Below are 57,328 nucleotides of genomic sequence, written 5' to 3'. Positions count from 1 at the left end.
TTCCCGGCGAAGTAGAGCGTGACGGTCAGCTTCTGCAGCGGTTCCACGGGCAGGAGCGCCACGTCGCTGACGAGTTCGCCGCCGGTCCGCACGGTGACCGAGCGGTGCCCGCCGAAGGTCAGGTGCCGCACCGAATCCGGTCGCACGGCCGCGCCGTCGGCGGACCGGGCGACGGTCGCCCCGGTGACCTGGAGCGGTGCGCTCCCGTAGGCGTTGGACAGGCGCACGCGCACCGCCGGACCGCCACCGCTGGTGCGCACGACCTGGCGCACGGTGTGGTTGTCGAAGCCCTGCGACCCCCAGTTGGGCCCGAACACGTCGGTCGGTTCGTGCGGTGAGGCGGCCCAGGTCGCCGCCCAGCCGGGATGCGCCGACGCGGCCGGCGCGAGCGCGACCCCGAGCGCGGCGGCGAGCAGGACTACCGCGGTCTTCTTCATCGATTGACCCCCCATGGTCGATGTTCCCCCCGGGTCAACCTACGCCGCGGAGCGCTTGTTCCCCGGTGCCACGAGGACCGGCAGCCGGTCGAGGCCGCGCTGGGTCGCGGTGGGCCGCCGCACGGGCTCTCCGGCGGCCTCGACCCGGTCCAGCTTGGACAGCTCCGCGAGCAGCGTGATCAGCAGTTGTCGGCCCAGGTGCCCGCCGAAGCACGAGTGCGCGCCGCGCCCCAGGCCCAGGTGCGGGTTCGGGCTGCGGGTGAAGTCCGCCACATCCGGGTCGGGGAACACCTCGGGGTCCCGATTGGCGCCGGCGAGCACCACCACGAGGATGTCGCCGCGCTTCACGCGCCGGCCACGCAGGTCCACGTCCTGCTTGCAGTGCCTGCTGACCGCCTGCACGGGGCCGGCCAGCCGGATCAGCTCGTCGGCCGCCCGGCCGTCCAACGCGGCCAGTTCCGCGCCCCGCCAGGACTTGCGCGCGGTCAGCCAGTGCACGGCGTTGCTCAGCAGGTTGCTGGTGGTGGAATAGCCCGCGTCGAACACCGCGCGCAGCGAGTTGCGCAGCACCCGGTCCTCCCCCGGTTCGACCGACGCCAGGATCCCGCCGGGCGCGGCCGCCGCGCGCCACTCGGCGATCATCGCGTTGAGCGCGTCGCGGGCGGCCAGCGCCGGTTCGCGGCGCGACGGGTCGAGCCCGGCGTCCATGCCCAGGATCATCGTCCGCGAGGTGGCGCGGAACCGTTCGTGCTCGGCGGGGAACGGGATGCCGTACAGGGTGCACACGGCGTGCAGGGCGAGCGGTTCGGCGACGTCGTGCGCGAAGTCGACCACACCGTCCAAACCGGCCACGAGGTCCCGCGCCGCGCGGCCGATCCCCTCCTCCCACACGCCGCCTTCGAACGCCCGCAACGGGTGCAGGAAGCGCCGGCGCACGGCGGTGTGCTCGGGCGGGTCGAGGGTTTGCAGGCTCAGCACCGAATCCGGGATCGACCGGCCGAGTTCGCGCGGGTCGGAGCCGAAGGTGCCGGTGTCCTTGAGGATCCGGGTGCAGTCGTCGTGCCGCGTGACGACCCAGGCGGCGAGCTGGTCGTGCCAGTGCACCGGGTCCTCGGCGCGCAGCCGGGCGTAGACCGCGTGCGGGTCGGCCAGCATGGCGGGCGAGAGCGGGGCGAAAATGCTGGTCATCTCGACACTCCTGGACAGCCGTGGTGGGGCGTGCCGAGCCGCACGCCCCACCCTCTAGCGGCTAGTTACTAGTGGGGGTAGTCCATCTCGGCACCTCCTTCACGTCCGCAGGTCGTCGTCGACGGCGAACCTCCCCACCGCCCACGCCATCGCCCGCATCGCCTCGCCGAGCGCACCCACGTGCACGTTCGACAGGTCGTCGCAGGGCTGGTGGTAGCACGGGTCGTACGGTTGGCCGGCGGTGCCGCCGAACACGGCGGCCTCCTCGGCGGTCTTGATGCCGCGCACCCCGCCGAACGCGCCGCCGACCGGGATCCCGGCCTTGGCGAACGGTTCCTGGTCTGAGCGGATGTCGTTGAGGTCCGCGGTGCGGAACGGCAGGTGCTGCGCCCGGTAGCCGTCGGACAGCACGGCCTCGACCGTGCCGGAGCCGGGCGGGCCGGCGGGCGCCCCGGTGCCGGGGTGGTCGCTGTCGTCGCCGTCGACCACGAACCGCACGAAGTTCGGCGACGCGATCAGCTCCCAGTTCAGGTAGAGGCTGATCGCCGCGAGCTGCTGCGGGGTGCGGGTGGCGATGTAGTGGATCGAGCCGAGGTTGACCAGCTCCTCCGCGCCCCAGAACACGAACCGGACCTTGTTGCGCACCTTCTTCTGGTGCGGAGCGAGCCGGACGGCGGTCTCCAGCAGGGCCGCGACGCTGGTCGCGTTGTCGTTGACGCCGGGGCCGTCCGCGCCGCTGTCGAGGTGCGCGCCGGCCATGACGACGTGGTCCGCGGCACCGCCGGTGGTCTCGGCGAACAGGTTGACCGTGGTGGACTCCACCGAGTGGCCGCGCAGCTCCAGCCGGGCCTCGCCGGCCGGGAGGGATTCGGCGGCGCGCTGGCTGATGAACCCGACCGGCAGCGGCGTGCCGGTGGCGCGGCGGCGCAGCACCGTGTCCGGCACCGGCGAGGGGTCGTAGACCAGCACGGCCCGGACGCCGGCGTCCCGCGCGGCGACCGCCTTGTCACCGGTCGGGCACGTCCCGGAGGGCACCACGGCGATCGCCGTGCCGGGCGGGTAGTCCGCGACCTGGCACCCGACGCCCGCCGCCCGCGCGATCCGCCCGGCGACCGTGCCGGAGGGCGCGAACTGCGCCATGAGCACCTTCACGTCGCCGGGCGCGGACAGCTTCTCCACGTCGGTGCGCCAGGCGAGGTACGGCACGGGCTCGGTGTAGACGTGGTACCCGGCGCGCCGGAGCAGGCGCTCGGTGTACTCGCGGGACTTCTCGTAGCCGGGCCGGCCCGCTTCGCGGTTGCCGCCGTTCTCCCGGGCGATGCGGTCGAACGCGCGCACCGAGTCCATCGCGTCCCGGGTGCTCACCGCCGCCGACAGCGACCGGGCCAGCCCCGGGTCGGTCGACGCCACCGCGGCCGGTGTCGCGGCCGACAGCCCGGCCGCCAGCACGATCGCCAAGACCCGCGCGACGTTGCGCATCAGTCTGCCCCCCATGAGCTCGCCTGGAGGCCAGTCTGCGGCAGACCGGCACCGCGATTCGTTGCCGATCCGCGCCGGCTTCTTGAAAAACAGCGACATCGGGAGTTCCGGAGCGGGCCGGCCCCCGTCCGCCTACCGCCGATCGTGTGAAATCCGCGCAAGCCGCTGCCCGGAACCCGCCGCTCTCGCTATCCCTGTGTCCGGGGGAACCAGGGGGAAAGCCATGTCGATGGAGTTCAGCCTGCTCGGAGAAGTCTCCGCGCGGGCCGGGGGGAAGACGGTCGACCTCGGACCGGCGCGCCAGCGGTGCGTGCTGGCGGCGCTGGCCGTGGACGTGAACCGGGTGCTGACGGTGGGCGAGCTGATCGCCCGGGTGTGGGGCGCGGACCCGCCCGCGCGGGCGCGGGCCACGCTGTCGAGCTACGTGTCCCGGCTGCGCCAGGCGCTGGGCGACGGCACGCCGATCGTGCTGCGCTCGGGCGGCTACCTGCTGGCCGCCGCGCCGGATGCGGTGGACCTGCACCGCTTCCGGGAGCTGCGGGGCCTCGCCCGGTCCGCCGACGACCGGGCCGCCGAGCGGCTGCTGACCGAGGCGCTGGCGTGGTGGCGGGGCGCGGCGCTGACCGGCCTGGACAGCGACTGGGCGACCGAGGAGCGCGACCGGCTGGGCCGGGAGCGGCTGGACGCCGAGTCCGACCGGGTCGACGCGCGGCTGCGGCTGGGCCAGGGCGAGCAGCTCGTCGCGGAGCTGTCCGTGCGCGCCGCCGAGCACCCGCAGGACGAACGGGTCGCCGCGCAGTACCTGCTCGCGCTCTACCGCGCGGGCCGCACCGCCGACGCGCTGGAGCACTACCGGCAGGTGCACGCCCTGCTGGTGGACCGGCTGGGCACCGATCCGGGCCAGGCGCTGCGGCTGCTGCACCACCGGATCCTCAACGCCGACCCGGCGCTGGACCCGGCGCCGCGCGCCGACCAGGTCGTGGTGCCGCGCCAACTGCCCGCCGCGCCCGGCTCGTTCGTCGGCCGCCGGGCCGAGCTGGACCGGCTGGACGGGCCGGACGCGGTGGTCTCGGCCATCGCGGGCGCGGGCGGCATCGGCAAGACGTGGCTGGCGCTGCACTGGGCGCACCGCAACCTGGAGCGGTTCCCGGACGGCCAGCTGTTCGTGGACCTGCGCGGGTACAGCGCCGACCGCGCGCCGCTGGAGCCGGCGGCGGCCGTGCGCGGGTTCCTCGACGCGCTGGGCGTCGAGCGCGACGCGATCCCGGCCGACCCGGACGCCGCCGTCGGCCTGTACCGGAGCCTGGTGGCCGACCGGCGGATGCTGATCGTGCTGGACAACGCGCGCGACGTGCGGCAGGTGACGCCGCTGATCCCCGGCGGGTCCCGGTGCACCGTCGTGATCACCAGCCGCAACGCGCTGACCGGGCTGGTCGCCACCAGCGGCACGCTGCCCGTGCCGCTGGACCTGCTGGCCCCCGACGAGGCGCGGGAGCTGCTGGTGCGGCAGGTCGGCGCGGCCCGGATCGACGCGGAGCCGGCCGCCGTGGAGGAGCTGCTGCGGCCGTGCGCCGGGCTACCGTTGGCGCTGGGCATCGTGGCGGCGCGCGCGGCGACCAGCCCGGAGCTGCCGCTGCGGGCGCTGGCCGACGAACTGCGCGACGAGGTCAACCGGCTCGACGCGTTCGACACCGGGGACCCGGCGCTGAGCCTGCGTGCCCTGTTCGACGCGTCCTACCAGGCGCTGGACCCCGACGCGGCCCGGCTGTTCCGGCTGCTCGGCCTCGCGCCCGGCCCGGACCTCGGACCGGACGCCGCGGCGTCGCTGGCCGGCCTGCCGGTGCACCGGACCCGGCTGCTGCTGAGCACGCTGGAGTCGGTGAACCTGGTCGTGCGGCAGCGCCGGTACCGGATGCACGACCTGGTGCGGCTGTACGCGGCCGACCGCGCGGGCCCGGACGAGGAGGCGGTGCGCCGGCTGGTGGACCACTACGCGCACGGCGCGTTCGCCGCCGAGCGGCGGCTGTACCCGGCGCGCTTCCTGATCGACCTGGGCCCGATGGCGACGGGCTGCGTTGCGGTGTCGCACACCGACGAGTCCGCCGCGTGGGAGTGGTTCGAGCAGGAGTACCGCTGCCTGCTCGCGGTGCAGCGGCTGGCGGCCGAGGCGGAGCTGCACGAGCGGGCGTGGCAGCTGGCGTGGACGCTGGAGACCTTCCACCAGCGGCAGGGCCTGCACCGGGACATGCTGGCCAGCTGGGCGATCGCGCTCACCGCGGCGGAGCGGTTGGCGGACAACGACATCCAGGTGCTGGCTCACCGCCGGCTCGGCTACGCGCACTTCTGGCTGGAGGAGCACGAGGACGCCGTCCGGCACCTGCACCAGGCGCTCGGCCTGGCCGACCGGCCGGGCGCGGAGATCCCGCGCGCCCACACGCACTACTCGCTGGCGCAGGCGTGGACGCAGCAGGACAACCACACCCGGGCGTTGCGGCACGCGAACACCGCGCTCGGCCTGTACCGGGACCACGGCGAGCCGCTGGACGTCGCCGAGGGCCTCAACATCGTGGGCTGGCTGGAAACCCGCATGGGGTACTACGAGCCGGCGCGCGAGCACTGCGAGCAGGCCCTGGCGCTGTACCGGGAGCACCACGACGAGGAGGGCGAGTCGGCGGCGCTGGACAGCCTCGGCCACACCGCGTACGAGGCGGGCTGGCACGCGGAATCCGTGCGGTACTACCAGGAGGCGCTGGCGCTGTGCCGACGCCTGGGCCGGACCCTGGCCGAAGCCGAGATCCTCGACCGCGCGGGCCACGCCCACGCCGCCCTGGGCTCGCTCGACGAGGCCCGCCGGATGTGGGAGCGGGCCTTGGAGCTCTACCGGCGGCACCGCCGGGCCGAGGACGCCGACCGGGTGGAGGCGACGCTGTTCAGCCGCAGCTGACCGGCGGCGGGCGTCACCGTTGGCGCGGCACGAACACCACGTCGTCGGGCGCGCGGCGTTCGGGGATCACGCGTGGCCGGCGGCGGCCGGTCGCGATGCCGTTGCCGATGTGGTGCAACGCCTCCCGCTCGGTCCACCCCGCCACGCCCAGGTGCCCGGACGCCGCGTCCAGCAGCACGTCGCGCGCCCCGTTCTCGTCCAGGAACCCCGCGCCGACCAGCTCGCCGAGCCGGCACGCGGCGGTGAACAGCGCGTGCGCCCGGGTGCCCGGACGGGCCGAGCGGACCCGTTCGGTCTCGCCGTCCACCACGGCCGCGCGGTAGGCCCGCACCCGGCGCGGCGCGGGCGGGTCGACGGGTTCGGCGCGCGGTTCGGGCACCGGCGGGCTCAGCCGCGCCACCAGCCAGCCCGGCGCGGGCGCGACCGGCAGGTCCCGGACCACCTTGTACAGCCGCAGTCCGCTCATCGTGCGCCGGATCGAGCCCTGCGCGGCCACGTAACCGCCCGCCGACCGGGTGTCCACGTGCCGGCCGAGCTTGCCCGCCGTGTTGCGCAACGCGACCTCGGGTGCGCGGAAGTACCGGTGCTCTCCCCCGCTGGGCGTGGCGACGGTGTAGGTCTCGCGCGGGTCGTCGGCACCGTGCGCGCGTGCCAGGTCGGCCAGCACGTCACGCCCGTGCGGCACGCCCTGGTCGAGGTCCACGACGAGGAGTCCGGCGGCCCGGCAGGAGATCCCGATGTTGTAGGGCCGGTGCTCCCACCAGGCCAGCACCTGCTCCGGGTCGAGCGTCGCCCGGCGGTCCCAGTCCTTGAGCGCGGGCACCTTCCCGAAGGGCCGCAATGGGATCACCGGCCAGCCCCGGTCGATCGCGGCGACCGCCGCCGCCAGTCGCGCCTGTAGAACACCCATGGTCGGCCCCCTCCGCCTCACGGCGACGGGGGAAGCGCGCCACCTCCATTGTCCGCCACCGCACCGGCCCGGTACAGGTGCGTCCGGATGACACCTGGTCAGGACTGCCGGTACACGGTCACCAGGACGCCGTGCACGGACTCGTCGCCGCCCGCGTCCTCGGCGTCGTCCACGAGCGCCCGCAACGTCCGGCCCAGTTCCTCGGCGGCCTCGGCGGTGAGCCGCAGGTGCCGCAACGCGACCAGCGCCGACGGGTCGTGGCCCACCTCCTCCGCGACCGCACCGAACATCGCGTCGGTGTGCTCGGCCCCGGGGGTCGCGAACGCCATCCGCCGGGCCGTGCGCTGGTAGTACTGCTCGGTCCCGCCGCGCACCCGCCGGGTCTCCACGATCCGCACCAGACCGGCTTCCCGCAGCACCTTCAGGTGGTGGCCGATGCTGCCCTTGGCGACCTTCAGCGCCACCGCCAGCCCGCTGGTCGTGGCGGGTTCGCGGCCCAGCGCGAACAGCAGGCGTTGGCGCAGCGGGTGCGCCAGCGCCTTGTACTGCGCGGGCGTGCCGATCTCCAGGGTCTCGTCCACGCCGCCAAGTGTCTAATTCTCTTGACGCTTTCGCAAACCCACTGCTCTACTACCCGCCGTGGACACTTCCAAGATCATCAGCCGCACCCGTGACCTGCTCCGCGAGCACTACGTCTTCCCCGACGTGGCCGCCGAGGTGGACCGCGTGCTCGCGCGGCGCACCCCCGCCTACGCCGCCGCGACCGACCCGCTGGAGCTGGCCGGCCTGGTGACCGCCGACCTGCAATCGGTCAACGGCGACCGCCACCTGCGCCTCAAGCACCACGAGGAGGAGATCCCCGAGGAGGACGACGCGGCGGTCGAGCAGAGCGACGCCCGGCTGTTCGCCGGGTCGATGGGCGGCGTGCCCAGGCTCGAACGCCTGCCGGGCGGCGTGGCCGTGCTGGAACTGGCCCCGCTGCTGTTCCCGGTGGAGTCGGCGGGCGAGGTGCTGACGGCCGCGTTCACCCTGGTGTCGCGGGCCGAGGCGCTGATCGTCGACCTGCGCGGCAACCGCGGCGGCGACCCCCGCACGGTCGCGCTGGTGTGCAGCTACCTGCTGGCCGAGCCGACCCACCTCAACACCATGTACAGCCGCGAGGACGAGAGCTACCAGCAGTTCTGGAGCCTGCCCTACGTGCCGGGCCGGGTGTTCGGCGGCGACAAGCCGGTCTACGTCCTGACCAGCGGCACGACCTTCTCCGGCGGGGAGGAGCTGACCTACGACCTCCAGCAGCTCGGCCGGGCGACCGTGGTGGGCGAGCGGACCGGCGGCGGGGCGCACCCGCGCCGGGGCTTCACCGTGCACCCGCACCTGGAGGCGACCATCCCGACCGCGCGGGCCATCAACCCGGTCTCCGGCACGAACTGGGAACTCGTCGGCGTCACCCCGGACCTGCCGACGCCGGCCGCCGAAGCCCTCGCCACCGCACACCGCGAAGCCCTGGCCGAACTCGTCCGGCGCGGTGCGCCCACCGCCGCCGAAGCCGCGAAAGCCTTGGCGGACCTCACGTCCTGAGGTCGCGCGAATGGTGTGCGGGGTCCGCGTGCGCGTGCGGACCCCGCACAGCCGTCAGCGGACGACCTCCGCTGCCCAGGAGGCGACCGCCGAGTAGTACAGGCCCGCGTTCGGGGCCAGGTTGATCGAGTGCCCGTAGCCCTCCAGCACGTAGGTGCTGAGCTTGTCGTAGTAGGGCGACTCGTCGGCGTACAGCGTGGCGGCGCTGGAGCAGTTGCTGGCCAGCAGACCGCACACCGTGCCGTCGTACTGGCCGGTCACCACCAGCACCGGCACGTCGATCAGCCGGCTGTAGGGCAGCAGCACCGCGACGCCCAGCCCGTCGACCGCCTCGGTCGGCGCGAAGACGTCCTTGGTCCGCTCGTCCAACGCCTTGAGCGCGGCGGGCAGGTTGCCCGGCGCGTGGAAGTCGTTGTAGCGCGAACCGGGCGACGTGGTCAGGTAGCCCAGCGGGTAGGTCAGCCCGAACTTGGGGTCCAGGTTGGCCGGGACCATGCTGCCCAGCACGGTGACCACGCCCGCCGGGTTGGCCCGGTGGGTCAGCCCGGTCACCAGCACGCCGTCCACGTCGTGGTAGGTGCCGGCCTCCAGGATGCTGATCGACGAGCCCAGCGAGTGCCCGCCGATGATCACCTTGGTGTAGGACGGCCCGTACGCCCCGGACCGCAGGCCCCGCACCACCTGGTGCACGGCCTCGGCCTGGACGAAGCTGGTCACCACGAGCCCCGGCGGTTTCGAGCTGGCGCCCGTGCCCAGGCGGTCCACGGCGAAGGTCGCGAACCCGGCCGCGTTCTGCGCGTCGCGGAACGAGTGCACGCCGTCGTCGTAGTGCCAGTACGAGCTGTTGTAGGTCGATCCGGGAATCAGGAGTTGGACGGCGGTCGCGCCGCCGGGGGGTGAGCACAGCTCTCCGTGCACGGTCTCCTCGTGCCCGAGCACCGTGACCGGGGCGTACACGTCACGACAGGACGACTCGGCGTTGGCCGGCGACGCGGTGAGCAGAGACGAAGCGACGAGCAGCGCCGCCGCGCCGGCGGCGAGTGAGTGGCGCAAGGTAGGGACGACCTCCATCGGTTTTCGGCATCGTTTTCGGCATCGGTCTTTCCAGCGGGACCCGACGGTCACCGGCCGAGGTCGCAGCGCCGGGGCCGGTCACCCCCACGGGGCACGCGGTGGCCGCTCCCGGCGTCCGGGCACCACCGGACGGCGGCGGTCCGGTCGGACGCGGTCCGGCGGCCGTTCGGAGTCCGAGAGGCCCGGTGATCGGCCCGGACACCGGGCGGCACCGCACCTCGGCCGACCACCCGACCGGCGTGGCGCAGCGGGGTCGCGCCGCGCGGATCACGCGAACTCGTCCACTCCGGACCGAATGCGGCGCGCCATCCGCCGAAGTCGCACTTCGACCGGCGCGCGCCTTACCAGATCCGGGTCGGCGGCCGGAAGTCCGGCCACTCTCCCGGCCCAAACCGCGACCACCGGCGGACGATCCGCGAACAGATCCGGAAAACACCCGGCGGACCAATTCAGGGCAGGTCGGCGCACCTTCCCGGAGTGCCCGTGACACTTCCGTGCACGCCCGTACCACTCCGGTTCGAGACCGCACATTCGCGGTCGGTGCGAGACGTTCCCGCAGCTCGACGGCGGTGGCACGGGCTCGCGACCACCGTCCGAGAACTGTGCGAGCCTCATGTTTTCCGATTCTGGCGGTCATCGCCATAGCCTCCAGCCGGGGATTGACCGCGTGCACTCTATGCTCCGTTCAGACGCCATGGGGATCGCGCATTCGAGTTAAGTTGTTCGATCGGCTGGTGTCGGAACGCACGAAGCGGTTGGATGTTCGGGTTACTTAGGGACTGGAGTGCGCCATGACCGACTTCGACTGGGTGCCGGCCGGCGTCGACACCACCGTTCCCAGCGTGGCCAGGGCATATGACTACATGCTCGGTGGTGCGCACAATCTCGCCGTCGACCGCGCGATGGCCACCGAAGCGGCCCGGCAGCTGCCCAGCACGCCGCGCCTGGTGCGGATGAACCGGGCGTTCCTCCGAAGAGTCGTCACCCATCTGGTTGAATCTGGAATCGACCAGTTCCTGGACATCGGCTCCGGCATCCCCACCGTCGGCAACGTCCACGAGGTCGCGGCGGACGCCAAGGTCGTCTACGTCGACAAGGACCCCGTCGCGGTCGCGCACAGCGAGCTGCTGCTGTTCGGCCACGAGAACGCCACCGTGATCCAGGGCGACCTGCGCGACCCGCGCGACCTGCTGTCGCGCCCGGAAGTCCTGCGCCTGCTGGACTTCGACCGGCCGGTGGCCGTGCTGATGCTGATGGTGCTGCACTTCGTGCCGGACGAGGACGAGCCGTGGCGGCTGGTCGCGCACTACCGCGACCACCTCGCGCCGGGCAGCTACCTGGCCATCTCGCACGTCACCGACGACCGGCAGACCGCCGCCTGGCGCGGTGTCGCGCGCACCGCCGCGCAGAGCCGGGACAGCCTCAACAACCGCTCGCACGAAGAGGTCGCGGACTTCTTCGACGGCTTCGAACTCCAGGAGCCCGGCCTGGTCGGCTGCGGCCTGTGGCGGCCGCAGGGCCGCGGCGACATCTCCGACAACGCAGAGGAGAACACCCTGATCTACGCCGGCCTCGGCCTCAAGTCGGCGAGCGGGAGCCGCTGACATGACCGCTGCGCTTCCCCAGGACGCGGAAGGACTGCGCGCCCGCGCGAAGCTCGCGAAGAAGTGGACCTACCTGCTCAGCTCGCGCACGTTCATCCCGCTGAGCACGGTGGAGCTGGAACGCCACCTGCTCGGGCTGGTCGAGCGGCTGTGCGCGGGGGTCGGCAGCGAGCCGCTGACGCAGAAGATCGGCCGGGAGGTCGGCGCGGCGCTGGTCGACCTCAACTGCACCGCGCCCGAAGGGCTCCAGGTCTCCGTCGAGGTGGTCAGCAAGGGCCTGCTCGGCATGACCGGGCTGGGCCAACCCGACCGGCTGCGCGACCGCGTGGTGGACGTGATCGCCGCGCTGGCCGCCGGGTTCGTCGAGCGGGTGCGGGTGTCCACGCTGGAGCAGCAGGAGCAGCTCGGCCGCTCGCTGTACAAGGCGATGCGCCAGGCCCAGCTCGACCTGGAGGTCAGCAACGCCCGCTACGACCTGGTGGAGGGCTGCACGTCGACCGGGATAGCGACCACGGACCTGAAGGCGAACCTGTTGCGCGCCAACGGGGCGCTCGCCCGGATCGTGGACGACACCCAGGCCGGGCTGGCCGGGCGGTCGCTGTTCGACCTGGTGCACCCGGACGAGCAGGACGGCCTGCGCAAGGACTTCGCGCAGCTGACCGACGGCGGCACCACCTCGATCAGCCAGCCGCGCAAGCTGCTGCGCGCCGACGGCGAGATCGCCTGGGTGACGCTCACCCTGTCGCCGCTGCGCCGTCACGAGGGCGGCAACCAGGTGATCGTGCTCGCCGAGGACGCGACCGACGTGAACCTGTTGCAGGGCCAGCTCAACCACCAGTCGCTGCACGACGTGCTGACCCGGCTGCCCAACCGGCAGTTCTTCACCAGCCGCCTGGAGCAGGCGCTGCGCACCGCCGACCCGACGACCGGCCTCACCGTGTTCCACCTCGACCTGGACGGCTTCTCGCTGATCACCGGCGGCCTGGGCCGCGAGGTGGGCGACCACCTGCTCAAGGTGGTCGGCTCGCGGCTGGAGGAGGTGGTGGCCGAGGAGAACGCCATGGTGGCGCGGTTCGGCTACGACGAGTTCGCGATCCTGGTGGAGAACACCGCGCGGACGCCGGACGTGGTGACCATGGTCCGGCTGATCAACGACAAGCTGTCCCGGCCGTTCGACTCCGACGGCCACCGGATCGCCTGCACCGCCACGATCGGCGTGGTGCACCGGCCGCCGCGCGACGCGTCGCCGCACGACCTGCTCGACTCGGCGGACCTGACGCTGCGCCGGGCCAAGGGCAACGGCCGGCGGCAGTGGGAGCTGGCCGACCCGACCCGCGACGGGCTGGACCGGCGGATGTTCAGCATGGCCGCGACGATGCACGGCGCGTGGGAGAACGGCGAGCTGCGGGTGGAGTACCAGCCGGTGGTGCGGCTGTCGGACCGGCGGATAGTGGCCGCCGAGGTGCTGCTGCGCTGGGACCACCCGAGGCTGGGCGCGGTGCCGCACGAGCAGTGCCTGGCGCTGGCCGAGGACACCGGGTTGGTGGGGCCGCTGGGTTCGTGGATGCTCGGCGTGGCCTGCGAGCAGTCCGGCGCGTGGCGGCGGGAGCTGGACCGGGACGTGCCGGTGCGGCTGTCGCTGACCCGCAGCCAGGCCGTCGACCCGGAACTGGTCGGCACGGTGCGGGAATCGCTGGCCGAGGCCGGGCTGCGCCCTCGGTCGCTGTGGCTGGGCGCGCCGGCCGACGTGGTGCTGGGCGACGAGGAGGCCGCCGACAACCTGCGGATCCTGGCCGAGAGCGGGGTGGGCGTCGAGGTCGACGGGTTCACCGCCGCGCCGGCGGACCTGTTGCGGGTGGCGGACTTCCCGGCGCACGCGGTGCGCATGTGCCGCCCGCTGACCGACCAGCCCGCGCCGGTCGTGGCGCAGGTCCTGGCGAACCTGCTGGCCGTGGTGCGGGAGGCCGGGGTCGCGGTGTCGGTGTCCGGCGTGGCCACCCCGGCGCAGGCCCGCTGGTGGCAGGAGGCGGGCGCGGAGACCGCGTCCGGCCCGCTGTTCGCCCCCGCCGGTCCGCCGGACGCGATCACCGGGTAGCGCGACCACCGGGTGGCACGGCGGCGGACCGCGCCACCCCGTGGCGGGTCACGCCGTGCGGCGCGTGGCGGCGAGCCCGCAGAGTTCGTCCGCCACCTCCCACAGCTCCTCCTCGCGGGCCCGGTCGTAGGAGTCCGGCGAGGACGGGACGACCACGCCCCGGTCGAGGTACTCGCCGCTGTCGCCGGGCCGGGGTCCGGTCAGGGTCCCGGCCAGAGTGCGGCCGGCCTTGGCGGGCCCGGCGCCGATGGGCGTGGCGCGCAGCACCTGCCCCACCGTGGCGACGAGGAACCGGCTGACCGGGCCCGCGTCCCGGATCAGCCCGGTGCCCGGTACGAAGCCGGGGGCGTAACTGTAGACGTCGACCCCGCGCGGCAGCCTGCGCCGCAGCGCGTGCACCAGGTAGACCACGCCGAGCTTGCTGGTGGCGTACGCCTCGCGGCCCGCGCGGACGCCGCCGGGCCGGGGTGCGGCGAGCGCGGTGACGGCGTCCCAGCGCGGCGGCGGGACCACGCCCAGGCCCTGCTTGCCGTCGCTGAAGTGCACGCCGCTGCCGACGACGACGATCCGCGCCGGGTTGTCGAACAGGTCCAGCAGCAGGTTCAGCAGCAGGTGGTTGGCCAGCACGTTGACGCCGAAGGTCATCTCGAACCCGTCGGCGGTGACGGCCTCGGTGGAGGTCATCTGCAACCCGGCGTTGCCGATGAACCCGGTCAGCGCGGGTCGCCCGGCGAGCCGTTCGCGCACCTCGCCGGCCGCCCGGCGGATGTCGGCCAGCGACGCCAGGTCGCACCGCACGGTGGAGACGTTGGGGTTGCCGGTCTCCCGGGTGAGCTGCCGCGCGAGGTCCCCGGCGCCGCGCACCAGCAGCACCAGGTGGTCGTCCGGGCGGGTGCGCAGCAGGTGCGCGGCGGCGTGCCGGCCGAGCCCTCGGGTCGCGCCGGTCATCAAGGTCGTTCCCATGGGACGCTCCTGGTACGTAGTCCTAACTGGTACTCGGTACCATAACGGACGTCGTACCGCCGCGCTATGCTCACCGCCATGTCACTGCGGCAACGCAAGCAGCAGCGGGCTCGCGAGCAGATCGTGGACGCGGCCTTCGCGCTGTTCGCCGAACGCGGGTTCGCCGAGGTCACGGTGGCCGACATCGCCGAGCGCGCGGAGGTCGGCCGGACCACGTTCTTCCGCTACTTCGGCGACAAGCAGGAGGTCGTGTTCTCCGACGAGCAGGTGCTCATCGACGACTGGATCGGCCGCTACCGCGCCCTGCCGCCGACCACCGACGTGCCGGCCGTGGTCGCCCGGTTGCGCGAGTTCACCCTGGCCCTGTGCCGCGAGATGACCACCGACCCCGAGCACTACGTCCTGCACGAGACCCTGTTGGAGGACAACCCCGAACTGCACGACCGCGCGATGCGCAAGTTCCAGCGGCTGGTCGGGGCGATGAGCGTCGAGCTGCGCGAGCGGGGCGTGCCCGAACCGGCCGCGACGCTCGCCCCGCAGGTCGCGCTGGCCTGCTACCGCACCGGCCGGCACACCGCCGGGCTCGACCCCGCCGCGCTGCCCGGCGCGGTGGCGGCGGCGTTCGAACAGTTGACCGAATTCGCGCCCTCGAAATCCGGTTTTCCGCCCGAATCGGGCACCCGGATGGACTAGATTCGTCCCGTCATGCGACTCATCGGACGGGACCACCCCAGCACGGTGCTGCGCGGCGGGATCGACCGCGCGGCGCACAGCCACGGCGGCCTGGTCCTGGTCGCCGGCGAACCCGGCATCGGCAAGACCACCCTGGTCACCGACGCGGCCGACCGGGCCCGCCGGCAGGGCGCGCTGGTGCTCGGCGGCTCGTGCTGGGACTCCGACTCCGCGCCCGGCTACTGGCCGTGGGTCCAGGTGGTGCGCGCGCTGCGCCGCGCCGCCGAGCCGGCGGAGTGGGCGGCGGTCGACCGCGAACGCCTTGAGGTGCTGCTCGGCGAGGCGCCCGCCAACCAGGCCCCGGAGAGCTTCCCGCTCTACGACGCGGTGGCCTCCGCGCTGGTCGCGGTGTCGCAGCGGCGGGCGGTCGTGGTGGTGCTGGAAGACCTGCACTGGGCGGACGTCGCGTCGGTGAAGCTGCTGGAGTTCGCCGCGCGGCACACCTGGTTCGAACGGGTCCTGCTGATCGGCACGTACCGCGACGCCGAGGTCGACGCGGACGGCCACCCGCTGCGACCGCTGATGACCCCGCTGGTCAGCCGGGCGACGTCGGTGACGCTGACCGGGCTGTCCGCCGCCGAGGTCGGCGAGCTGATGGCGGACACGGCGGGCCGGGAGCCCGACGCCGGCCTGGTCGCCGAGGTGCACCGCCGGACCGGCGGCAACCCGTTCTTCGTGGAGCAGACCGCGCGGCTGTGGCACAGCGGCAACCCGGCGACCGCGATCGCGCCCGGCGTGCGGGACGCGTTGCGGCGCAGGCTCTCCCTGCTGCCCGGACCGGTCGCGGACCTGCTGCGGACCGCCGCCGTGCTGGGCCCCGGGTTCCACCGCCAGGTGCTCGCCACGACCGCCGCGCTGCCCGTGCCGCACGTGGACCGGCTGCTCGACCGGGCCGCGCGGGCCCGGCTGGTGCGGGCGCTGGGCGCGGGCCGCTTCTCGTTCGCGCACGACCTGGTGCGCGAAACCCTGTACGAGGCGCTGGAGGACGCGCCCGACCGGCACGCCGCCGTGGTCGCGGCGCTGGCCGACGGGCCCGGCCCGGCGTCGCCGGCCGAGCTGGCGCGGCACGCCTACCTGGCGGGCGACCGGCTGCCCGAGGACCGGGTGGTGGACCTGCTGGTCGAGGCCGCCCGGGACGCGGACTCCCGGATGGCCGTCGAGGAGGCGTCCGGGCACTACCGGCGCGCCTTGGAGCGGTCGACCTCGCCGCGCCGCCGCATCCGGCTGGAGATCGCGCTGGCGCACGAGCTGTTCCAGTGCGGCACGTCGGACCAGGCGGTCGCGCACTTCGACCGGGCCGTCGACCTGGCCCGCGAGCAGGACGTCCCGGAGGCGCTCGCCCGGGTGGCGCTGACCCGGTACCGCTTCGTCGCACCGGGCGACGCGAGCCTGGCGCTGATCCGCGAGGCGCACGGCCGGCTGATCGGCCCGCCGCCGGCGCAACCGGTGGACGTGCTGGCCCGCGCGCTGAGCGTGCGGGTCGCCGACCTGGCCCGCGACGGGCACGACGACGTGGCGCTGATCGACGGGCTGTGGGCGGTGCACGACACCACGTGGGGCCTGGGCACCGCCGCGCGCCGGCTGGAGCTGACCGGCGAACTCGCCGAACTCGGCCGGCGCACCGCCGACCACACCTCGGAGGGCTTCGCGGCGTCGCTGCGCTGGGTCGCCCTGGTGGAGCTGGGCGATCCCCGCTACCTGGACCAGCTGCGGGCGTTCGTGGCGAAGGCGGACCGGCTGACCACGCCCGGGTTCGCGTTCTCCTCGGCGGTCGACCAGAGCATCGTCGCCGCGTTCCGGGGCCGGTTCGCCGAAGCCGAAGCGCTGATGGCGCAGGCGCAAGGGCTCGGCGCGGAGGACAACAGCAGCTTCCGGACGATGCACGCGCACCTGTGGTGGGCGCTGCACCTGGCGCAGGGCCGGTACGACGAGCTGGACCGGCTCGACCTGGCCGGGTGCCCGTACCCGGAGCTGCTGCGCGGCCTCACCGCGGTCAACCGGGGCGACGTGGCCACGGCCCGTGCCGTGCTCGCCGCGCACGACCCGCACGACGACCGGTTCCAGCAGATGTTCGAGCCGCTGTGGCAGCGGTTGCGCGCGCACGTCGCCTACGCGGCCGGCGACCGGGAGCTGGCCGCGTCGGTGCGCGCGGAACTGGCCGGGCACCGCGGCCAGTGGCTGGTGTCGATGTACGGCTGCGACATCAGCGGCCCGGTGGACCTGTGGCTCGGCCTGGCCGACCTGGCGCTGGGCCGCCACGAGGAGGCGGTGGCGGAGCTGACCGCCGCGCAGCGCTCGGCGGAGGCCATGCGGTCCCGCCCGTGGGCCGTGGAGGCCGGGCGGTACCTGGCGGAGGCGTTGCGCGCGCGGGGTCGTCCGGCCGAGGCGCTGGAGGTCCGGGTGTCGCGGGACGCGGCGGCGCTGGGCATGCGCCACCTGTCCGACCTCGGCCCGGTCGACGAGTTCCGGCGCGACGGCGACGTGTGGTCGCTGTCGTACCGGGGTTCGACCGTGCGGGTGCCGGACGCCAAGGGGCTGCGCGACCTGCACGTGCTGCTGGGCAGTCCGGGCGTCCCGGTGGCGGCGGTGAGCCTGCTCGCCCCGGAGGCGGTGCCCGCCGCGCGGCTGGGCGGCGACCCGGTGCTCGACGACGAGGCGAAGGCCGCGTACCGGCGTCGGCTGGAGCGGTTGGACGAGGAGATCGACGACGCCCACGACGACGCGCGGGCGGCGGCGCTGGACCGGGAGCGCACCGCGCTGCTGGCGGAACTGCGCGCGGCGGCCGGGCTGGGCGGCCGGACCCGGCGCCTGGGCGACGAGGCCGAGCGCGCCCGCAAGGCGGTGACCGCGCGGATCCGCGACGCGCTGCGCAAGCTCGCCGACCGGCACCCCGAACTCGCGGCCCACCTGCGCGAGCACGTGTCGACCGGCTCGACGTGCGTCTACTCCGGCACCGCGCACTTCAGGCTGTGACGCGATGACCGACGTGACGAGGGCCCGCCTGCTCCTGGCCGGCGGTTCGCGGCCCGGCGAGGTCTTCGCCCGGCTCGCGGTCGAGGCGGACACCCCGCGCGGGGTGCGCGACGCGGCGGTGGCGGTGTGCCTGGCGCTGGGGATGCCGCGCGAGGAGGCCGAGGCGCGGGTGGGCTCGGACGCACCCGGGGACTGGGACCTGGCCGACCCGTCCACCCCGGACGCCGCCGAGTACGGCCGGCTGCTGGAGGATCTCGGGACGTTCACCGCCCAGGTCGAGTACACCCTCGACCAGCGCCGGGTGGTCGACCTGCTCGACGGCGCGATCGGCGTCGCCCGCTTCGTCCGCTCCGGCCTGTGGCACGGCTACGAGACGGCACGGCGGTCCGGCCGGCTGCGGGACGCGTTCGTGATGCTCACCCGGCTGGAGCACGTGGGGCGCTTCGCGGACAGCCCGGCCTACTGGACGCAACTGCTGCGCGCGGCCGACCTCCTGGGCGAGGACGGCGACGCGGACTACCTCGCGGCGGTCGCCCGCTGCCGCGACCACCTGGCCCGCTGACCGGCACCCGCCACCGCGCATCGCCCGCAGGACCGCGCGAACGCGTCGACGTCCGCCCGTACTACGCCGAGGGCTCGAAGACCCTGGGCTACCAGGTGGCCGAGCAGCTCGGCCGGCGGCTGCCCGACCAGATAGTGGTGCCCATCGCCTCCGGCTCGCAGCCGACCAAGGTCGACAAGGTGTTCGGCGCCCAGGCCACCGGCTGCTCCCCGGTGTCGGCCGCGTTCAAGTCCGGCCACGACGTGGTGTCCCCGGTCCGCCCGGACACCATCGCCCGCTCGCCGGCGATCGGCGCCCCGGCGGACGGCCCGTACGTCCTGGACGCGGTCCGCCGCACCAACGGCGCCATCGCGGCGTCACCGTCGCCACGGCGTCGGCCCCCGCGCCAACGTCCCGCCCTCGGCCGAAGCCGTGCTGAACGCGCTGAAGGACCGACCACGCCCGACCGGCTCGCGTGCCACGACCACCCGACACGGGCCCGCGGCGCGCGGGCCGTCCGCGCCGATCCTGCGGTCACAAGACGATGTCCGGGATCCGCAACCACCCCGTGCGCGGGAACGACGGGAGTTCGGGCCGCCGGAGGCCGCACCCGGCGGGCGGGCACGGCCTCCGGCGGCGCGGTCACTTCCGGTTGTACAGGCGGATGGTCAGCGAGCCGAACACGACGACGAACCCGACCGCGTAGCCCAGCGTCCACAACGCCGCGGAGCTGTCGAACCCGCCCGCCATCAGCGAGCGCACCGACTGCACGAGTTGCGTGATCGGGTTGACCTCGACGAAAGCCTGCAACCAGCCCGGCATGGTGTCGGGGTTGACGTACACGTTGGACAGGAACGTCAACGGCATCAACACCATCATGCTGACGCCCATCACGGACTTCTCGCTGCGCATGAGCAGCCCGAACATCGTCCACACCCACGAGAACGCGAACGAGAACGCGACCAGCACGCCCACGCCGAGCACCACGCCGACGAACCCGCCGCCGGGCCGGAACCCGAGGATCAGCCCCACCACCATGATCGTGACCGACGCCAGCACGTACCGCAGCAGGTCGCCCAGGATGTAGCCGACCAGCGGCGCGGGCCGCCAGATCGCCAGCGTCCGGAACCGGTCGAAGACGCCCTTCTCCACGTCGGTGTTCACCGCGACCCCGGTGTACATGGTGATCATCACGACGCTGGTCACCGTGATGCCGGGCAGCAGGTACTGGAGGTACTCCCCCGGCGAACCCGCCAGCGCGCCGCCGAACAGGTAGGTGAACATCAGGATCATCATGATCGGGAACGCGGTCACGTCGAACAGCTGCTCCGGCACGTGCTTGATCTTCAGCACGGCGCGCCAGCCGAAGGTCAGCGACGCCGACAGCGGCCCCGGCCGGCGCGGCGAGGTGTTGTCCAGCAGCACCTCCGCCAGGTTCTCCACCTTGGGCGCGGCGAGGGCGTCGGCTTCCTTGGTGACGGTCACGCCGCCGCCTCCTTCTTGTCGGTCAGGGCCAGGAAGACCTCGTCCAGGCTGGGCTGGCCGAGGGAGAAGTTGTCCACGGTGATGCCCTCTCGGGCCAACTGAGCCAGCGCCTCGGCGGCCCGCTCGGCGGCCTGGCCGGACAGCCGGGCGGTCAGCGCGACCGGGTCCGGGTCGAGCAGCACCTCGGTGTCGAGCACGCGGGCCAGCAGCGCCCGCGCGTCGGACCGCCGGTCGGCGTCGCGCAGCCGCACGTGCACCGCACCGGACCCGACGGACGCCTTCAGCTCGCCCTTGGTGCCCTCGGCGATCACCCGGCCCCGGTCGATGACCGCGATCCGGGACGCGAGCTGGTCGGCCTCGTCGAGGTACTGGGTGGTCAGCAGCACGGTGGTGCCGTGCGCGACGACCGCGCGCACGATGTCCCACACCTGGTTGCGGCTGCGCGGGTCCAGGCCGGTGGTCGGCTCGTCCAGGAACAGCAGGCGCGGGGTGTTCAGGATGCTGGCGGCGATGTCGAGCCGCCGCCGCATCCCGCCCGAGTAGTGCTTGACCTGCTTGCCGGCGGCCTCGGTGAGCCCGAACGCCTCCAGCATCTGCGCGGCGCGGACCTTGGCGTGCTTGCGGCTGTGCCCGATGAGCCTGCCGAGCAGGATCAGGTTCTCGGTGCCGGTCAGGTCCTCGTCCACGGACGCGTACTGGCCGGTCAGGCTGACCAGCTCGCGCACCGCGTTCGGGTCGGCGCGCACGTCGTGGCCGAACACCCGGGCCTGCCCGCCGTCGGGCCGCAGCAGGGTGGCCAGCATCCGCACGGTGGTGGTCTTGCCCGCGCCGTTCGGGCCGAGCAGGCCGTAGACGGTGCCGGCCGGGACGGTCAGGTCGACCCCGTCCACCGCCCGCGTGTCGCCGAAGACCTTCACCAACCCCGAGGTTTCGATCGCGTTCACGGTTTCTCCCTCTCTCACGAGACGTAGGGGTGGGCGTGGCGCGCGACCCGCAGCGCCGCCGCCCACCAGGTGAGCTGGTCGAGCATCGTGGTGGCCGCCCGGCGGCGGTGCTCGGAGTCCAGCGGCTCGTCGTCGAGCAGGTTGACGCCGACGCCGTCGCGCATCGTCATCACGTGCAGCTCGGTGAAGACGGTGCGGAGCTGCTCGACCGCGTACACGCCCTCCGAGCAGTGGCCGTAGGAGACGAACCCGGCGGGCTTGGCGTGCCACTCGTCGTAGGCGTAGTCGATCGCCTGCTTCAGCGATGCCGGGAAGCTGCGGTTGTACTCGGGCGTGACGACGACGAACCCGTCCGCCCGCGCGACCTTGGCCGCGAACCGGCGCATCGCGGTGGTCGGCCGGTCCGGGTAGCACGCCGGGAACCCGTACTCGGCCAGGTCGACCAGGTCGACGGCCACGTCGTCGCGCCGGCCCGCCACCTCGGCGGCCCAGCGGCCGATCCCGTCACCGGCCCGCCCCCGGCGCGTGCTGCCGATGATCACGGCGATGTGCAGCGGCTGCATCCGGCACCTCCTCACACCCCTGAGGCGCGAGACGGCCCGCCAGATCCGATCTGGCACCCCGCCTGGCGGGGAAAAGCGGGAAGGGCGGCCCGCGAGGACCGCCCTTCCGATGAGTACCGACCGATCAGATGCGACAGGTGTCGAGCGAACTCACCAGGATCGCGCGCGCGCCGACCTGCCACAGCTTGTCCATGATGAACGGCGCGTCGTCGCGCGGCACCAGCGACCGCACGGCCACCCAGCCCTCGCGGGCCAGCGGCGAGACGGTGGGCGACTCGATGCCGGGCACCAGCTCGAACGCCTCTTCCTGGGTGCTCACCGGGCAGTCGAAGTCGAGGATCACGTACCGGCGGGCGATCAGCACGCCCTGGAGCCTGCGGTGCAGGATCTCCACCGAGCGGATCGCGGCCGGCACGTCCTCGACGCCCGCGCCCTGGATGAGCACCGCCTCCGACTTCAGTATCGGCTTCCCGAACGTCTCCAGACCCGAGGTCTTGAGCGTGATGCCGGTTTCCACGACGTCCGCGATCGCGTCCGCCACGCCGAGTTCGACGGCGGTCTCCACCGCGCCGTCCAGCCGGACCAGGGTGGCCTTGATGCCGTGCTCGGCGAGGTGGTTGTCCACCAGGTTGGGGTAGCTGGTGGCGATCCGCTTGCCCTCCAGCCCCGCCGAGTCGGAAATGCCGCCGGGCTTGGACGCGAAGTAGAACGACGCCTTGCCGAAGCCCAGCGGGAGGATTTCCTTGGCGTTCACCGTGGAATCGAGCAGCAGATCCCGACCGGTGATGCCGACGTCCAGCGAGCCCTCGCCGACGTACACCGCGATGTCCCGGGGCCGCAGGAAAAAGAACTGCACGTCATTTGCCGGATCGGCCACGATCAGCTCACGCCCGGACCGATGGACCCGGTACCCCGCCTCGGCCAGCATTTGCGCCGCGGGAGCACTCAAGGAGCCCTTGTTAGGCAGGGCGAAGCGAAGAGGAGCCATGTCGCGAAGTCTCCCACACCGCGCCGGGGCGTCCTGACCTGGGGCCGACCCGCTGTCCCACGGAATGGAACCCCGATGGGTTCGCCCCGCGCGCCCCGCCGGGGTGAACCGGTCGAACCGGACCGGACCGGCGCACCGCCGGGGCGTGCGAAGACATCGGCTTTCCGCCCCGGCCGCCCTTTCCGGGTGCGCCGCCGGAATTACCCGAGTGGTCCAGACCGAAAGAACTGCGGTATTTCCGGAATTCACCCGGAGGAAGTACGGCGGTCACCCGGCGGCCCTTCCCGGGCCCGCCGGGCCCGGGTCGCCGGGTGCCGGCCGGCGGCGCCGGAACTTCCCGGCGCGGGCGGTCGATCCGGGCCGCGCCCGTTCGTCGCGGTGGTGACGGCGACGAACCGGAGGAGCAGGCGATGAGACTGACCGTGACGATGTTCGCGTCCCTGGACGGCGTGGCGCAGGGGCCGGGCGGGCCCGACGAGGACCGCGACGGCGGGTTCGCCGGCGGCGGCTGGGTGGTGCCGTTCGTGGACGACGACTTCCTGGCGATCATGGGCGAGCGGTTCGGCCGGGCGGGCGCGTTCCTGCTGGGTCGGCGCACCTACGAGATGTTCGCCGGGTACTGGCCGGGCGTGACCGACCCGGCGGACCCGATCGCGGCGGCGTTGAACGGGCTGCCCAAGCACGTCGTGTCGGGCACGCTGACCGACCCGGCGTGGACGGGCACGACCGTGCTGCCCGACCTGGCGGCGGTCGCCCGGCTCAAGGCCGGGCCCGGCGGCGACCTCCAGGCGCACGGCAGCACCGGCCTGGTGCACGCGCTGACCCGGCACGGCCTGGTGGACGAGTACCAGGTGTGGACGTGCCCGGTCGTGCTGGGCGACGGCAAGCGCCTGTTCGAGGTGGGCGCGGCACCGGCGGGGCTGCGGCTGACCGGGTCCCGGACCACGGCGGCCGGGGTGACCGTGTCGAGCTACGAACCAGCCGGCGCGCCCGAGGTGGGCTACATCGGGCCGGAGTGACCCGACCGGTCCGCCCGCGTGCCGGCCACCGGGGCGGCACGCGGGCGGACTTCCGGCCGGGCCGGGAACGCGCCCGCGCCATGTCGACGTCGGCGGGATCGGGCGCTGCGCACTCCGTCCGGTTACCGCCGGGAATTCCCGGACCGGTCGGGGTGGAGCCGACTCGATCGCCGATTCCGGCCGGCCATCGAGTTCCCGACGGCGCGAATCCCCACGGTCATCCGCCCGAAACACCGGGCGATGCCCATTTCGAACATCCGCGCAGTTCAGAACCGATTCGACGGCCCTTTTCCCGGAGTTGTGCGATACGCCTGTTCGATCAGTGCGCAATCCGGTGCGACGCTCGCCGAGCATCTCCCGTCGGCGAACTCGGCAGATGATCGGAGTCCGCGCCCGAAAAGGAGAGCGCCGATCCGGTGGAGTAACACGCGAAGTTCGGCGTGGACGACGCACTCGTCCGCCTCACGCCTCCGGGAGCGTCCACCAAGTGGCCGATGCCACGGTCCGGAAGCCCAACGAGTCGTAGAGCGGTTTGCCCGCCGCCGCCGACGACAGCGTGTACGGCACGTCGGCGCTGTTGAGCACGGCGTGCATCAACGCCCGACCGACCCCCTTCGACCGGTGGGCGGGCAGCGTGGTCACCCAGTACACACCGCCGACCCCTCCATCCACGATGGACAGGCACGCGCCGGCGACGTCGCCGTCCCGCGACACGAGGAACAGCCGCACCCCTTCACGGTCCAGCAGGGCGGCCGGGAACGCCTCCCCGTACTCGAAGTCCGGCAACGGGAAGCCGTCGATGACGACGCGTTCGGCGACCGCCGCCTGCTCGTCGGTGCGGACCGGCGTCACTTCGAGGTGCGGCTCGGGTAGCGCCGAGGCCGGGCGGATCATCACCGGCAGTTGCCGCGAGGTCAGGCCCCACGCGCTCGCGTCGACCGTGCTGTACGGGTCCTCGACCACGACCTTGCCGGGCGCGGCGGTCACCCGGCGGCCGATCTCGGCCACGGCGGCGGCGTCCGGGTCGGGTCCGAGCAGGAGCACGCGCACCAGGCGCGGACCGGTCAGCACGGCGAACCCGGGGCGCTCGACGAAGTCGTGGCCGCGCGCACCGGCCAGCGTGGACAGCAGGAACCGGGCGTTGCCGGTGGCGAGGTCTAGCTCGTCGGAGGCGGTGGCGGTCATGATCCGACTCTAAGGGCTGTCCCGCGAGCGTGGCCCGTTTCGTGACCTGAGACCGGCCCGACAGGGTCGGGACCACAGCCGCCGGAAGAGGATCGTTCGATGGCGACGTACGACCAGCTGACCGGGGGGCCGGTCCGGGCATGTCGCTCCTGGACCGCCGGCTCTGCTGAACTCGGCCGGCAGATCCGGGCCCGCGAGTCCGGACCCGTGCGGCAGGCCGGGCCGCCCACGACTGAGACGATCTTCAGGTGGGGCGGTGATCACGGCGTCGGAGCCGTCATGGACAGCCGCAGGACCACAGCGTGGCGGAGCAGTCCAGGAACTACCGCTTCTCGACCGACCAACAGGTCGTCATCGACGCGCGAGGTCCGCGCCCGAGTTGAGCACACCTTCGCCGACCTCGCCCTGACCGGAGAGTGGCTCCACGCCGACGGCTGATGAGGAGCAGGTCTGAGATCACTTGCGGAACAGCCCTCGGTGTCCGGTGATTCTCGTCGGCCTGCACGGGCTTGCCCGATCCGGGGCTCAGCCGGTGCTCCGCCGCCCGGAGGACGGGGTTTCGCGAGAGGCGATCCGGTTCGCGCGAACGACCGCGCGGCCGACCGCGTTGCGCACCACGAGGCCGGGTCCGGTGCGGGGCACCATGATCCTGGAGAGCAGGCCGACGCGCCGCTGCCTCGGTCGCACCTCGCGGCGCAGCCGCGACTCGTAGGCGGCGAAGGCGCGGGCGTGATCGCCGTGGTGGGAGGCGAGTTCTTCCGCGAGGGCCTGCGCTCCGGCCATCGCCAGGCTGGACCCGTCGCCCAGCAGGGCCGTGGCCGCCGCCGCGTCCCCGAGCAGCACGACCCGCCCACGGGACCACGAGGGCATCCGGACGGTCGTCAGGGGGTCGAAGAACGGGGCCGGGTGGTCGAGGTACGCCGCCACGAGTTCCGGCGCGCGCCACCGCACGTCGGCGTACGCATCGGCCACGATCCGCTTGTGGAGAGCGGTGTTCTTGCGGTCGTGGGGCACGGGCCGCGCGGTCCGGAAGGTGAAGATCGCGAGCGGCGTGGTGCGCGAGGGGTGGACGACCAGCATCCGGTTCGGCACGGTCAGCATCGTCAGCTCGCTCGGGTCGTCGACGGCGTCGGGTCCCAGCGGGACGGTCGCGCCGTACAGACCCAGGTCGCCCACGAACTGCCGCTCGGGCCCGAACACCAGACGCCGCGTGGTCGAGTGCATCCCGTCGGCACCGACCACCAGGTCGAAACGTCGTGGCGCGGACCGCCGAAAGGTGACGTCGACGCCGCCCGCGTCCTGATCGAGCGCGGTGACCGTGTCGTCGAACACGAACTCGGCGTCGTCGCGCGCCGACCGGTGGAGCACCTCGGACAGGTCGGCCCGGGTGACCTCGACGGCCGGCGACCCTCCCGGGGAGGTGGGCAGTCGCAGGACTCGCTTGCCGGCCGGGTCGAGCAGGGTCAGCGACCGGTTGCGGGTGGCGAGATCGCGCAGCTCCGGGAGGATGCCCATACGCTCGGCGACCGGTGTCGCGGGCCCCTTCACGACGATCGCGCTGCCACCGGAGCGCAGTTGGCGGGCGTGCTCCACGACGGTCGGCCGGTAGCCGTTGCGGGCGAGCCAGTACGCGAGCGCGGGCCCGGCGATTCCGGCACCGACGACCAGCACCTGGGGCTTGTTCATGACCGGACCTCCCGGAGCGTCGACGGCCACCACCCCGGCCGCCAAGGTACGATTGATTTCGTACCTGAGTAGAACATGCCCCTGAGGTACGATTCAAGTCGTACCTGAAGGAGGTGCCCGTGGCCGGAACGAACCTGGTCGGTCCAGAGGTCGACGCGCTCGACCTGGGCGTGGTGCTGCGCGCCCTCGCCGACGAGCACCGCCGTTCGGTGGTGACGGAGTTGGCCGCCGACCGCACCGACGGCGAGCGCGGCTGCAACTCCTTCGCCCTCCCGATCTCGAAGCAGACCCAGACCCACCACTTCCGGGTCCTGCGCGAGGCGGGCCTGATCGACGAGATCGACTACGGCAACCGCAAGGGCGTCCGCCTGCGGCGCGCGGACGTCGAGAGCAGGTTCCCCGGGCTGCTCGCGCTCCTGGAAGCCGAACGCCGGGACGGCACCGCCCCGCGCTGAACGGGGCCGCGCCGCGCGCCCGGGCCGGTGTGGTCCGGAGCGCGGCGGCGAGAACAGCCGTCAGGGCCGGTTGAGCAGCTGCTCGAACGGCACGACGTCGGCGAACTTGTCGGCGGCCTTGGCCGGTGCCCGACCCTCCAGCGCGCCGGCCAGCTCGGCCGCCGCGCGGTCGATCCGGTCGGACAGGCCCTGCGGCGAGCCCCAGTCGGCGGAGGCCGCGTAGACCGCGGTCGGCACGACGGCCGCCCGCAGGTAGGCGAACAGCGGTCGCAGCGCGAAGTCCAGCACCAGGGAGTGCCGCTCGGTGCCGCCGGTCGCGCCGATCAGCACCGGCTTGCCGACCAGCGATTCCGGGTCCAGCACGTCGAAGAACGACTTGAACAGGCCGCTGTAGGACGCGTTGAACGTCGGGGTGACCGCGATCAGCGCGTCCGCGCCGACCACGTCGTCCACGACCGCCTTCAACCCGGCGCTGGGGAACCCGGTGACCAGGTTGTCGGCGATGTCGCGCGCGACGTCGCGCAGGTGCACCGACCGCACGGCGACCGGCGCGAGCGCGCCGACCCCGGCGGCGAGCCGGTCGGCCAGCAGGTGGCTGGACGACGGCTCGCCGAGCCCGGCGGACACGACGGCGAGCGTGGTCATCGGACCGCCGCCGTCCGCAGCGACTCGTGGGTGGGCGCGTCCGGCACCCCGGCCGGGCGGCCCTTGGCGAACTCGGCGCGCAGCACCGGCACGATCTCGCCCAGGTGGTCGAGCTGCTCCAGCACGGTCTTGAGCGGCAGGCCCGCGTGGTCCATCAGGAACAGCTGGCGCTGGTAGTCGCCGAAGTGCTCGCGGAAGGACAGCGTCTTGTCGATGACCTCCTGTGGGCTGCCCACGGTCAGCGGGGTCTGCTCGGTGAACTGCTCCAGCGACGGGCCGTGGCCGTAGACCGGGGCGTTGTCGAAGTACGGGCGGAACTCGCGCACCGCGTCCTGCGAGTTGGGCCGGATGAACGCCTGCCCGCCCAGGCCGACGATCGCCTGCTCGGCCGTGCCGTGCCCGTAGTGCTCGAAGCGCTCGCGGTAGAGGGTGATCAGCCGCATGAAGTGCTCCTTGGGCCAGAAGATGTGGTTCGCGAAGAAGCCGTCGCCGTAGTAGGCGGCCTGCTCGGCGATCTCCGGGCTGCGGATGGAGCCGTGCCACACGAACGGCGGCACGCCGTCGAGCGGGCGCGGGGTCGAGGTGAAGGACTGCAACGGCGTGCGGTGCCTGCCCTCCCAGTCCACGACGTCCTCCCGCCACAACCGGTGCAGCAGGTGGTAGTTCTCGATCGCCAGGTCGATGCCGTCGCGGAGGTCCTTGCCGAACCACGGGTACACCGGCCCGGTGTTGCCCCGGCCCATCATCAGGTCGACCCGGCCGTCGGCCAGGTGCTGGAGCATCGCGAAGTCCTCGGCGATCTTCACCGGATCGTTCGTGGTGATCAGCGTGGTCGCGGTGGACAGGATGAGCCGCTCGGTGCGCGCGGCGACGTAGCCGAGCATCGTGGTCGGCGAGGACGGCACGAACGGCGGGTTGTGGTGCTCGCCGGTCGCGAAGACGTCCAGACCGACTTCCTCGGCCTTGAGCGCGATGGCGACCATGGCCTTGATGCGCTCGGCCTCGGTCGGCGTCCGCCCCGTGGTGGGGTCGGGCGTGACGTCCCCGACGGTGAAGACCCCGAACTGCATAGCCGCTCCTCGATCCAAGTAGTTGCGAGTTCAACTACCTGTCCCAACAGTACCTCAGCCGTGACTATTCCGCCGTTGCCGGGTGGCGCGGACCACGCCACAGTGGGTGCCGGGCATCACGACTGGGGGGACGGCAAGGGTGGACGATCCGGTCCGGCGCGCCGCGGCCATCGTCCCGGTGCTGCGCGACCACGCGGCCTGGGGCGACGAGCACCGGCGGCTGCACGACGAGTCGCTGGCGGCGCTGACCGACGCCGGCATCCCCCGGCTGCGGGTGCCCGGCCGCCACGGCGGGCACGAGGCCGACCTGACCACCGTGGTCCGGGTGATCGCCGAACTCGCCCGGGGCGACGGCTCCGCGGCGTGGACCGCCGCCGTGTGGGCCATCTCGGCGTGGATGGTCGGGCTGTTCCCGGAACGGGTCCGGGCGGAGATCTTCGCCCGGCCGGACGTCCGGGTGACCGGCATCCTCAGCCCCACCGCGGGCGCGGCCCCGGTGCCCGGCGGGGTCCTGGTGAACGGCAAGTGGGCGTTCACCACCGGCGCGCCGCAGAGCCACTGGAACACCAACGCCGCGATGTCGCCGGACGGCCCGGTCCTGATCGCCGTGCCGACCGCCGAGCTGGAGATCGTGGACGACTGGCACACCCCCGGGCTGCGCGCCACCGCGAGCGTGACCACGGTGGCCCGCGACGTGTTCGTGCCCGACGAGCGGGTGCTGCGGATCGCGCCGCTGCTGGAGGACCGGTCGCACGTGCCGTCCCGGATGTTCCGCGCGCCGTTCCTGGCCACGGCGTGCGCGAAGGTCAGCGCGCCGGGCGTGGGGCTGGCCCGCGCGGCGGTCGAGGCGTGCCGCGACGTGTCCGACCCGAGGGTCGCCGAGGCCGCCCGGCACGCCGACGAGGCCGAGTTCCACACCCGCCGCACGGCGTCCCTGGTGGACGGTAAGGCGGCGCGCAACGAGCCGTGGACCGACGAGGAGCGCGCCCGCGTGCGGCTGGACCTGGGCACGGCCTGCCGGCGCGCCGAGGAGGCGGTGGACATCCTGGGCGAGACCGGGCACGAGCGGATCGGGCGCATCCGCCGGGACGTGCACGCGCTGAGCCTGCACGCCGCGCTGCACCCGCACACCAACCCCGAGCTGTTCCTGGGCTTCGCGTGAGACCCGGTTTCCCGTAGCGGGGGGTCGGGGTCGCGGTGGCGGCGCTGATCGCCCGCGAGTTCGGCGGCGGGCGCGGCGGTGCGGGTGGTCGGGTTCCGGCGGCTGTGCCGCGACGAGCGGCTGCGCGCGGTGGCGTTGAACTGCCCGGTGCTGTGCGTGGTGATGGTGGTGGCCGGGAGCGGCGGTGCCGGCAAGCCTGCCGGTGCCGCACCCGAGTGGTCGCGGGTGTGGCCGTCGCCGTGCCGGTCCTACGGCTGACGGGGCACTTATCCTTCCGGGATGGAGGACTTCCCGACCGCGTCCGCCGAACCCGTGGTGCGGGCGTTCCCGGCGGCGCTCGCCGACGACGTCCGCCGGGTCGTGGCGGCCCTGCCGCGAGCGCGGCCCGAGCCGTTGCACCCGTTCGAGGTCGACGTGCTGGGCGAGACCGTCGCCGTTCCCGCGCGGCTGCACTGGGAGGAGCCGGACGCCGAGGTGGTGCGGTCGCTGACCGGGACCGGTCGGGCGGTCCTGCACTGCCTGTACTCCCGGCACGGCGACGGTCGGGTCCGGCAGCGCCACCTGGAGCGGGTCCTGGAGGTGGACGAGGCGTGGGCGGTGCCGTTCGTGGTGCAGCCGGTCGGCGAGTACGTGGCGGAGATCGTGGCGACGATCCGCCGGGGACTGCCGGACGTCGAGTCCCCGGGCCGGCGTGCGCTCTACGGGGAGTTCGTGGTCGGCAACCCGGCGTTCTTCGCCCGCACCGAGCGGCGTGCGGCGAGCTACTGGAACCGCTACCACCGCCGGTCGTGGCCGACGTTCGGCGAGTACCCCGGCAGCGCGGTCCTGGCGGCGTGGCGGGCGGCGGCGTCGGACGTGGCCGGTGTGTCGTGGCCGCGCGCCGCCCCGCGCCCGCACCGGGGGTCACTTGTTAGATGAACATGGCATTCATTAACATGGCCGGGTGACCGTCACCTTCGACGTGCCCGCGCGCGATTTCAGCCGCTACCTCACCGCCCGCCTGCTGTCGGTCACCGGCAGCCTGGTCGCGGTCGTGGCGCTGCCCGTGCTCGTCTACCAGCTCACCGGCTCGGCCGGGTGGACCTCCGCCGTCGCGATGGCGGAAGCCTTGCCGTACCTGGTCTTCGGCCTGCTCGCGGGAGCGGTGGCGGACCGGGCCGACCGCCGCCGGCTGATGGTGTCGACGGACGTCGTGGTGGCGGTCGGCCTGGTGACCGTCCCGCTGGCCTGGTGGCTCGACGTGCTGACCGCGCCGCACGTGGTCCTGGTCGCGTTCCTGGCCCAGACCGCGTTCGTGTTCTTCGACGCCGCGAACTTCGGCGCGCTGCCCTCGTTGGTGGGCAAGGAGAAGCTCACCGCCGCCTACGCCAAGCTGTTCGGCCGGTCCACGATGGTCGAACTCGTCGTGCCCGGCGTCGCGGGCCTGCTGGTCTCGACCGTCGCGCCGGCCAACCTGCTCGCGGTCAACGCGGTCACCGCCGCCGGTTCCGCGATGCTCGTGCGCGCCATCCAGGGCGCGCTGTCCACTCCGCGCACCGACGCCACGACGCTCGCCGGCGACATCGGGTCCGGGCTGCGCTTCCTGTGGCAGCACAGCATCATCCGCACCCTGACGCTGATCGGCGCGACCCACTCGGCCGCCGCGGGCGCGTGGGTGGCGATGCTGGTGCCGTGGGCGGACCGCGTGCTCGGCGTCGCGCCGTCCGGAGATCCCCGGCTGGCCGTCCTGTTCAGCTGCTGGGGCGTGGGCGCGCTGATCGCCTCACGGCTGCTGCCCGTGCTCACCAGCCGGTGGGGCGGCGCCCGGCTGGCGCTGGTCGCGCTGCCGATGTCGTTGCTGTGCGCGGGTTCCGTGCTGCTGAGCACGCACTGGGTCCCGGCCGGGCTGGGCGCGATCGCCTGGGGCGCGGCGCATTCCACCGTCGTGCTCAACTCCATCACCTACCGCCAGCGGATCTGCCCGCCGGAACTCCAGTCCCGGGTCAACACCACGGCCCGGATGCTGTCCTGGGGCCTCGGGCAGCCCGCCGGCGCGGCGCTCGCGGGCGCGGCGGCGGTGCTCGCCGGGCCCCGGGCCGGGCTGGCGGCGGGCACCGGCGTGCTGCTGGTCGGGGTCGCGCTGGCCTGGGCGACCCCGACCCTGCGCCGGGCGGCTAGAACCGGTGGTGCGAATTAGGCCATTTCCAGCGGAATCCGTACCCGCCCGGACCGAAATCGAGCGCGACGCCCAGCAGCGAGCCGCCGGCGTCCATTTCGACCGGCCGCACGTCCTCGTCCGGCCCGCCGGAATTCCGGTACAATTCGCATTCCACCGGCCGGGCCAGCGGGTCGAACGCGACCTCCAGCACGTATTCGCGCACCGGCAGCCGGAACTTCCGCCCGCAATCGGTGGCGACCGGGTAGGGCGGCCGGTTCACCAGTTCGTGCTCGATCACGATGCTGTCGCCCCGGCGCAGCGCCCGGTCGAACAGCAGCTCCGCCACCACCAGCCCGGCGGCGGGCTGGGCGACCAGCCGGCCCACCGTGCAGTGCCGCAGCGGGCGCAGCAGCGGCAGCGGGCGGTCGGGTTCGTCGACGTGCACGACGACCACCCAGCGGTCCGCGCCGTCCGCCTCGGCGCGCAGCACGTGCCGGGACCGGATGGCGCGTTCGCCGCGATCCGGGCCGACGGTGACGAAGTCGTGCTGGCTCAGCCTGGTCAGCCGGGCGTCCCAGCTCGTGTCGACCTGCCGGATGGCCCAGTCCACCTGGTCCGGGTCGGACCACCGGGTGTCGAGCTGGGCGGGCTGGTCGGGCACCCGCTTGAGCCACCGGCCGCGCGGCCGGGGCGGGCCCAGCAGACCGGCCAGGTAGCCGGCGGGCAGGGCCAGGATCTCCTCCAGGTGGCCGATGGCGGCCAGCGACGAGCGGCGTTCGGGCCTGCTGCGGCCCGACTGCCAGTAGCTCAGCGTGGCCAGGCTGACCTTCACGCCCTGCTGCGCGAGGTGCTCCCGGATGCGTTCCAGGCCCAGCCCGCGCTCGGCGATGGCGGCCCGTAAGGCCCCGGCGAATGTGTCCGTTCTCGCTGTGTCCATAGCAACTCCCCCTTGCTGCCCGCACAACGGTATTGCGCGGAACGTTCCGGGGGAATGGCTTTATGCCCACTTCTTATGTCCGGATGCCCGGTGAGGTCGACTCGCCGACCACGAACAGGGCCAGCGGGACGTCCTGTTCTCCACCCCTGACAAGGGCTTTCACCGCGTCGTCGGCGAATCCGGCGACCGCGCAGCAGGCCAGCCCCAGGGCGGTCGCCACCAGGTACAGGTTCTGCACCGCGACGCCCGCGTCCAGGTGCACCGTGCGGTAATGCCGAGGACCGTATTTCGCCAGCCCCGGCCCCGTCCGTCCGGTTAGGACGATCACCGCGCGGGCCCGGCGGGCGAACTCCTCCTGCGCGAACACGCCCGCCAGGTCGGTGGTTCCGGTCGCGCACAACGCGTGCTGTTCGCGCAGGTACTCGAACACGTCACCGTCGAGCACGACGTGGACGCGCAGCGACGGCAGCCCGCCGGCGGTGGGGTTGGTGCCCAGGACGTGCGGGGGCACCCGGCGTTGCACGCCCACGGCGTAGCGCAGCAGCGAACCCAGCTTCTGTCGGCTCAACGGCCCATAGGAGTAGCGCGACCGGCGGGACATCAGCGCCTCCGCCAGCGTCATCGCCGGTTCCTCCGGCTCCGGCAGGGTGATCACAGGAACGGCGGCGGGTCGGCCAGCACCGCGCCGGGCCCGCCCCAGCGCGGCAGGCCCAGGTAGCGGAACGCGGCGGGCGCGTTGGGCACCAACCCGGTGGCGCACACCCGCACCACCCGCAGGCCGGCTTCCGCGACGTCCTCGGTGGTCAGGTCGACGGTCGCGATCCGGTTGCCCGCCAGGCTTTCCCGCAGCGCCGGTAGATCTCCGCGAGTTTGCGGTCTCGTCATCCGCGCGGGATGGGTGAAGCGGGGCAACAACTCCTCCTGCACGCGGGGGTCCAGCCACACCTGCACCTGCGCGCCCAGGTCGCGCACCCCGGCGTACCGCTCGCCGACGTCGTCGCGGTAGCGCCGGTCGGCGCGGTGCGGCAGGTACAGGCCCTCGGCGAGGATTCCCGCCTCGATCGAGCGGAACACCCAGCCCTCGGGCTCCAGCAGGCCCTGCGTGAAGATCCACGTGTGCACGGCCTCCAGCACGGCCTTCGTGCACGCCTCCACGGGGTCGAACCGGGCCGCTCCCCCGCCCGCGACGACGCCGGTGGTCCGGTCCACCACGACCGCGCCGACGCACGAGACCGGGTGCTCGGTGGGCAGTTCCACCAGGTGCACGTCCAGCGGGCAGTCGGCCAGTTCCGCCGCCAGGCCGGGGACGTCGTCCACGGCGATGCCGGTCGTCGGCGCGCCCAGGTGCCACCAGCGCTCCAGGGCGTCGCGCTCGACGAGTTCGAGCAGCGCGCGGGTGAACGCGTCCTCGGTGCTCACCCCGGTCGCGATACCGGCGTAGTTCAGGTGGTGCAGCCGGGGTTCGGTTCGGCGTTCGCCGGAGTGGTAGTTCAGATACACCCATGACGCGGGAAGGAGGCATATTTCACCTGATTCCTCGCCTTCCACCCACGCGATCGGCACGTCTTCGGTGAACGGTCGATACGGGAAACCCGGTGCGGCGTGTTGCCGTTGTGTGAAGAACGGCAGGTCGGACGGGCCGAAATGCGTGATTCCGGCCGTTTTCAGTTCACCCGCGGTGGCCGTGCGCAGGCCCGGCGGGACCCGGTTGCCGCAGTAGCGCTCCACCGCTTCGCCCACGGCGGCGGCGCGGGCCGCGTCCACGTCGCCGAAGGTCGTGCCGAGGCTGACCCGGTCGGCGGGCCACGCGCCCAGCCGCCGGGCGTCGGCCACCTCGGCGGTGACCGCCCGGTACCGGCGCGGCGCGCCGGGCACCGCCGCCACGTCGACCAGCCTGCGCACGACCCCGGTCAGCGGGTCCACCAGCAGCGGCGCGATCACGATGCGATCTCCTCGGGTAGGTCGGCGGCCCGGACCTCGCCGGAACCGTTGGGGTGCCAGGGGATCCGGGCCTTCGCGCGGCGCACCGCCCGGTGGCTGGGGTGCAGCCGGGCGGCCCGGACGGGGTCCTGCCCGGTATGCGGGTTGCGGGCGTGCCGGGGCCAGTGGTGGCCGGCGACCTCCAGGCGCAGCCGGGCGCCCTCGGGCAGGGCGCGGCCGACCGGCGGGAGGTCGAGCGCGACCCGCCGGGGCACGCCGGGCCGGTGGCGCACCCGGACGACCGCGTGCGCGAGGTGGATCCCGTTGTGGGACAGGCGGACCACCCAGTCGGCGTCGGGCACGTCGGCGACCGCGTCGAGCAGCACGGCGGTGCCGCCGCGCAGTTCGCCGGCGGGCAGCGGCGGGGTGAGCAGGACCGCGCTCGGGTCGTCGGTGACCGGCGCGCCGGGCGGGACGGACCGGAACGGGCGGTCCGGGTCGGCGTGGAACTCGCCGCGGACCACCTCCAGGTCGACCGGGAGGGCCGCCTCGCGGTGCCGCCGCCAGCCGTCGACGGCGTAGAAAGCCTTGTCCCCCTTGAGCTTCCCGATCGACCGGGCCCACGCGAGGTAGAGCGCGCCGATCCGCCGGCCGGCCAGGGCCGCGCCGGGTTCGGCGGCGTCGAGTTCGTGCGCCCACGGGCCCAGCACGAGCCGGGTGGGACCGCCCCAGTGCCGCGCCAGCCGTTCGGTGTCGGCGGCGAACGGGTCGTGCAGCCCGCCGACCGCGAGCAGCGGCATCGTCAAGCGGGGCAACGCCTGCCAGAGTTCGGCGGTGCGCTCGGGCGCGGCCCACAGGTCGTCCCAGCCGGTCACCAGGTCGACCACCGGGGTCGCCGCCAGGTCGGTGGACGCGGCGGTCGCGACGTGCTCGCCCCACCAGCCCACCCGGCAGGCCAGCCGGGCCGCGCCGCCGGGTTCGCGGGCCGTCTCGCCCAGCCCGAGCGCGGGCACGGCGGCCAGCACGCCGACCACCGCGTCCGGCCGGGCGATGGCGGCGGTCACCGCGCAGTACGCCGCGTAGGACGAGCCGGCCGCGATGATCCGGCGGAAACCCAGCCGGCGCAAGGCGTCCACCACGGTCGCGCCGTCGACGGCCTCGTTCCGGTAGGGCCGGAACGCGCCGGCGGAGCCGTGCCGGCCGCGCACGTCGCCCACCACGCAGGAGAACCCGCGCCGCCGCCACGCCTCGGCTTCGGCGAAGTGGTGCTGCCGCCCGTACGGGGTGCGGATCAGCACGACCGGGGCGTCGCCGGCCCCCGTGGTCAGGTCGGCCGCGACGAGGGTGTGCGCCAGACCGGCCACGGTGAAGTCACGGGGCACTGGCGGGCACCGGCAGCACCGGGTGGTCGGCGAGCGCCCCGGTGTCCAGGTCGAGGACGCGCAGCCGGCGGTGCGCCGGGATCGCGTCCGGGGTCAGCGCGTTGCCGGTCACCGGCAGGTCGGCGGCCCAGCGGGCGAGGTCCTTCACCGCGAGCGCGGCGACCAGCAGGAGTTCGGCCGGGTCCGGCGTCTCGTCGCCGAGCACGGCGTTCCCGCCGGCCCAGTACGCCCGCAGGTGGTGGTGCCCGGAGCCGGCGGCGGCCAGCCGGCGGGCGCGGACGTCCCGGTGCGGCACGCCGATCGGCTCCAGCAGCACGTGCCGGCCCTCGCGGCTGATCCGCTGCCAGCCGATGCCGTGGTCGGCCAGCGCGTCGAGGTCGGACCACCACTCGGGGGCCGGGCCGTCGTGCCATGCGCACAGCGCGGCCGGGCGCAGCTCCAGCACGGCGGCGAGATCGGGTTCTCCGCGCAGGACGACGGGGTTCGCCCCGGCCCGGCGCAGCGCGTCGACCAGGTCGGCGGCGTGGTCGGCGAGCACGGCGACGGTGCGCCGGTCGACCGGCCAGCCCGCCCGCCGGCCGAGGTGCCCGGCGCGGTCGAACGCGGCCAGTTCCGGCGGCACCGGGGCGTCGGCCCGGGTGAGCGCCGCGCGGACCCCGCCGACCGCCTCGTCGGACAGGGCGACGGCGAACAGCTCGCCGGCCGCGTCCCGCAGCACCGCGCCGGACGGGCCGCTGAACAGCGCGGTGCCGGGCTTCAGGGTTTGCACACCAGACCTCCGGGGAAGGGTCCGGGGCCGCCGGGAGCGGCGGCCCCGGAGTGGATCACTCGTCGTCGCCCGCGAACGGGTTCTCCACCAGGGCGTTGCTGTGGCTGGCGGAGTTGTGCGGCAGCTCGCGCTCGGCCTCGACGCTCACGAAGACCTGCTCCATGGGACGGCTCCTCTCTCTGTGGGGTTCGTGGTCGGATCGACCTCCACCAACCTAATCTGGAACGACAACCATTTTCAATACCCCGTTGGTGGTGATCCAGAGCACTTCGCCGGACACGCCGTAGACCTCCCGTAGGAACGCGGCGTCGACCACTTCGGACGGAGCGCCGTCCGCGTGCACGACGCCTTCCCGAAGCGCCACAACGCGATCGGAGTACCGCGCGGCCTGCCCGAGGTCGTGCAGCACCGCCACGACGGTCAGCCCGCGCTCCCGCTGCAACGCCCGCACCAGGTCCAGCACGTCGATCTGGTGCCGGATGTCCAGGTAGGTCGTGGGTTCGTCGAGCAGCAGCACCGGGGCGTCCTGGGCCAGCGCGAGGGCGAGCCGGACCCGCTGGCGCTGGCCGCCGGACAGGCGTTCCAGCGGCGTGTCGGCCCACCGCGCGACCCCGGTGTCCCGCAACGCCTCCCGCACCCGGTCGTCGTCGGACTCGCCGAGCATCCCCAGCGGACCCCTTGCCGCGTAACGACCTTGGCGGACGAACTGGCGCACGGACAGCCCCTGGACGTACGGGGTCGCCTGCGGCAGCAACGCGATCCGGCGCGCGATGTCCCGCCGGGACAAGGACTTGAGCGGTCCACCGTCGAGCAGCACGCTGCCGGCGGACGGGTCGAGCAGGCCCGCCAGCACGCGCAGCAGCGTCGTCTTGCCGCTGCCGTTCTCGCCCAGCAGGCTCAGCCACTCCCCCGCGCGCACCGCCAGGTCGACGCCCTTGAGCACCTCGTTGTCCCCGAACCGCACCCGCACCCCGTCCGCGCGCAACGGCACGCCACCCACCGGGGTCGTACCGAGCGAGGTCTTACCCGGTGGTGTCACGTCCGGTGGTGTCACCCGATCCCTCCCGTTCTGCGTGCCACCACGATCAGCACGCCCGCGCCGAGCAACGCCGTGATCGCCCCTGCGGGCACGTGCGCCAACTGCCCCGCGGTGTCCGCCGCCGCCACCGCCGCCGCACCGGTCAGCGCGGCGGCGGGGACCGCGTCGCGGTGCGCCGCGCCGACCAGCCGGCGGGCCAGGTGCGGCGCGAGCAGGCCGACGAACGCCGTCGCGCCCATCGCCGCCACGGCCGCCGACGTGGCCAGCGCCGCCAGCAGCAGGACCGCGTTGCGCCACGGCACGACCGCGAGGCCGACCGCGTGCGCGTGGTCGTCGTCCACCGCGAGCACGTCGAGCACGCCGCCGAGCAGCGTCGCGGCCACCACGACCACCAGCAGCACCGGCCACAGCGGCGCGAGGTGCTCCCACGTGCGGCCGACCAGCGAACCGAGCAGCCACCGCGACACCGCGCCCGCCAATTGGGGCCGCGCGGTCAGCAGCACGAGCGTCGCACCGACCAGCACTGCGGACACGACCACGCCGCGCACCGCGACGTCGCCCGACCGCCCGGCCAGCACCCAGAGCACGCCGCCGCCGACCACCCCGCCGACCAGCGCGGCGGCGGCCAGCGGCAGCGGCTGGGCCGCGCCGACCACGGTGGCCAGCACCGCGCCGAGCACCGCGCCCGAGCCGACGCCGGTGATCTCCGGCGAGGCCAGCTGGTTGCGGATCGCGGATTGCAGGATCGTCCCGGCGACTCCCAGGCACGCGCCCGCGCACAGCCCCACCAGCACCCGGGGTGCCCGCAGCTCCAGCACGACCATCCGCGCGTGCCCGTCGTCGCCGAACAGCGCGCCGAGCGTCGCCCCGGTCGACCCCACGCTGATCTGGGCCAGCGCGCACAGCACCACCACGGCGAGCAGCCCGCCCAGTCGCACACCGGTCCGGGTCACGCGCGCCTCCGCACCAGCAGCCCGACCGCGACGGCGGCGAGCGCGGTCAACCCGCCGACCGGCAGCTCCACCGGGTGGAGCGCGGTCCGGGCGACCAGGTCGGCGACGACCACGACGAGCGCGCCGAGCGACGCCGTCACGGCGAGCGAGGGCCGACCGAGCCGGGCGGCCAGGCGGGGCGCGAAGAACCCCACCCAGGCCACCGGTCCGGCCGGCCCCACCACCACCGCGACCAGCAGCGACGCCACCCCGAGCACGGCCATCCGGACCCGTCCGGGACGCAGCCCCGCCGACATCGCCTCGTCGTCGCCCAACCGCAGCACGCGCACCCGGGGCAGCACGGCGAGCACCGCCGGCACCGCCAGCGCCAGCCCGATCGCGACCGGCCCGAGCGTGCGCCACGTGGTACCGGTCAACGAGCCGAGCAGGTAGCGCACCAGCACGCCCTGCTCCCGCGAGTCGGTCATCGCGGTGGCGGCCAGCATCACCGCCTGGCACGCCGACCCGACCGCGGCCCCGATCAGCAGCACCGCCGCCGGACCCGTCGCGCCGCGCACCGCCAGCAACGTCAGCCCGCCGCCGACGGCCGCGCCGATCAGCGCCGGGGTGAGCGGCGCGAACGGCAGCGCGATCCCGAACGCGACACTGGTCCCCACGGCCGCCGCCGCGCCGCTGGACACGCCCAGCAGTTCCGGCACGGCCAGCGGGTTGCGCAGCGACTCCTGCAACAGCAGACCGGCGGTCCCCAGGCACGCCCCGGCGACCGCGCCGAGTAACAGCCGGGGCGCGCGCAACTGCCAGACCACGACGTGCTCCAGTTCGGTGCCGGTGAACAGCACGACCGGCTGCCCGAGCATCAGCGAGCCGAGGACGGCGACCACGGCGACGGCCGCGACCAGCCTCAAGCGGGCACCTTCGCCAGCGCTTCCCCCACCACGGCGGCGAGGCTGCGCAACCCGCGCCCGGACCCCCACAGCTTGGCGTGCATCTCGAACACCCGCTGCTGCCGCACCGCCGGGATCTGCTGCCACACCGGGTTGTCGGCCAGTTGGCTGCTCAGCGTCTTGTCGTCGGAGGAGAACAGCAGCGAGTACACGAACACCACGTCGGGCTGCTTGGCCAGCAACTCCTCGACGCTGTAGTTGCTCGCGGTGTCGACGTCGGTCCCCTTGGCCGGGAACGGGTAGTCGAACAGCTGCCCGAGCAGGTGGCCCTTGAGCGAGGCCGAGGTGTCGACGCCGATCGAGTCGACGCTGCCGTACATCAGCAGCACCTTCTTCGCCGCCTGGGCGTTGCCGTGGGTGCGGGCGACGGCGTCGGCGAGCTTGCCCCGGAACGCCTCCTCCGCCGCCACGGCCCGGTCGGCGCGGCCGGTCAGCGACCCCAGCGCGCGCAGGTAGCCGACGGACTCCTCCCACGTGGCGGGGTCGGCCGTCCACAGCGGGGCGAACTTCTCGATGGCGGGCCGCAGCGCGTCGTGCACGCCGGGCAGGCCGATCACCAGGTCCGGCTTGAACCCGGCGATGGCCTCGACGTCCTCGCCGCCGAACGTGCCGGGCACGACCGGCACGGCCTTCCCGGCGTCGCCGAGCAGCGCGGGGTGGCTGATCAGCACCGGGTTGCTGGTGCCGACCGGGGTCAGGCCGAGGTCGGCGGCGAGGTCGTCGCACAGGCCGTTGAGGCAGACGATCCGCTCGGCGGGCTTGGTCAACGAGACCTGCTGCCCGTGCGGGTCGGTGACGCTCAGCGCGTTCTGCAACGGCGCGGCGGTGCGCACGACCTCGGTGGCCTTCGGGGCCTGCTCGGCGGCGGGGGCCGCCGAGCACGCGGAGAGCGCCGCGACGGCCGCGAGGACTGCCGGGACGAGGACGGCGGGGACGAGCTTGGTCATCGGGTGGCCTCCAGCCAGGACAGCAGGGTGGCGGCGTCGCGGTGGAACGCCCGGTCCGAGTCGTCGGGCACGAACTCCAGCAGCACCTCGTGGTCGCGCCCTTCCCTCTGCCCGTCCCCGGCCTGCCCGTCTCCGGCCAGTACAGCGAGCAGGGGCCGCCACAGGTCTTCGCGGGCGGCCAGCGGCAGGCGTTCGGTGTACCCGTCCGGGCCCCACGAGAACGCGTGCACGGTCGCCAGCCGGGGCAGCAGCGCGGCGACCTCGGTCAGGCACTCGGCGACGTCCGGCGACTCGCGCGGCTGCCAGTGCGCGACCAGGTCGACCTCCTCCAGCAGCCGCACGGCCGAGCCGAGTTCGTCGGTGAGCGAGTCCACGTGGTGCTCGGCGGTGACCGCGAGGCCGCGCGCGGCGGCCAGGTCGACGCAGCGGCGCAGGTCGTCGACGATCGCCGAGCGCTCGGCGGGCGCCACGTCGGCCGACGCCTTCACCCCGGCCCAGACCCGCACGCGCGGCGCGCCCAGCGCCTCGGCGGCATCCAGGACGGGCGCGAAGTCGGCCGGGTCGCTGTGGCCGGGCTTGTGGTAGGAGCCGTAGGTGCCGACGGCCAGCCCGTTCGCCCGGCACAGCCGGGCGGCGCGGGCCGCGCCGGTCAGGTCGCCGGGCGGGACGTGGACGTCGCCGCCCCACTCGACCACCCCCAACCCGGCGTCGGCGGCGAGGCAGACGACGTGGTCGACCGGTCTGTCCCGGAAGGTGACCGAAGCCAATCCTGCGGTGATCATGGGCGCCCTTCACTCGTGCGGGTGAGGGTGCCATACTTACTGAATATGAGAGTCGTTATCAAGCCCAGATCGGGCGATCACGCACCGCCATCCGGTGGACACGACGAACGCCCTCCTCCCACCGGGGAGAAGGGCGTTCGGCACGACCTCGGGGCTCAGCCCCGCTCGACCAGGTGCCCCACCACGTCCGGACCCGGGTGGGCGTGGCCCGACCCGTCCCGGCGCACGTCCACCGCCGGCAGCTCCACCGGCGACCCGTTGTCCGCCGCACCCGCCGGCCGGGGCCCGACCCACGCCAGCACCAACCCGCTCTCGCCCTTCAGGAACCGGTGCGAGCGCACCCCGCCGGTCGCCCGGCCCTTCGCCGGGTACTCCGCGAACGGCGTCACCTTCACGCTCTGCCCGGTCGACGTCACCACCATCGGCTCGCCGTGCTCGTCGTCGTCGGTGCGCACCGCGCCGAAGAACACCGCGCGCGCGTCACCGGTCAGGTTGATCCCCGCCATGCCGCCGCCCTTGAGCCCCTGCGGCCGGACCAGCGACGCGTCGTAGCGCAACAGCGACGCCTCCGACGACACGAACACCAACGTGTCCGAGGCATCGCGCAGCCAGGTCGCGCCGACCACCTCGTCGCCCTCCTTGAGGGTGATCACCTCGAACTCGTCCGACCGGACCGGCCACTCCGGCGCGCACACCTTCACCACGCCCAGCCGCGTGCCCAGCGCCAGACCCGGCGACCCGGTGTCCGACAGCGGCGCGATGCCGATCACCCGCTCGCCCTTGTCCAGGTCGACCAGCTCACTGGCCGCCATGCCGCCGCTGAGCGACACCGTCCCGCTCTGCTCCGGCAGCACCGGCAGCGGCAGCACGTCGGTCTTGAACGCCCGCCCCCGGCTGGTCACCAGCAGCACCTGGCCGCGCGCCGTCGTGTGCACGGTCGCCGCCACCGCGTCGTGCTTGACCCGGCCGTTGCGCCGCCGCGCCTCCGAAGCCTCCTCCGACTCCGCCGCCGTGCGCGCCACCAGCCCGGTCGCCGACAGCACCACCTGGCACGGGTCGTCGGCCACCTCCAGCGGCCCGGCCGGCTTCGACGCGGCCAGCACCTCCTTGAGGTCGCCGTCCAGCAACACCGTGCGCCGCTCCTGCTGGAGGTCCTTGGCCACCTTCGCCAACTCGGCGGACACGACCTTCTTCAGCTCGCGCTCGTCGTCGAGGATCTTCGACAGCTCGGCGATCTCGTCGCGCAGCCGCGCCTGCTCGGCCTCCAGCTCGATCGAGTCGTACCGGGTCAACCGGCGCAGCGGCGTGTCCAGGATGTAGGTGGCCTGCACCTCGGAGAGCTTGAACGACTTCATCAGGCCCTCCTTCGCGGCCTGGGCGTTCTCGCTGCCCCGGATCAGCTTGATCACCTTGTCGATGTCGAGCAGCGCCTTGAGCAGGCCCTCGACCAGGTGCAGCCGGTCCTCGCGCTTGCGCCGCCGGTAGCGCGTGCGGCGGGTGACCACCTCGTACCGGTGCGCCAGGAACACCTCAAGCAGCGGCTTGAGGCCCAGCGTCTGCGGCTGACCGCCCACCAGCACCAGGTTGTTGATGCCGAAGGACTGCTCCATCGGCGTCAGCCGGTACAGGTCGGCCAGCAGCGCCTGCGGGTTGACCCCCACCTTGCACTCGATGACCACCCGGATGCCGTTCTCCCGGTCGGTCAGGTCCTTGACGTCGGAGATGCCGGTCAGCCGCTTGGACTTGGTCACCTCGTCGGTGATCTTCTCGATGATCTTCTCGGGCCCGACGCCGTAGGGCAGCTCGGTGATCGTGATCGCCTGCCGCCCCCGGCTGCCCTCCAGCAGCCCGGTCTCCACCTTGGCCCGCATCCGCACCACGCCGCGCCCGGTCTCGTACGCCTTGCGCACCTCGTCCAGGCCGAGCAGCACCCCGCCGGTCGGCAGGTCGGGGCCGGGGATGAACTCCATCAGCTTGTCCAACGACGCGTCCGGGTGCGTCACCAGCCACCGCGCCGCCGCCACCACCTCGCCGAGGTTGTGCGGGATCATGTTCGTCGCCATCCCGACCGCGATCCCCGACGTCCCGTTGACCAGCAGGTTCGGGAACGACGCGGGCAGCACCGACGGCTCCCGCAACGACCCGTCATAGTTCGGCCGGAAGTCGACGGTGTCCTCGTCCAGCTCGCCCACCAGCAGCATCGCCGCCGGCGACATCCGCGCCTCGGTGTAGCGGCTCGCGGCCGGACCGTCGTCCGGGGAACCGAAGTTGCCGTGCCCGTCGACCAGCGGGGCGTTGAGCGAGAAGTCCTGGGCCAGCCGGACCATCGCGTCGTAGATCGCGGTGTCGCCGTGCGGGTGGTACTTGCCCATGCAGTTGTGCACGACCTGGCCGGCCACGACGAACGCGTGCTCGGCGGTGTCGACCTGGATGTCGAAGGTCTCCGCCGGCTCGACCGGCTCCACCGACACCACCGCGCAGCGGGTCATCGGCTCGGCCGGGTCGTCGGCGCGGGCGTTGCGGATCACCTCCACCAACTGCTCGTGCCGGGTCTTCGTCCAGCGCAGCAGCGCCGCGGCCAGCGCCGACGCGTGCCGGCCCGCGACCCACAGCCCGTCGGCCGCGCGCTCGGCCCGCAGGCCCGCGTCCGCGAGCACCGCGTACACCTGGTCACCCAGGTCGGCGAACCCGATCTCCCGGCCGTCGTGCACGTGCCCGGCGGCGTCGAACAGGCCCGCCAGGAACGGCGTCCAGCGGGCGCGCGCGGACAGCACGGACACCGGCGTGCGGGTGGTGGCGGCGGCCAGCGCGGCGTCCGGGGCGAACGTGAGCACGTGGTGGTCCACGCCGTCCTCGCCCTCGTACTTGTCGCGCGACACCGTCACGGCCCGCTCGATCGCCCAGCCGTGCGCGATGTCCAGCGGCCCGGCGTCGGTCGAGGTCAGCCGCACCCGGCCGGCCTCGACCACACCCGCCGCCGCGACCAGGCCCAGCACGTACGCCTCCACGTCGCCGCCGTCGGCGACCAGGGCCGCGTGCCGGTCCGCGCCGTAGGCCAGGGTGTGCCGGCCCGCCAGGTCGCGGGCGTCGGTCCACTCGTCCGGGCCGGTGCGGAAGCGCTGGCCGGGCGTCACCCGGGAGGTGTCGCCGTTCGCCCAGGTCACCCGGACCAGCTCGGACACCGGGTTCCGGTACGCCTCGACCACCTCGACCGGGCGGCCCGCGCCGTCGAGCACCCGGTCGCCGACCTCGATCTCCTCGATCGGGCGCAGGCCCTCCGGCGTGGACACCAGCGCGCCGCGCACGAAGCAGTCGCCGACCACGCGGGAGGACTTGACGTACGGGCTGTTCGGCCGGTGGCCCTGCTCGTTCATCGAGAACAGGATCCGGCGGTGCACCGGCTTGAGGCCGTCCCGCGCGTCCGGCAGCGCCCGCGAGTGGATCACCGAGTACGCGTACTCCAGGTAGGAGTCCTCGATCTCGGTGGTCAGCGAGTTGTCGAACACCTGCGCGCCCGCGCGGTCGAAGGCGGACGGGTCGACCCTGGTGGTGGGGGTCTTGCGGCGTGCCACTGGAGTTTCTCCTGCGTTCAGACGTCGATCGCGGACTGGTCGACCCGGGCGGCCGACTCGACGAGCCACGCCCGGCGCGGCTCCACCTTCTCGCCCATCAGCAGCTCCAACGCGGCTTCCGCGGCCTCCGCGTCGTGCATGGTGATGCGCCGGACGGAACGGGTCGCCGGGTTCATCGTGGTCTCCCACAGCTCCTCGGCGTCCATCTCGCCCAACCCCTTGAACCGGGGCACCGGCTTGACGATCGCCTTGCCCGCCTTCTCCAGCCGGGCGACGGTCTGCTCCATCTCCCGCTGGGTGAAGGTGAAGTGGGTCTCCGGGTTGCGCCCCCTGGTGACCACCTTGTGCAACGGCGGCATCGCCGCGTAGAGCCGGCCGTCCTCGATCACCGGCCGCATGTACTTGGCGAACAACGTGATCAGCAGGGTCCGGATGTGCGACCCGTCGACGTCCGCGTCGGCCATCAGGATCACCCGGCCGTAACGCATGGTGGTCAGGTCGAACGTCCGGCCGGTGCCCGCGCCGAGCACCTGCACGATGGACGCGATCTCCGCGTTGCGCAGGGTGTCGGCGAGGCTGGCCTTCTGCACGTTGAGGATCTTGCCGCGCAGCGGCAGCAGCGCCTGGTACTCCGAGACCCGCGCCATTCGCGCCGAGCCGAGGGCGCTGTCGCCCTCCACGAGGAACAGCTCGCTGCGGGCCACGCCCGTGGTGCGGCAGTCGACGAGTTTCGGCGGCATGGCCGCGCCTTCGAGGGCGGTCTTGCGGCGGGCCGCGTCCTTCTGCTGCTTCTGGGTCAGCCGGACGCGGGAGGCGTCCACGACCTTCTGCAGGACGATCTTCGCCTCGGACTTGCTGCGGCGGTCCTCGGTCCACGCCTTGATGTGCTTCTCGACCACCGCGAGCGCGACCTTGGTGATGCCGGCCGTGGACAGCTCGTCCTTGGTCTGGGAGGTGAACTGCGGTTCCGGGATCCGGACGTGCACCACCGCGGTCATGCCCTCCAGCACGTCCTCCAGGGTGGGCGGGTCCTCCTTGGGCTTGAGCAGGCCGCGGGTCTTGGCGATGGCCTCCTGCACGGCCTTGAGCACGGCCCGTTCGAAGCCGCGGCGGTGGGTGCCGCCGTGCACGTTGCGGATCGTGTTGGTGAAGCACTCCACGGTGCGCTCGTAGCCGGTGCCCCAGCGCAGCGCGATCTCGACCTCGGCCTGGCGCTCGACCTTGGAGCGCATCACGCCGTTCTCGTCGGCCGCGTTCTCGTGGTAGACGCCGGTGCCGTTGATCAGCAGCGTGCCGGACACCGGCTTGTCGCTGGCCGGGGCGAGGAAGTCGACCATGTCCGACAGGCCGCCGGGGTAGTGGAACGTCTCGTCGGCGATCGCGCCCTCGGTGGCGTCGCGCAGCACGTAGGTCACGCCGGGCACCAGGAACGCGGTGTTGCGCAGCTTGGCGCGGACCACCTCGACGTCGAGCTTGGCGCCGTTCTCGAAGTAGCGGGCGTCGTACCAGTAGCGGGTGGAGGTGCCGGTGCGCTTGGTGCGGCCGGTGACGCGCAGCCCGGACTCGCGGGTGAACGCGGCCTTCGGGCCGGGGCCGTCGAAGGTGCCGGGCACGCCGTGCGCGAACGACATCTCGTGCTTCTTGCCCTCGCGCATCACCGTCACGTCGTAGCGGTGCGAGAGCGCGTTGACCGCGGACGCGCCGACACCGTGCAGACCGCCGGAGGTCTTGTAGCCGGAGCCGCCGAACTTGCCGCCCGCGTGCAGCCGGGTCAGCACGAGTTCGACGCCGGAGAGCCCGGACTTGGCGTGCGTGCCGGTCGGGATGCCGCGGCCGTCGTCGTCCACCTGGACGCTGCCGTCGGCGTGCAGGGTGACCACGATCTTGGTGGCGTGCCCGGCCACGCCCTCGTCGGTCGAGTTGTCCACCACCTCGCTGAACAGGTGGTTGATCCCCCGGCTGTCGGTGGAGCCGATGTACATGCCGGGGCGCTTGCGAACCGCTTCCAGACCTTCCAGGTGCGTCAGGTCGTCGGCCCCGTAAAGGATCTCAGCGGTCACCGGGTCGTTCTCCCCAGGTCTTGGCGTGCGTCGAGCGGTTCACGGTAGAGCAGGGTAACTTCCGGGTCCGACAATTCGCCGACCAGACGACGGAGAATCGCATCGTGGGACTGGTGCGGACCTGGTTTCGCGCAGCCGTGCTCGGCGGCGCGCCCTCGACCGTACACGCGCTGTTGACCGGCCGTGACGCGTTGGCGGCGACCAGGGCCGCCGGCACCCTCCTTGGCGCGCCCGGAGTGGTTCGGGGTGTTCTGGCCCACGTGGGCGTGTCGGCGGTCTGGACCGGTGTCCTGGCGGCCGTCGACCGGCACCGGCCGCTGGGCGCGGTGGGCGGCGCGGCGGCGGGTGCGGCGATCGCGGTGCTGGACCTGGCGGTGGTCGGGCGGTGGTTCCCGGCGGTGCGCGCGTTGCCGCGCGGGCCGCAGTGGGCCGACCACGTGGCGTTCGGTTGGCTCGTCGGGACTTCGCTGCGGGCGGGTCGCCGGGCCTGATCGTCCACTGTGGACAAGACCGGTGGGCGCGGTGGTCCGGTCGGGGGCGGCGGCGGACTCCGGACGGTCGCTTTAGGAGCAACGGGCGGGCTCGGGGGCGTGGCGGCGGGTCGCGGGCCGGTGCGTCCGGGGAACCGCGGGCCGGTGCGTCCGGGGAGCGCCGGGCCGGGCCGGCCGGGCAGCCGTCCGGCGCGGGGGGCGGCGGGCGCCTCGGGGTGGCGGCGGACACACGGGGCGGGCGTAACCCGAGGTCGGGTTGTTCGTGCCTGGCCGTACCCACCCCTGTTCCGCGTAGAGTGCGGGCGTTCCGCGCAGTCTGCATGGAGGTGATCGGGCGCCGTGATATTCCGACGTGCCGCAGCCGTGCCGAAGGAGCCTGTGGTGGCAGCTCCACCACCCGAACCGCCCCCGGTCGAGCGGGAACCCGCGCCCGCCCCGGCGCAGTTCTCGGCCTCCTTCGCCGGGGCCGCCCTGGTCGTGGGGCCGCCGGCCGGACCGGGTTCGGCGGCCGGCAACCTGGCCCGGAGCCTGCCGGTGGACCGCGGGCGCACGGTGGTCGTGGTGGACTTCCCGCCCGGTGACGAGTCGGCGTTCTGGCCGGCCGTGGCGGCGGCGCTCCAGGGGCGCGGGCCGGTCCGGTTGATGACCTCGCACGCGGGCACCATGCGGCCGACCGCGCCCGCGCAGTGGCTGGCCGAGCAGCTGGGCGTGGAGGTGGTCGCGGCCGACGGCGCGGTGACCACCGTGCCCGGCGCGGCGTTCGTGGTGGGCACCGGCGGGTACGGCTGCTGGCTGCGGTTCGTGCCCGGCGGGTCGCCGATGCCGATGGGCCGCCGGTTCCCGGTGCCGCACTGGGAGGCGGTGGACCCCAACTCGCCGTGGCCGACCGGCGACGTGGGCGTGTCCGAGCCGATCCCGGCGGGGCTGTGGCTGCGCGCGCAGCGGGTGCCGTTCGACCCGGCCGCGCCGGACGCCCGGCCGATCGTGGGGCTGCCGTGCCGGGACACCGCGCTGACCGTCGTGGTCGGCGGTCCGGGGCAGCCGCCGATCCCGACCGACGAGGTGTGCCGGCTGCTGGGCGGCCTGTCGTCGGCGGCCCGGTCGCGGGTGCGGCTGGTCTGGTACGGCGGCGAGCACCAGGCGCAGGCGGTGGCCGACCAGGTGGGCGAGCCGATCGCCCTCTACACCGGGCTGCCGGTGGGTTCGCTGCGCAACGGCGCGGCGGTCGTGGCGGTCAACCCGCGCGGCCAGCAGACGTGGCGGCCTTACGTGACCGAGGTGGCGTACACGCCGGGCGGCGGGCCGGTGGTGTCCGGCTACCGGGTGCCGGTGCCGGGCCTGGTGGAGCGCGGGCCCGGGGTGTTCGACCTGGGCGGCGGGGTGGTGCTGGAGGTCGTGCCGTCCGGTCTGTGGGTGCGCGACGCGGAGGACAACGGCCCGGAGGTCCGGGCGCTGCCGGTGGACCCGGAGTGGGCCCGGCTGACCGTGGGCACGCCCGGCAAGACCACCGCGGGCGCGGTGGCCGTGGCGGGCGCGTCGCTGGTGGAACGCCTGGAGCCGGAGGTGCGCCGGCTGCTCAAGGTGGTGTTCTGCGACCCGACGCCGCTGCCCCGGCCGCCGGTGGCCGAGGACGAGACCGCGCCCGCGACCACCACCGCCGACGGCGACCCGGTGCCGATAAGCCTCGACGGCCCGCTGCCGCCCGCGCCCGCCCCGGTGTGGGGCGAACTCGCGGGCGAGGAGGTCGTGCCGCCGGAGCACCGCAGCACCGAGCCGGAGCGCGACGCGCTGCGCCGGATGCTCGGCGAGCGCTACGGCGAGCACGCGGCGGTGGCGTGCCGGCACATCGAGGAGCGCCCCGAGGACCCGGAGGCGTTCGAGGCGGTGGTGACCGACCTGGCCGCGGTGTCGGCGTGCCTCCAGCAGGACGAGGAGGTCATGGTCGAAGCGCTGCGCTCGGGCCGGCTGGGCAGGCTGTGGCCGTACGCGGCCGGGGTCGTGTCCGGGCTGCGCCGGCTGCCGGTGCACCAGGGCGTGACGGTGTGCTGGGGCGAGGGGGGCGCGTTCCGCACCGGCGACCTGCTGGTGGAGCACGGGCTGCTGAGCACGGTGTCCGGGCCGACGGTGCCGGTGGACGGGCGGGTCGAGTTCCTGGTGTGGTCGGTGACCGGGCGTCAGGTGAACGTGGTCGACTCGTTCGGCAGCCTGGTGCAGGAGCGGGTGGTGTTCCCGCCGGGCACCGCGTTCAAGGTGCTGGCGGTGGTCGAGGCGGAGGAGTCCGCGCCGATGCAGGTGATGATCCAGGAGGTCGTCGGCCGCCACCACGAACTGCCGCCGGGCGTGCTGGGCACCCTCGAACGGGCCGCCGTCGCCCTGCGCAACGCGGCCCGCGCCAACGCCTGACCCGCGACGGCGCGGCCGGGTCAGGCGAGGGCCTCGGCGACGACGGGCGCGGTCGGGTCGATCCGCCACGACAGCCGGTAGGAGTCGCGCGCCTCGCCCGGCCGGCCGAGCCGGGACAGCACCCAGCCCCGGTAGAACGCGGCCCGCGCGGCGGGCAGCCCGCCCAGCGCGACCCCGGCGGTGAACGCGTGCACGGCCTCGTCCGGGCGGTCGGCGGCCAGCAGCGCGTCGCCGCGGATCGCCCACGTGCGGGAGTCCTCGGGGCTCAGCGCCACCAGCTCCCCCGTCGCGTCCACGGCCCGCGCGGGGTGGCCGGTCCTCAGGTGGGTCCGGGCGATGGTCTCGTGCAGCGGGTAGGCGTAGTCGTCCCACGCGAGGTGGTCGAGCGCGGTGTCCGGGCGGGCCGACCGCTGGCTGTCCAGCGCCCGGTCGAGCAGGTCCCAGGTGCCGGCGACGTCGCCGCGCAGGAACGGCACGAACGCCAGCGCCCGGTAGTGCGCCTGCCGCGGCAGCGGCTCGTCCGGCGCGGTCGCCTCGACGATCGCGGCGGCCTCGCGCAGCGCGGCCGTGTCCACGCCCCGGCGACCGTTGCGGACCAGCACGAACAGCGCCAGCGCGTGCCGCTCGTCGGTGGGCAGCGCGGATCGCGCGCCGGCCAGCGCCAGCGCCTCCACCTCGGCCGACGACGGCCGTGACCAGAACAGCACGGCCAGCTGCTTGACCGCGCGCCCGGCCGTGAACCCGGCGAACCCGGTCATGCCGAGCACGTCCGCGGCGTGCCGCTGGTAGCCCAGCCGCAGCAGCAGGTCCGCCGCCACGACCGGGTCGTGCCCGGCGCGCACCCGGTCCAGCACCCGCCACCACAGCGGCGCGGCCAGGTCGGCCGGGAACGCCGCCATGTCGGGCCCGAGCGCGTCGAGCCGCCCGCGACTGGCCGCCGCGAACACCCTGGTGGCCGGGTAAGGGTTGGTGTTGAAGCGGGGCAGCAGGTCGCCCGTGCCGTCCGCGTAGTGCCGGGCGACGGCGTGGGTGACGTCGGCGAGCCGCGACGACCCGGGGCCGGGATCGCGCAACCCCAACCAGACCGGGCAGCGCACCGGCACGCCCGCCGTCGCCAGCGCGGCCAGCCGCCGGGCCAGCCCCCGGGGTCCGGGATCGGGTTCGTACCGCGGCACGGCGAGCACGGCCCCTCCTCCTGCGAACTGCGATCCGGAACGCGCGACCCGCGGCTATTCTGGCGCTCCCGGTCGACGGCGGTAATCGCCCGGCCTCAGCCACCGGACGGACGAGCACCTGGCTCCCGTTGGTGGTGACCAGGGAACACCGGTACTTCGCGGAACCGTCCACCGACAGCCTCCGCTACCCGACCACCCCGCTCGTGCTCCGCCAGACGTTCACCTCGCTCACGCCCGCCGCCGAGAGGCCGGCAGAACCGCTGACCGCGGACTCCGAGTTGCCCGGTCCGGCCGCCGAGTCCGGCTACCGGACCCACCCACCGGCGGACGCCTCGTTCGACGAGGCGCGGGACCACTCCGACCTCGCGCCCCTGCCGGCGCTCCGACGAACCTGACGAGCCGTACCCGTGACGGTCACCCCAGCATGACCGAGTCCAGGCCCCAGTCGAGGATGAGTTCCCGGTCGCCGGCCACGTCCAACGCCACGTCCACGATGCCCAGCGGGTTCCCGCCGGACAGGGTCAGCTCCTTGCGGTCGTCGGCCCACGCGGAGCGGTTGACCGAGATCTCGAACCCGGCCAGCTCCCGTCGCTGCTCCCCCGACAGCGAGTCGGACAGCGCGCCGACCGCCCGTTCGCAGGTGTCGGCCTTCCGCTCGGCCATGAGCTTGATCCGCGCCGGTTCGGCGAGCAGCGCGCACGCCTGCGCCGGCTTCCCCGCGCCGATCGCCCGGAAGTACGCCTGCACGGTCGCCCCCTCCGAGGCCAGGTAGCTCATGCACCCCTTGGCCAGGAAGAAGATCCCGCCGACCGGGACCGCCAGCAGGACGACGCCCACCGCGATCCGCCGCAACACCATGGCCGGTCGTGCCACGCCGCGCTCCTGTCGCCCTCGACGCGGGCCCACCGCACCGGTTCAGCGTTGCCGGACAGCGCGAATCCTAGATCCACGCCGCCCGGCCGCCCGGCACCGCCTCACACGTTGCGCCGGTACTGCCCGCCCACCTCGAAGAACGCTTCGGTCACCTGGCCCAGCGTGCACACCCGGGCCGCGTCCATCAGCACCGCGAACACGTTCTCCCCGGTCTGCGCGGCCTCCTTGAGCCGGCGCAGCGCGGGCTCGGCCTGCTCGGCGTGCGCGGCGGCGAACGCCCGCGTCCGGTCGACCTGCGAGCGCTTCTCGTCCTCGGTCGCCCGCGCCAGCTCGATCGTCACGTGCTCGCGCTCGCCGTTGTCCGGCAGGAACGTGTTCACGCCGATCAGCGGCAGCGAACCGTCGTGCTTGCGCTGCTCGTAGAGCATCGACTCGTCCTGGATCCGGCCGCGCTGGTAGCCGGTCTCCATCGCGCCCAGCACGCCGCCGCGCTCGGAGAGCCGGTCGAACTCCAGCAGCACGGCCTCCTCGACCAGGTCGGTCAGCTCGTCGATGACGAACGAACCCTGCAACGGGTTCTCGTTGGCCGACAGGCCCCACTCCTTGTTGATGATGAGCTGGATGGCCATCGCCCGCCGCACCGACGACTCGGTCGGCGTCGTGATCGCCTCGTCGTAGGCGTTGGTGTGCAGGGAGTTGCAGTTGTCGTACAGCGCGCACAACGCCTGGAGCGTGGTGCGGATGTCGTTGAAGTCCATCTCCTGCGCGTGCAGCGAACGGCCCGAGGTCTGCACGTGGTACTTGAACTTCTGCGAGCGGTCGTTCGCGCCGTAGCGCTCCCGCATCGCCACCGCCCAGATCCGCCGCGCCACCCGGCCGATCACGCTGTACTCGGCGTCCATCCCGTTGGAGAAGAAGAACGACAGGTTGGGCGCGAAGTCGTCCACGGCCATGCCCCGCGCCAGGTACGACTCGACGTAGGTGAACCCGTTGGCCAGGGTGAAGGCGAGCTGGCTGATGGGGTTCGCGCCGGCCTCGGCGATGTGGTAGCCGGAGATCGACACCGAGTAGAAGTTGCGGACCTTCTGCTGGATGAACCACTCCTGGATGTCGGCCATCATCCGCAGCGAGAACTCGGTGGAGAAGATGCAGGTGTTCTGGCCCTGGTCCTCCTTGAGGATGTCGGCCTGCACCGTGCCGCGCACGTTCGCCAGCGCCCACGCCTTGAGCTGCGCCTGCTCCTCCGCCGTGGGCTCGCGGCCCTCGGCCGCGCGGAACGCGTCGACCCGCTGGTCGACCACGGTGTTGAGGAAGAACGCCAGGATGGTCGGCGCGGGACCGTTGATGGTCATCGACACCGACGTGGTGGGCGCGGTCAGCTCGAAGCCGTCGTAGAGCGCCTTCATGTCGTCCAGGGTCGCGATGGACACCCCGGACGTGCCGATCTTGCCGTAGACGTCCGGCGGGGTCTCGGGGTCGCGGCCGTAGAGGGTCACCGAGTCGAACGCGGTGGACAGCCGGGTCGCCTCCGAACCCTTGGACAGGTACTTGAACCGCCGGTTGGTGCGGAACGCGTCACCCTCGCCGGCGAACATCCGGGCCGGGTCCTCGCCGTCGCGCTTGAACGGGAACACCCCCGCCGTGTACGGGAAGTACCCCGGCAGGTTCTCCTTGCGCAGGAACCGCAGCAGCGTGCCGTCGTCGTCGTGGCGCGGCAGCGCCACCCGGCGGACCTTGTTGCCGGACAACGTCTCCCGGGTCAGCTGGGTGTGGATCTCCTTGTCCCGCACCCGGACCACGAGTTCGTCGCCGCTGTAGTCCTCGACCACCTTCGGCCACGCCTCCAGCAGCTCCGCGGACACCCCGTCCACGTGCTTCTCGGCCTTGGCCAGCAGGTCCGAGATCGGCCCGGTGTCGTGCCCGGCGGCGGCCAGCTCCTCGCGCGCGGCCCGCAGGTGCGCGGCCCGGCGCACCGCGTCCACGTGCGTCTCGGTCGCCCGGTGGTAGCCGCGCACGGTCTCCGCGATCTCCGCCAGGTACCGCGCCTTGGACGCCGGCACGACCGTCGAGGCGGCCGTGGAGACCTTGCCGGACACCGGCAGCAGCGCCCCCGGCGACACCTCCAGCCCGCGTTGCACGAGTTCGTCGCGCAGGTGCTGGTAGAGCGCCGTCACGCCGTCGTCGTTGAACGTCGCCGCGGACGTGCCGTAGACCGGCATCTGCTCCCACGACACGCCGAACGCCTCGCGGTTGCGCACCAGCTGGCGGGCCACGTCCCGGCGCGCGTCCTCCGCGCCCCGCCGCTCGAACTTGTTGATCGCCACCGCGTCGGCGAAGTCGAGCATGTCGATCTTCTCCAGCTGCGACGCGGCGCCGAACTCCGGCGTCATCACGTACAGCGAGTGGTCCACGAACGGCACGATCGCCGCGTCGCCCTGGCCGATGCCGGGCGTCTCCACCACCACGAGGTCGAACCCGGCGGCCTTGCACGCCAGGATCGCGTCGGACAAGCCGTCGGGCACCTCGCTGCCCGCGCGCCGGGTGGCCAGCGACCGGAAGAACACCCGGTCGCCCTCCAGGCAGTTCATCCGGATGCGGTCGCCCAGCAGCGCGCCGCCGCCGCGCCGCCGGGTCGGGTCGATGGCCAGCACCGCGATCCGGAGCTTGTCCTCCTGGTCCAGCCGGAAGCGGCGGACCAGCTCGTCGGTCAGCGACGACTTGCCCGAACCGCCGGTGCCGGTGATGCCCAGCACGGGCACCGGCCGGGCGGCCTGCTCCAGCCGGGTCTTGAGCGCCTCGGGCAGTCGCCCGGCCTCGATCAGCGTGATGGCCCGCGCGAGCACGTCGTCCGAGCCGGTGAACAGGCCGTCCCACGAGGTCGGGGCGTCGGCGGCCAGGTCGTGGTCGCACGACTCGATCATCGAGTTGATCATCCGGGCGAGGCCGAGCTGCTGGCCGTCGGCCGGCGAGAAGATCCGCGCCACGCCGCGCGAGTGCAGCAGCTCGATCTCCTCGGGCACGATCACGCCGCCACCGCCGCCGAACACCTTGATGTGCTCCGCGCCGCGCTCGGCGAGCAGTTCGACCAGGTAGCTGAAGTACTCGACGTGCCCGCCCTGGTAGGCGCTGATCGCGATGCCCTGGACGTCCTCCTGCACGGCTGCGGCGACGACCTCGCGCACCGAGCGGTTGTGACCCAGGTGGATGACCTCCGCGCCCTGGGCCTGGAGGATGCGGCGCATGATGTTGATCGCCGCGTCGTGGCCGTCGAACAGGCTGGCCGCCGTGACGAAGCGGACCGGGTGCGCGGGGGTGTGCAACGGGGCAGCGGCAGACACGACGGCTCCTTCGGCATCGCGGAACTGCACCCAGATTACTAGGACATCCATCTATCGGAAGTACAAGTGTCGTGTGGGCCGGCTCACCGCGCGCCGACCGCACCCGACGGCGCAGGCCGGAAAGCTCCGGCGGGGAAGCCAAGCAGACCGCGCGGACCGGGGCTCAGGCGGGGACCAGCAACTCCACCAGCGCCCGGGAACGCCGCGCCGGACCGGCCACCCCCGCCGCCTGGACCGTCGCGTACACACCCTCCATGACCAGCGCGAGCCCGGCGCCCAGCGCCTCCGGGTCGCCGACCTCGCGGGTCTGGGCCAGCTCCCGCGCCAACCGGGTGAACTGGCCGTGCACCCACGCCTTGGTCGCGACCGCGTTGCGGTGCGCGGGCAGCCCCGGGTCGGGGAACTCGGCTAGCGCCATCAGGAACGGGCACCCGCGCGACCGCTCCGGCTGCACCTGCGCGGTCAGCTCGTCGAACACCGCCAGGATCCGCTCCCGCACGTCGCGCCCGTCGTCGGCCGCCGCCCGCAGGAACCACGACCGGTGGTGCCCGTCGGCCCGCTCCAGGTAGGCCGCCACCAGGTCGTCCTTGGAGGCGAACAGCCGGTAGAGCGTGGTCGGCGCGATCTCGGCCTCGGCCGCGATCCGGTCCACCCCCACCGCGCGGATGCCGTTCCAGTAGAAGAGGTCGTGCGCGACCGCGAGCACGTGCTCACGGGTCTGCGCGGCGGGTCGGCGCACGGTCGGCATCCTGGGCTCCTTCGCACTCCGGTCCGCCTCGGGACCTTTCCCCAACTTAACACCGGCCGGTGGATCTCCGCGGGCACGTTAGGGACCGTTCCCGGTATTCCCCGCCACGACGCTCCGCAACCCCGCACATCGTTGTAGGCCAACAGAAGTACTCGCCCGCCGACCCCGCGATCCCCGGGCCGCGACCACGCCCCGGCACCCGCCGCCGGGCGCGCGGCCGACACCCCGTCCACCCCGGACGGTCGACCTCCGCGCGACACGCCAACGCGGAAACCGGAGGCAGTCCCGCACGTGCTCCGTCCGTTGTGGAACGATTACCCTCCGCGCTGGTCGATCCGGGGCCGGCGAATTCCGGCAAGCGTTGATCCGGTTGCCAACCCTGGCCGTTCCCCTGTTCGCAGGCGCGTGTAGCTTTCGCTTGAAAGGGGTACGTGACCGCCCATGAGCAGCACACCGATCTACGACGAGCTGGCCGCCATCCTGCTCGCCGACCAACCGGTGAAGACCGAGGCCAAGCCCGTGGCGGCGGAGCCCGTCGAGGAGCCGGCCAAGCAGCCTGCCCGCACCGGCGGCCGGAGGCGGAAGCCCGAGCCGGACGCGTGACCGCCCGCCGCACGGCCGGCCGAGTGCGCGAGAACGCTGATCTTTAGTCCACACTGAAGGAATAATGATCAGTGAGAGTCGAACATCTGTTCGACCTCGGTTAGGCTCGGCCCCATGCAGGTGTCGCTGTTCGACGGCGGCGCGGAGCCCCTCGGCCTGCGCCCGCTGACCGGTGTCCGCCGCACCGCGCTGGACGCCGGCGCGTGGATCGACGTGCTGCCCGGCTGGCTGACCGGCGCGGACGAGCTGTTCCAGCGGCTCGCGGCGGACGTCCCGTGGCGCGGCGAGCGGCGGCAGATGTACGAGCGCGTGGTCGACGTCCCCCGCCTGCTGCGCTTCTACGGCGAAGGCGCGCCGCTGCCCCATCCGGTGCTGGTCGACGCCCGCGACGCGCTGAGCGACTGGTACGCGGAGGAACTCGGCGAACCGTTCCGCACGGCCGGCCTCTGCTACTACCGCGACGGCCGGGACAGCGTCGCCTGGCACGGCGACACGATCGGCCGCGGCAGCACCGAGGACACCATGGTGGCGATCG

Annotated in this window: 50 protein-coding genes and 1 pseudogene (2 of these 51 running past the window's edge); 19 read left to right on the top strand and 32 right to left on the bottom strand. The window is 73.6% G+C overall.

The window, feature by feature from the left end; translation table 11 throughout:
* The 3 genes from AC0HI0_RS05515 to AC0HI0_RS05505 all read right to left on the bottom strand — a co-directional run.
* On the bottom strand, positions 1-437 hold the 5' end (the start) of the coding sequence (locus AC0HI0_RS05515) for an SGNH/GDSL hydrolase family protein (RefSeq protein ID WP_480931150.1). It extends 781 nt beyond the left edge of the window; the window shows 437 of its 1,218 coding nt (coding positions 1-437); its start codon is at positions 435-437; its stop codon lies beyond the left edge, outside the window.
* Between the two features lie 39 nt (positions 438-476).
* Entirely contained in the window at positions 477-1,625 is a 1,149-nt protein-coding gene (locus AC0HI0_RS05510) for a cytochrome P450 (protein WP_480931149.1), read from the bottom strand.
* 99 nt (positions 1,626-1,724) lie between these two features.
* Entirely contained in the window at positions 1,725-3,119 is a 1,395-nt protein-coding gene (locus tag AC0HI0_RS05505; protein ID WP_480931148.1) for a M20/M25/M40 family metallo-hydrolase, read from the bottom strand.
* A 208-nt stretch (positions 3,120-3,327) separates the two neighbouring features.
* On the opposite strand from AC0HI0_RS05505, the gene AC0HI0_RS05500 reads away from it, so the two are divergent.
* Positions 3,328-6,048: an AfsR/SARP family transcriptional regulator gene (locus AC0HI0_RS05500; protein WP_480931147.1), complete on the top strand. Its 2,721-nt coding sequence runs from the start codon at positions 3,328-3,330 to the stop codon at positions 6,046-6,048.
* Positions 6,049-6,061: 13 nt separating this feature from the next.
* Here the strand turns inward: AC0HI0_RS05500 and AC0HI0_RS05495 are convergent, their stop codons facing one another.
* Positions 6,062-6,958, bottom strand: a complete 897-nt coding sequence (locus tag AC0HI0_RS05495) for a bifunctional DNA primase/polymerase (protein WP_480931146.1) — start codon at positions 6,956-6,958, stop codon at positions 6,062-6,064.
* Positions 6,959-7,056: 98 nt separating this feature from the next.
* Complete coding sequence (locus tag AC0HI0_RS05490) at positions 7,057-7,539, bottom strand: ArsR/SmtB family transcription factor (protein WP_480931145.1); 483 nt, start codon at positions 7,537-7,539, stop codon at positions 7,057-7,059.
* A 58-nt stretch (positions 7,540-7,597) separates the two neighbouring features.
* On the opposite strand from AC0HI0_RS05490, the gene AC0HI0_RS05485 reads away from it, so the two are divergent.
* On the top strand, positions 7,598-8,536 hold the full coding sequence (locus AC0HI0_RS05485) for a S41 family peptidase (RefSeq protein ID WP_480931144.1): 939 nt from the start codon (positions 7,598-7,600) through the stop codon (positions 8,534-8,536).
* 54 nt (positions 8,537-8,590) lie between these two features.
* Here AC0HI0_RS05485 and AC0HI0_RS05480 read toward each other — a convergent pair whose 3' ends face one another.
* Positions 8,591-9,589, bottom strand: coding sequence for an alpha/beta hydrolase (locus tag AC0HI0_RS05480; protein WP_480931143.1), 999 nt, complete (start codon positions 9,587-9,589; stop codon positions 8,591-8,593).
* Between the two features lie 812 nt (positions 9,590-10,401).
* Between AC0HI0_RS05480 and AC0HI0_RS05475 the strand changes: the two genes are divergently transcribed.
* Positions 10,402-11,214: an SAM-dependent methyltransferase gene (locus tag AC0HI0_RS05475; RefSeq protein ID WP_480931142.1), complete on the top strand. Its 813-nt coding sequence runs from the start codon at positions 10,402-10,404 to the stop codon at positions 11,212-11,214.
* Between the two features lies 1 nt (position 11,215).
* Positions 11,216-13,309: a putative bifunctional diguanylate cyclase/phosphodiesterase gene (locus AC0HI0_RS05470; RefSeq protein ID WP_480931141.1), complete on the top strand. Its 2,094-nt coding sequence runs from the start codon at positions 11,216-11,218 to the stop codon at positions 13,307-13,309.
* A 48-nt stretch (positions 13,310-13,357) separates the two neighbouring features.
* Here AC0HI0_RS05470 and AC0HI0_RS05465 read toward each other — a convergent pair whose 3' ends face one another.
* Positions 13,358-14,272: an SDR family NAD(P)-dependent oxidoreductase gene (locus tag AC0HI0_RS05465; RefSeq protein ID WP_480931140.1), complete on the bottom strand. Its 915-nt coding sequence runs from the start codon at positions 14,270-14,272 to the stop codon at positions 13,358-13,360.
* A gap of 78 nt (positions 14,273-14,350) precedes the next feature.
* Here AC0HI0_RS05465 and AC0HI0_RS05460 point away from each other — a divergent pair, with 78 nt between their 5' ends.
* The 4 genes and pseudogenes from AC0HI0_RS05460 to AC0HI0_RS05445 form a co-directional block, all read left to right on the top strand.
* A complete protein-coding gene (locus tag AC0HI0_RS05460) occupies positions 14,351-14,965 on the top strand; it encodes a TetR/AcrR family transcriptional regulator (RefSeq protein WP_480931139.1) in 615 nt (204 codons plus the stop codon).
* A gap of 12 nt (positions 14,966-14,977) precedes the next feature.
* A complete protein-coding gene (locus AC0HI0_RS05455; RefSeq protein ID WP_480931138.1) occupies positions 14,978-17,977 on the top strand; it encodes an ATP-binding protein in 3,000 nt (999 codons plus the stop codon).
* Positions 17,978-17,981: 4 nt separating this feature from the next.
* A complete protein-coding gene (locus AC0HI0_RS05450; RefSeq protein ID WP_480931137.1) occupies positions 17,982-18,539 on the top strand; it encodes a hypothetical protein in 558 nt (185 codons plus the stop codon).
* Between the two features lie 44 nt (positions 18,540-18,583).
* Positions 18,584-18,889: pseudogene (locus AC0HI0_RS05445) on the top strand (pyridoxal-phosphate dependent enzyme); the annotation flags it as partial.
* A 271-nt stretch (positions 18,890-19,160) separates the two neighbouring features.
* Here the strand turns inward: AC0HI0_RS05445 and AC0HI0_RS05440 are convergent.
* The 4 genes from AC0HI0_RS05440 to hisG form a co-directional block, all read right to left on the bottom strand.
* Complete coding sequence (locus tag AC0HI0_RS05440; RefSeq protein WP_480931136.1) at positions 19,161-20,003, bottom strand: ABC transporter permease; 843 nt, start codon at positions 20,001-20,003, stop codon at positions 19,161-19,163.
* On the bottom strand, positions 20,000-20,947 hold the full coding sequence (locus AC0HI0_RS05435; RefSeq protein ID WP_480931135.1) for an ATP-binding cassette domain-containing protein: 948 nt from the start codon (positions 20,945-20,947) through the stop codon (positions 20,000-20,002). Before AC0HI0_RS05435 ends, AC0HI0_RS05440 begins: the two co-directional genes overlap by 4 nt.
* A 14-nt stretch (positions 20,948-20,961) precedes the next feature.
* Positions 20,962-21,510 carry an NADPH-dependent FMN reductase gene (locus tag AC0HI0_RS05430; RefSeq protein ID WP_480931134.1) on the bottom strand — a complete coding sequence of 183 codons (549 nt, stop codon included), beginning with the start codon at positions 21,508-21,510 and terminating at the stop codon, positions 20,962-20,964.
* Between the two features lie 124 nt (positions 21,511-21,634).
* Positions 21,635-22,498 carry an ATP phosphoribosyltransferase gene (hisG, locus tag AC0HI0_RS05425; protein ID WP_480931133.1) on the bottom strand — a complete coding sequence of 288 codons (864 nt, stop codon included), beginning with the start codon at positions 22,496-22,498 and terminating at the stop codon, positions 21,635-21,637.
* 410 nt (positions 22,499-22,908) lie between these two features.
* On the opposite strand from hisG, the gene AC0HI0_RS05420 reads away from it, so the two are divergent.
* On the top strand, positions 22,909-23,517 hold the full coding sequence (locus AC0HI0_RS05420; protein WP_480931132.1) for a dihydrofolate reductase family protein: 609 nt from the start codon (positions 22,909-22,911) through the stop codon (positions 23,515-23,517).
* Between the two features lie 462 nt (positions 23,518-23,979).
* Here AC0HI0_RS05420 and AC0HI0_RS05415 read toward each other — a convergent pair whose 3' ends face one another.
* Together AC0HI0_RS05415 and AC0HI0_RS05410 are read right to left on the bottom strand one after the other, a co-directional pair.
* The gene (locus AC0HI0_RS05415; RefSeq protein ID WP_480931131.1) at positions 23,980-24,702 is read right to left on the bottom strand and encodes a GNAT family N-acetyltransferase; all 723 of its coding nucleotides are present in this window, start codon (positions 24,700-24,702) and stop codon (positions 23,980-23,982) included.
* Between the two features lie 525 nt (positions 24,703-25,227).
* The gene (locus AC0HI0_RS05410) at positions 25,228-26,388 is read right to left on the bottom strand and encodes an FAD-dependent monooxygenase (RefSeq protein ID WP_480931130.1); all 1,161 of its coding nucleotides are present in this window, start codon (positions 26,386-26,388) and stop codon (positions 25,228-25,230) included.
* 119 nt (positions 26,389-26,507) lie between these two features.
* On the opposite strand from AC0HI0_RS05410, the gene AC0HI0_RS05405 reads away from it, so the two are divergent.
* Positions 26,508-26,843 carry an ArsR/SmtB family transcription factor gene (locus tag AC0HI0_RS05405; RefSeq protein WP_480931129.1) on the top strand — a complete coding sequence of 112 codons (336 nt, stop codon included), beginning with the start codon at positions 26,508-26,510 and terminating at the stop codon, positions 26,841-26,843.
* Positions 26,844-26,903: 60 nt separating this feature from the next.
* On the opposite strand, the gene AC0HI0_RS05400 is transcribed toward AC0HI0_RS05405, so the two are convergent.
* A complete protein-coding gene (locus tag AC0HI0_RS05400) occupies positions 26,904-27,488 on the bottom strand; it encodes an FMN reductase (protein WP_480931128.1) in 585 nt (194 codons plus the stop codon).
* Entirely contained in the window at positions 27,485-28,558 is a 1,074-nt protein-coding gene (locus AC0HI0_RS05395) for an LLM class flavin-dependent oxidoreductase (RefSeq protein ID WP_480931127.1), read from the bottom strand. Before AC0HI0_RS05395 ends, AC0HI0_RS05400 begins: the two co-directional genes overlap by 4 nt.
* Before the next feature lie 139 nt (positions 28,559-28,697).
* On the opposite strand from AC0HI0_RS05395, the gene AC0HI0_RS05390 reads away from it, so the two are divergent.
* From AC0HI0_RS05390 to AC0HI0_RS05375, 4 genes are all read left to right on the top strand, one after another.
* Positions 28,698-29,720: an acyl-CoA dehydrogenase family protein gene (locus AC0HI0_RS05390; RefSeq protein ID WP_480931126.1), complete on the top strand. Its 1,023-nt coding sequence runs from the start codon at positions 28,698-28,700 to the stop codon at positions 29,718-29,720.
* 78 nt (positions 29,721-29,798) lie between these two features.
* Positions 29,799-29,978 carry a hypothetical protein gene (locus AC0HI0_RS05385; protein WP_480931125.1) on the top strand — a complete coding sequence of 60 codons (180 nt, stop codon included), beginning with the start codon at positions 29,799-29,801 and terminating at the stop codon, positions 29,976-29,978.
* Positions 29,979-29,999: 21 nt separating this feature from the next.
* On the top strand, positions 30,000-30,638 hold the full coding sequence (locus AC0HI0_RS05380) for a hypothetical protein (RefSeq protein ID WP_480931124.1): 639 nt from the start codon (positions 30,000-30,002) through the stop codon (positions 30,636-30,638).
* A 25-nt stretch (positions 30,639-30,663) separates the two neighbouring features.
* On the top strand, positions 30,664-31,896 hold the full coding sequence (locus AC0HI0_RS05375) for an MFS transporter (protein WP_480931123.1): 1,233 nt from the start codon (positions 30,664-30,666) through the stop codon (positions 31,894-31,896).
* On the opposite strand, the gene AC0HI0_RS05370 is transcribed toward AC0HI0_RS05375, so the two are convergent.
* The 13 genes from AC0HI0_RS05370 to AC0HI0_RS05310 form a co-directional block, all read right to left on the bottom strand.
* Positions 31,874-32,794 (bottom strand): XRE family transcriptional regulator, encoded by a 921-nt coding sequence (locus tag AC0HI0_RS05370; RefSeq protein WP_480931122.1) that lies wholly within the window; start codon positions 32,792-32,794, stop codon positions 31,874-31,876. The genes AC0HI0_RS05375 and AC0HI0_RS05370 overlap by 23 nt on opposite strands.
* Before the next feature lie 73 nt (positions 32,795-32,867).
* Positions 32,868-33,416, bottom strand: a complete 549-nt coding sequence (locus AC0HI0_RS05365; RefSeq protein ID WP_480931121.1) for a SagB/ThcOx family dehydrogenase — start codon at positions 33,414-33,416, stop codon at positions 32,868-32,870.
* 29 nt (positions 33,417-33,445) lie between these two features.
* Positions 33,446-34,735 carry a YcaO-like family protein gene (locus AC0HI0_RS05360; protein ID WP_480931120.1) on the bottom strand — a complete coding sequence of 430 codons (1,290 nt, stop codon included), beginning with the start codon at positions 34,733-34,735 and terminating at the stop codon, positions 33,446-33,448.
* The gene (locus AC0HI0_RS05355) at positions 34,732-36,096 is read right to left on the bottom strand and encodes a CocE/NonD family hydrolase (RefSeq protein WP_480931119.1); all 1,365 of its coding nucleotides are present in this window, start codon (positions 36,094-36,096) and stop codon (positions 34,732-34,734) included. Before AC0HI0_RS05355 ends, AC0HI0_RS05360 begins: the two co-directional genes overlap by 4 nt.
* Positions 36,086-36,865, bottom strand: a complete 780-nt coding sequence (locus tag AC0HI0_RS05350; RefSeq protein ID WP_480931118.1) for a hypothetical protein — start codon at positions 36,863-36,865, stop codon at positions 36,086-36,088. The genes AC0HI0_RS05355 and AC0HI0_RS05350 overlap by 11 nt, the downstream gene beginning before the upstream one ends.
* Positions 36,866-36,920: 55 nt before the next feature.
* The gene (amiA, locus tag AC0HI0_RS05345; protein ID WP_480931117.1) at positions 36,921-37,028 is read right to left on the bottom strand and encodes a streptamidine family RiPP; all 108 of its coding nucleotides are present in this window, start codon (positions 37,026-37,028) and stop codon (positions 36,921-36,923) included.
* A gap of 51 nt (positions 37,029-37,079) precedes the next feature.
* Entirely contained in the window at positions 37,080-37,904 is an 825-nt protein-coding gene (locus tag AC0HI0_RS05340; protein ID WP_480931116.1) for an ABC transporter ATP-binding protein, read from the bottom strand.
* 11 nt (positions 37,905-37,915) lie between these two features.
* A complete protein-coding gene (locus AC0HI0_RS05335) occupies positions 37,916-38,857 on the bottom strand; it encodes a FecCD family ABC transporter permease (RefSeq protein WP_480931115.1) in 942 nt (313 codons plus the stop codon).
* Entirely contained in the window at positions 38,854-39,762 is a 909-nt protein-coding gene (locus AC0HI0_RS05330; RefSeq protein WP_480931114.1) for a FecCD family ABC transporter permease, read from the bottom strand. The genes AC0HI0_RS05335 and AC0HI0_RS05330 overlap by 4 nt, the downstream gene beginning before the upstream one ends.
* On the bottom strand, positions 39,759-40,748 hold the full coding sequence (locus AC0HI0_RS05325; RefSeq protein ID WP_480931113.1) for an ABC transporter substrate-binding protein: 990 nt from the start codon (positions 40,746-40,748) through the stop codon (positions 39,759-39,761). The genes AC0HI0_RS05330 and AC0HI0_RS05325 overlap by 4 nt, the downstream gene beginning before the upstream one ends.
* Positions 40,745-41,530 (bottom strand): sugar phosphate isomerase/epimerase family protein, encoded by a 786-nt coding sequence (locus AC0HI0_RS05320; RefSeq protein ID WP_480931112.1) that lies wholly within the window; start codon positions 41,528-41,530, stop codon positions 40,745-40,747. The genes AC0HI0_RS05325 and AC0HI0_RS05320 overlap by 4 nt, the downstream gene beginning before the upstream one ends.
* Positions 41,531-41,685: 155 nt before the next feature.
* Positions 41,686-45,102, bottom strand: coding sequence for a DNA topoisomerase (ATP-hydrolyzing) (locus tag AC0HI0_RS05315; RefSeq protein ID WP_480931111.1), 3,417 nt, complete (start codon positions 45,100-45,102; stop codon positions 41,686-41,688).
* 17 nt (positions 45,103-45,119) lie between these two features.
* On the bottom strand, positions 45,120-47,162 hold the full coding sequence (locus AC0HI0_RS05310) for a DNA gyrase/topoisomerase IV subunit B (protein ID WP_480931110.1): 2,043 nt from the start codon (positions 47,160-47,162) through the stop codon (positions 45,120-45,122).
* A gap of 113 nt (positions 47,163-47,275) precedes the next feature.
* Between AC0HI0_RS05310 and AC0HI0_RS05305 the strand changes: the two genes are divergently transcribed.
* Complete coding sequence (locus tag AC0HI0_RS05305; RefSeq protein ID WP_480931109.1) at positions 47,276-47,653, top strand: hypothetical protein; 378 nt, start codon at positions 47,276-47,278, stop codon at positions 47,651-47,653.
* A 381-nt stretch (positions 47,654-48,034) separates the two neighbouring features.
* Positions 48,035-50,056 carry a hypothetical protein gene (locus tag AC0HI0_RS05300; protein WP_480931108.1) on the top strand — a complete coding sequence of 674 codons (2,022 nt, stop codon included), beginning with the start codon at positions 48,035-48,037 and terminating at the stop codon, positions 50,054-50,056.
* A 20-nt stretch (positions 50,057-50,076) separates the two neighbouring features.
* Here AC0HI0_RS05300 and AC0HI0_RS05295 read toward each other — a convergent pair whose 3' ends face one another.
* Positions 50,077-51,240, bottom strand: a complete 1,164-nt coding sequence (locus AC0HI0_RS05295; protein WP_480931107.1) for a tetratricopeptide repeat protein — start codon at positions 51,238-51,240, stop codon at positions 50,077-50,079.
* A 125-nt stretch (positions 51,241-51,365) separates the two neighbouring features.
* Here AC0HI0_RS05295 and AC0HI0_RS05290 point away from each other — a divergent pair, with 125 nt between their 5' ends.
* Positions 51,366-51,626 carry a hypothetical protein gene (locus AC0HI0_RS05290; protein ID WP_480931106.1) on the top strand — a complete coding sequence of 87 codons (261 nt, stop codon included), beginning with the start codon at positions 51,366-51,368 and terminating at the stop codon, positions 51,624-51,626.
* Positions 51,627-51,645: 19 nt separating this feature from the next.
* On the opposite strand, the gene AC0HI0_RS05285 is transcribed toward AC0HI0_RS05290, so the two are convergent.
* The 3 genes from AC0HI0_RS05285 to AC0HI0_RS05275 all read right to left on the bottom strand — a co-directional run bounded on the left by AC0HI0_RS05285 (position 51,646) and on the right by AC0HI0_RS05275 (position 56,190).
* Positions 51,646-52,104 (bottom strand): hypothetical protein, encoded by a 459-nt coding sequence (locus tag AC0HI0_RS05285; protein ID WP_480931105.1) that lies wholly within the window; start codon positions 52,102-52,104, stop codon positions 51,646-51,648.
* A gap of 101 nt (positions 52,105-52,205) precedes the next feature.
* Positions 52,206-55,442: a fused isobutyryl-CoA mutase/GTPase IcmF gene (gene icmF, locus AC0HI0_RS05280; protein WP_480931104.1), complete on the bottom strand. Its 3,237-nt coding sequence runs from the start codon at positions 55,440-55,442 to the stop codon at positions 52,206-52,208.
* A gap of 163 nt (positions 55,443-55,605) precedes the next feature.
* Positions 55,606-56,190, bottom strand: coding sequence for a TetR/AcrR family transcriptional regulator (locus AC0HI0_RS05275; protein ID WP_480931103.1), 585 nt, complete (start codon positions 56,188-56,190; stop codon positions 55,606-55,608).
* Between the two features lie 441 nt (positions 56,191-56,631).
* Here AC0HI0_RS05275 and AC0HI0_RS05270 point away from each other — a divergent pair, with 441 nt between their 5' ends.
* Positions 56,632-56,793, top strand: coding sequence for a hypothetical protein (locus tag AC0HI0_RS05270; protein ID WP_480931102.1), 162 nt, complete (start codon positions 56,632-56,634; stop codon positions 56,791-56,793).
* A gap of 114 nt (positions 56,794-56,907) precedes the next feature.
* On the top strand, positions 56,908-57,328 hold the 5' portion of the coding sequence (locus AC0HI0_RS05265) for an alpha-ketoglutarate-dependent dioxygenase AlkB (RefSeq protein WP_480931101.1). Its footprint extends 197 nt past the window's final position; only the first 421 of its 618 coding nucleotides appear in the window; it begins with the start codon at positions 56,908-56,910; its stop codon lies beyond the right edge, outside the window.

The sequence above is a fragment of the Saccharothrix sp. NBAS 001 genome, from assembly GCF_056640475.1.
This window is presented reverse-complemented; position numbering and strand designations above follow the sequence as displayed.

Bases quoted from the DNA above. Each gene is read 5' to 3' on its own strand.
- AC0HI0_RS05510 (WP_480931149.1), bottom strand. From the start codon at position 1,625: ATGACCAGCATTTTCGCCCCGCTCTCGCCCGCCATGCTGGCCGACCCG.
- AC0HI0_RS05505 (WP_480931148.1), bottom strand. From the start codon at position 3,119: ATGGGGGGCAGACTGATGCGCAACGTCGCGCGGGTCTTGGCGATCGTG.
- AC0HI0_RS05500 (WP_480931147.1), top strand. From the start codon at position 3,328: ATGTCGATGGAGTTCAGCCTGCTCGGAGAAGTCTCCGCGCGGGCCGGG.
- AC0HI0_RS05495 (WP_480931146.1), bottom strand. From the start codon at position 6,958: ATGGGTGTTCTACAGGCGCGACTGGCGGCGGCGGTCGCCGCGATCGAC.
- AC0HI0_RS05475 (WP_480931142.1), top strand. From the start codon at position 10,402: ATGACCGACTTCGACTGGGTGCCGGCCGGCGTCGACACCACCGTTCCC.
- AC0HI0_RS05470 (WP_480931141.1), top strand. From the start codon at position 11,216: ATGACCGCTGCGCTTCCCCAGGACGCGGAAGGACTGCGCGCCCGCGCG.
- AC0HI0_RS05465 (WP_480931140.1), bottom strand. From the start codon at position 14,272: ATGGGAACGACCTTGATGACCGGCGCGACCCGAGGGCTCGGCCGGCAC.
- AC0HI0_RS05460 (WP_480931139.1), top strand. From the start codon at position 14,351: ATGTCACTGCGGCAACGCAAGCAGCAGCGGGCTCGCGAGCAGATCGTG.
- AC0HI0_RS05455 (WP_480931138.1), top strand. From the start codon at position 14,978: ATGCGACTCATCGGACGGGACCACCCCAGCACGGTGCTGCGCGGCGGG.
- AC0HI0_RS05450 (WP_480931137.1), top strand. From the start codon at position 17,982: ATGACCGACGTGACGAGGGCCCGCCTGCTCCTGGCCGGCGGTTCGCGG.
- AC0HI0_RS05430 (WP_480931134.1), bottom strand. From the start codon at position 21,510: ATGCAGCCGCTGCACATCGCCGTGATCATCGGCAGCACGCGCCGGGGG.
- hisG (WP_480931133.1), bottom strand. From the start codon at position 22,498: ATGGCTCCTCTTCGCTTCGCCCTGCCTAACAAGGGCTCCTTGAGTGCT.
- AC0HI0_RS05420 (WP_480931132.1), top strand. From the start codon at position 22,909: ATGAGACTGACCGTGACGATGTTCGCGTCCCTGGACGGCGTGGCGCAG.
- AC0HI0_RS05415 (WP_480931131.1), bottom strand. From the start codon at position 24,702: ATGACCGCCACCGCCTCCGACGAGCTAGACCTCGCCACCGGCAACGCC.
- AC0HI0_RS05410 (WP_480931130.1), bottom strand. From the start codon at position 26,388: ATGAACAAGCCCCAGGTGCTGGTCGTCGGTGCCGGAATCGCCGGGCCC.
- AC0HI0_RS05400 (WP_480931128.1), bottom strand. From the start codon at position 27,488: ATGACCACGCTCGCCGTCGTGTCCGCCGGGCTCGGCGAGCCGTCGTCC.
- AC0HI0_RS05395 (WP_480931127.1), bottom strand. From the start codon at position 28,558: ATGCAGTTCGGGGTCTTCACCGTCGGGGACGTCACGCCCGACCCCACC.
- AC0HI0_RS05380 (WP_480931124.1), top strand. From the start codon at position 30,000: ATGGAGGACTTCCCGACCGCGTCCGCCGAACCCGTGGTGCGGGCGTTC.
- AC0HI0_RS05370 (WP_480931122.1), bottom strand. From the start codon at position 32,794: ATGGACACAGCGAGAACGGACACATTCGCCGGGGCCTTACGGGCCGCC.
- AC0HI0_RS05365 (WP_480931121.1), bottom strand. From the start codon at position 33,416: ATGACGCTGGCGGAGGCGCTGATGTCCCGCCGGTCGCGCTACTCCTAT.
- amiA (WP_480931117.1), bottom strand. From the start codon at position 37,028: ATGGAGCAGGTCTTCGTGAGCGTCGAGGCCGAGCGCGAGCTGCCGCAC.
- AC0HI0_RS05325 (WP_480931113.1), bottom strand. From the start codon at position 40,748: ATGACCAAGCTCGTCCCCGCCGTCCTCGTCCCGGCAGTCCTCGCGGCC.
- AC0HI0_RS05320 (WP_480931112.1), bottom strand. From the start codon at position 41,530: ATGATCACCGCAGGATTGGCTTCGGTCACCTTCCGGGACAGACCGGTC.
- AC0HI0_RS05275 (WP_480931103.1), bottom strand. From the start codon at position 56,190: ATGCCGACCGTGCGCCGACCCGCCGCGCAGACCCGTGAGCACGTGCTC.
- AC0HI0_RS05270 (WP_480931102.1), top strand. From the start codon at position 56,632: ATGAGCAGCACACCGATCTACGACGAGCTGGCCGCCATCCTGCTCGCC.